44 protein-coding genes, 1 tRNA gene and 1 riboswitch (1 of these 46 only partly in view) are annotated in these 43,003 nt (G+C 57.7%); of the genes, 22 read left to right on the forward strand and 23 right to left on the reverse strand.

The genetic code is table 11. The features are described from left to right. On the forward strand, positions 1-1,314 hold the 3' portion of the coding sequence (locus tag J2D75_RS07690) for an RsmB/NOP family class I SAM-dependent RNA methyltransferase (protein ID WP_207854185.1). It extends 6 nt beyond the left edge of the window; 1,314 of the gene's 1,320 nt are visible here — the last part of the coding sequence; its start codon lies beyond the left edge, outside the window; its stop codon occupies positions 1,312-1,314. A gap of 4 nt (positions 1,315-1,318) precedes the next feature. Here J2D75_RS07690 and J2D75_RS07695 read toward each other — a convergent pair whose 3' ends face one another. Further along, positions 1,319-1,843, reverse strand: a complete 525-nt coding sequence (locus J2D75_RS07695; RefSeq protein WP_207854186.1) for a L,D-transpeptidase family protein — start codon at positions 1,841-1,843, stop codon at positions 1,319-1,321. A 139-nt stretch (positions 1,844-1,982) separates the two neighbouring features. Between J2D75_RS07695 and J2D75_RS07700 the strand changes: the two genes are divergently transcribed. Continuing rightward, the gene (locus J2D75_RS07700; RefSeq protein ID WP_207854187.1) at positions 1,983-2,696 is read left to right on the forward strand and encodes a response regulator transcription factor; all 714 of its coding nucleotides are present in this window, start codon (positions 1,983-1,985) and stop codon (positions 2,694-2,696) included. A gap of 68 nt (positions 2,697-2,764) precedes the next feature. Here J2D75_RS07700 and J2D75_RS07705 read toward each other — a convergent pair whose 3' ends face one another. From J2D75_RS07705 to cbiE, 6 genes are all read right to left on the reverse strand, one after another. Beyond that, positions 2,765-3,079 (reverse strand): hypothetical protein, encoded by a 315-nt coding sequence (locus J2D75_RS07705; RefSeq protein ID WP_207854188.1) that lies wholly within the window; start codon positions 3,077-3,079, stop codon positions 2,765-2,767. Positions 3,080-3,201: 122 nt separating this feature from the next. Next, positions 3,202-3,978: a precorrin-6A synthase (deacetylating) gene (gene cobF, locus J2D75_RS07710; RefSeq protein WP_207854189.1), complete on the reverse strand. Its 777-nt coding sequence runs from the start codon at positions 3,976-3,978 to the stop codon at positions 3,202-3,204. A 41-nt stretch (positions 3,979-4,019) separates the two neighbouring features. Further along, positions 4,020-5,342, reverse strand: coding sequence for a cobyrinate a,c-diamide synthase (locus tag J2D75_RS07715; protein WP_207854190.1), 1,323 nt, complete (start codon positions 5,340-5,342; stop codon positions 4,020-4,022). Further along, positions 5,339-6,121 carry a precorrin-4 C(11)-methyltransferase gene (cobM, locus tag J2D75_RS07720; RefSeq protein ID WP_207854191.1) on the reverse strand — a complete coding sequence of 261 codons (783 nt, stop codon included), beginning with the start codon at positions 6,119-6,121 and terminating at the stop codon, positions 5,339-5,341. Before cobM ends, J2D75_RS07715 begins: the two co-directional genes overlap by 4 nt. Then, complete coding sequence (locus J2D75_RS07725) at positions 6,118-6,519, reverse strand: cobalamin biosynthesis protein (protein ID WP_207854192.1); 402 nt, start codon at positions 6,517-6,519, stop codon at positions 6,118-6,120. The genes cobM and J2D75_RS07725 overlap by 4 nt, the downstream gene beginning before the upstream one ends. Then, the gene (cbiE, locus tag J2D75_RS07730) at positions 6,516-7,736 is read right to left on the reverse strand and encodes a precorrin-6y C5,15-methyltransferase (decarboxylating) subunit CbiE (protein ID WP_265782962.1); all 1,221 of its coding nucleotides are present in this window, start codon (positions 7,734-7,736) and stop codon (positions 6,516-6,518) included. Before cbiE ends, J2D75_RS07725 begins: the two co-directional genes overlap by 4 nt. Here cbiE and J2D75_RS07735 point away from each other — a divergent pair. Then, positions 7,711-8,502: a cobalt-precorrin-6A reductase gene (locus J2D75_RS07735; protein ID WP_341534967.1), complete on the forward strand. Its 792-nt coding sequence runs from the start codon at positions 7,711-7,713 to the stop codon at positions 8,500-8,502. The two genes, cbiE and J2D75_RS07735, sit on opposite strands and share 26 nt — an antisense overlap. On the opposite strand, the gene cobJ is transcribed toward J2D75_RS07735, so the two are convergent. The 7 genes from cobJ to J2D75_RS07770 are packed head-to-tail and all read right to left on the reverse strand — an operon-like array spanning position 8,460 to position 16,514. Beyond that, the gene (gene cobJ / locus J2D75_RS07740; protein WP_207854195.1) at positions 8,460-9,212 is read right to left on the reverse strand and encodes a precorrin-3B C(17)-methyltransferase; all 753 of its coding nucleotides are present in this window, start codon (positions 9,210-9,212) and stop codon (positions 8,460-8,462) included. The genes J2D75_RS07735 and cobJ overlap by 43 nt on opposite strands. Further along, complete coding sequence (locus J2D75_RS07745) at positions 9,209-9,985, reverse strand: precorrin-2 C(20)-methyltransferase (protein WP_207854196.1); 777 nt, start codon at positions 9,983-9,985, stop codon at positions 9,209-9,211. The genes cobJ and J2D75_RS07745 overlap by 4 nt, the downstream gene beginning before the upstream one ends. A gap of 4 nt (positions 9,986-9,989) precedes the next feature. Next, entirely contained in the window at positions 9,990-10,619 is a 630-nt protein-coding gene (locus tag J2D75_RS07750) for a precorrin-8X methylmutase (protein WP_207854197.1), read from the reverse strand. Beyond that, entirely contained in the window at positions 10,619-11,788 is a 1,170-nt protein-coding gene (gene cobG, locus J2D75_RS07755) for a precorrin-3B synthase (RefSeq protein ID WP_207854198.1), read from the reverse strand. The genes J2D75_RS07750 and cobG overlap by 1 nt, the downstream gene beginning before the upstream one ends. After that, complete coding sequence (gene cobN / locus J2D75_RS07760; RefSeq protein WP_207854199.1) at positions 11,788-15,027, reverse strand: cobaltochelatase subunit CobN; 3,240 nt, start codon at positions 15,025-15,027, stop codon at positions 11,788-11,790. Before cobN ends, cobG begins: the two co-directional genes overlap by 1 nt. Before the next feature lie 24 nt (positions 15,028-15,051). Further along, positions 15,052-16,110, reverse strand: a complete 1,059-nt coding sequence (gene cobW / locus J2D75_RS07765; protein ID WP_207854200.1) for a cobalamin biosynthesis protein CobW — start codon at positions 16,108-16,110, stop codon at positions 15,052-15,054. After that, positions 16,110-16,514, reverse strand: a complete 405-nt coding sequence (locus J2D75_RS07770) for a DUF1636 family protein (protein WP_207854201.1) — start codon at positions 16,512-16,514, stop codon at positions 16,110-16,112. The genes cobW and J2D75_RS07770 overlap by 1 nt, the downstream gene beginning before the upstream one ends. A gap of 105 nt (positions 16,515-16,619) precedes the next feature. Next, positions 16,620-16,855: riboswitch (cobalamin riboswitch) on the reverse strand. Between the two features lie 63 nt (positions 16,856-16,918). On the opposite strand from J2D75_RS07770, the gene cobO reads away from it, so the two are divergent. Beyond that, entirely contained in the window at positions 16,919-17,566 is a 648-nt protein-coding gene (cobO, locus tag J2D75_RS07775; RefSeq protein ID WP_207854239.1) for a cob(I)yrinic acid a,c-diamide adenosyltransferase, read from the forward strand. A gap of 11 nt (positions 17,567-17,577) precedes the next feature. Further along, the gene (locus J2D75_RS07780; protein WP_207854202.1) at positions 17,578-19,050 is read left to right on the forward strand and encodes a cobyric acid synthase; all 1,473 of its coding nucleotides are present in this window, start codon (positions 17,578-17,580) and stop codon (positions 19,048-19,050) included. Here J2D75_RS07780 and cbiB read toward each other — a convergent pair. Then, on the reverse strand, positions 18,995-19,978 hold the full coding sequence (gene cbiB / locus J2D75_RS07785; RefSeq protein ID WP_243428594.1) for an adenosylcobinamide-phosphate synthase CbiB: 984 nt from the start codon (positions 19,976-19,978) through the stop codon (positions 18,995-18,997). The two genes, J2D75_RS07780 and cbiB, sit on opposite strands and share 56 nt — an antisense overlap. A gap of 208 nt (positions 19,979-20,186) precedes the next feature. Here cbiB and J2D75_RS07790 point away from each other — a divergent pair. From J2D75_RS07790 to J2D75_RS07870, 17 genes are all read left to right on the forward strand, one after another. Then, positions 20,187-20,261 (forward strand) — tRNA-Val (locus tag J2D75_RS07790). A gap of 396 nt (positions 20,262-20,657) precedes the next feature. Further along, positions 20,658-21,119, forward strand: coding sequence for a hypothetical protein (locus J2D75_RS07795; protein ID WP_207854203.1), 462 nt, complete (start codon positions 20,658-20,660; stop codon positions 21,117-21,119). Positions 21,120-21,142: 23 nt separating this feature from the next. Then, the gene (locus tag J2D75_RS07800; protein ID WP_207854204.1) at positions 21,143-21,628 is read left to right on the forward strand and encodes a cupin domain-containing protein; all 486 of its coding nucleotides are present in this window, start codon (positions 21,143-21,145) and stop codon (positions 21,626-21,628) included. Positions 21,629-21,754: 126 nt separating this feature from the next. After that, positions 21,755-22,393 carry an NADPH-dependent F420 reductase gene (locus tag J2D75_RS07805; protein WP_207854205.1) on the forward strand — a complete coding sequence of 213 codons (639 nt, stop codon included), beginning with the start codon at positions 21,755-21,757 and terminating at the stop codon, positions 22,391-22,393. Then, a complete protein-coding gene (locus J2D75_RS07810; protein WP_207854206.1) occupies positions 22,383-23,693 on the forward strand; it encodes an NTP/NDP exchange transporter in 1,311 nt (436 codons plus the stop codon). Before J2D75_RS07805 ends, J2D75_RS07810 begins: the two co-directional genes overlap by 11 nt. 19 nt (positions 23,694-23,712) lie before the next feature. Next, on the forward strand, positions 23,713-24,888 hold the full coding sequence (locus J2D75_RS07815) for an MFS transporter (protein ID WP_265782963.1): 1,176 nt from the start codon (positions 23,713-23,715) through the stop codon (positions 24,886-24,888). 110 nt (positions 24,889-24,998) lie between these two features. Beyond that, positions 24,999-26,402, forward strand: coding sequence for an aminotransferase-like domain-containing protein (locus tag J2D75_RS07820; RefSeq protein WP_207854208.1), 1,404 nt, complete (start codon positions 24,999-25,001; stop codon positions 26,400-26,402). A gap of 338 nt (positions 26,403-26,740) precedes the next feature. Continuing rightward, positions 26,741-27,223 (forward strand): MSMEG_0572/Sll0783 family nitrogen starvation response protein, encoded by a 483-nt coding sequence (locus J2D75_RS07825; protein ID WP_207854209.1) that lies wholly within the window; start codon positions 26,741-26,743, stop codon positions 27,221-27,223. 24 nt (positions 27,224-27,247) lie between these two features. Next, positions 27,248-28,231 carry a Nit6803 family nitrilase gene (locus J2D75_RS07830; protein WP_207854210.1) on the forward strand — a complete coding sequence of 328 codons (984 nt, stop codon included), beginning with the start codon at positions 27,248-27,250 and terminating at the stop codon, positions 28,229-28,231. Beyond that, the gene (locus J2D75_RS07835) at positions 28,228-29,337 is read left to right on the forward strand and encodes an MSMEG_0568 family radical SAM protein (RefSeq protein ID WP_207854211.1); all 1,110 of its coding nucleotides are present in this window, start codon (positions 28,228-28,230) and stop codon (positions 29,335-29,337) included. Before J2D75_RS07830 ends, J2D75_RS07835 begins: the two co-directional genes overlap by 4 nt. Before the next feature lie 3 nt (positions 29,338-29,340). Then, positions 29,341-29,898, forward strand: a complete 558-nt coding sequence (locus J2D75_RS07840) for an MSMEG_0567/Sll0786 family nitrogen starvation N-acetyltransferase (RefSeq protein ID WP_243428596.1) — start codon at positions 29,341-29,343, stop codon at positions 29,896-29,898. Further along, positions 29,898-30,869 (forward strand): sll0787 family AIR synthase-like protein, encoded by a 972-nt coding sequence (locus J2D75_RS07845; protein ID WP_207854241.1) that lies wholly within the window; start codon positions 29,898-29,900, stop codon positions 30,867-30,869. Before J2D75_RS07840 ends, J2D75_RS07845 begins: the two co-directional genes overlap by 1 nt. After that, entirely contained in the window at positions 30,866-32,044 is a 1,179-nt protein-coding gene (locus tag J2D75_RS07850; protein WP_207854212.1) for an MSMEG_0565 family glycosyltransferase, read from the forward strand. The genes J2D75_RS07845 and J2D75_RS07850 overlap by 4 nt, the downstream gene beginning before the upstream one ends. Further along, positions 32,032-32,319: an MSMEG_0570 family nitrogen starvation response protein gene (locus tag J2D75_RS07855; protein ID WP_207854213.1), complete on the forward strand. Its 288-nt coding sequence runs from the start codon at positions 32,032-32,034 to the stop codon at positions 32,317-32,319. Before J2D75_RS07850 ends, J2D75_RS07855 begins: the two co-directional genes overlap by 13 nt. A 16-nt stretch (positions 32,320-32,335) precedes the next feature. After that, positions 32,336-33,583 (forward strand): MSMEG_0569 family flavin-dependent oxidoreductase, encoded by a 1,248-nt coding sequence (locus tag J2D75_RS07860; RefSeq protein ID WP_207854214.1) that lies wholly within the window; start codon positions 32,336-32,338, stop codon positions 33,581-33,583. Between the two features lie 19 nt (positions 33,584-33,602). Then, positions 33,603-35,384 (forward strand): AMP-binding protein, encoded by a 1,782-nt coding sequence (locus J2D75_RS07865; RefSeq protein WP_207854215.1) that lies wholly within the window; start codon positions 33,603-33,605, stop codon positions 35,382-35,384. 121 nt (positions 35,385-35,505) lie between these two features. Then, entirely contained in the window at positions 35,506-35,769 is a 264-nt protein-coding gene (locus J2D75_RS07870) for a DksA/TraR family C4-type zinc finger protein (protein WP_207854216.1), read from the forward strand. A gap of 60 nt (positions 35,770-35,829) precedes the next feature. On the opposite strand, the gene nfsB is transcribed toward J2D75_RS07870, so the two are convergent. From nfsB to J2D75_RS07910, 8 genes are all read right to left on the reverse strand, one after another. Beyond that, entirely contained in the window at positions 35,830-36,480 is a 651-nt protein-coding gene (gene nfsB / locus J2D75_RS07875; RefSeq protein ID WP_207854217.1) for an oxygen-insensitive NAD(P)H nitroreductase, read from the reverse strand. 111 nt (positions 36,481-36,591) lie between these two features. Then, on the reverse strand, positions 36,592-37,587 hold the full coding sequence (gene trpS / locus J2D75_RS07880; RefSeq protein WP_207854218.1) for a tryptophan--tRNA ligase: 996 nt from the start codon (positions 37,585-37,587) through the stop codon (positions 36,592-36,594). Positions 37,588-37,621: 34 nt separating this feature from the next. Continuing rightward, positions 37,622-38,074: a c-type cytochrome gene (locus J2D75_RS07885; protein ID WP_207854243.1), complete on the reverse strand. Its 453-nt coding sequence runs from the start codon at positions 38,072-38,074 to the stop codon at positions 37,622-37,624. A gap of 79 nt (positions 38,075-38,153) precedes the next feature. Then, a complete protein-coding gene (locus tag J2D75_RS07890; protein WP_207854219.1) occupies positions 38,154-38,660 on the reverse strand; it encodes an FKBP-type peptidyl-prolyl cis-trans isomerase in 507 nt (168 codons plus the stop codon). 46 nt (positions 38,661-38,706) lie between these two features. Beyond that, positions 38,707-39,948 carry an argininosuccinate synthase gene (locus J2D75_RS07895; protein WP_207854220.1) on the reverse strand — a complete coding sequence of 414 codons (1,242 nt, stop codon included), beginning with the start codon at positions 39,946-39,948 and terminating at the stop codon, positions 38,707-38,709. Between the two features lie 100 nt (positions 39,949-40,048). Beyond that, positions 40,049-41,215: a 23S rRNA (adenine(2503)-C(2))-methyltransferase RlmN gene (rlmN, locus tag J2D75_RS07900; RefSeq protein ID WP_408736750.1), complete on the reverse strand. Its 1,167-nt coding sequence runs from the start codon at positions 41,213-41,215 to the stop codon at positions 40,049-40,051. Between the two features lie 189 nt (positions 41,216-41,404). Then, positions 41,405-41,992, reverse strand: coding sequence for a hypothetical protein (locus J2D75_RS07905; RefSeq protein ID WP_207854222.1), 588 nt, complete (start codon positions 41,990-41,992; stop codon positions 41,405-41,407). Positions 41,993-42,141: 149 nt separating this feature from the next. After that, positions 42,142-42,879, reverse strand: coding sequence for a TlyA family RNA methyltransferase (locus tag J2D75_RS07910; protein WP_207854223.1), 738 nt, complete (start codon positions 42,877-42,879; stop codon positions 42,142-42,144). Between the last annotated feature and the right edge of the window lie 124 nt (positions 42,880-43,003).

The following is a 43,003-nucleotide window of genomic DNA, read 5'->3' on the forward strand; positions in this document are numbered from 1 at the left end:
CCTTCCGCCAGGCTTGCCGCCAGTATTGATCTGCTGGCGGCCATGGAAGCCGCGCCGCGTAAACCCGCGGATGCCGTGGCCAACAGCTTTTTTCGGGAAAGACGCTATATTGGCGGAGGAGACCGGCGGGCCATTTCCGGGCTTGTCTGGGATGTCATGCGCGGCTGGCGCAGGCTGGGCTGGTGGCTGCAAAAGCAGAACCTGCCCGTTTCAGCCCGTCTGCTCTGCGGGGCAAGGCTGGTGCTGGATGGCATGGCCGTATCCGCCGTGGCCAACCTGTACGCTGAAGGTCGCTACGCGACCGGCGTACTGGAGCGCCATGAGTGGGATGGCTTCATTGCCATGCAGGACAAGTCACTGGATAACCCGGATATGCCCAAGGCAGTCCGTCTGGAGCTGCCAGACTGGCTTCTGCCCCGGCTTGAGGAAACCTTTGGCCCGGCCCTTGAGACCGAAATCAAGGCACTCTCCGGCGAAGCGCCGCTCGATCTGCGGGTGAACACACTGCGAGCTGACCGTGCCGAAGCACGCAAGGCACTGGCGCGTGAAGGCCTGCATGCGGAACTGACACCGCACTCTCCTTGGGGGTTGCGCCTTGAAAGCCGTCTGCCTGTTACGGCCAGCGCGCCATTTCGTGATGGCCGGGTGGAAATACAGGACGAAGGCAGCCAGCTTGTCGCTGCCCTGACTGGCGCGAGCCCGGAAATGCGGGTTCTGGATTACTGTGCCGGAGCGGGCGGAAAAACACTCGCCATGGCGATGATGATGAACAACCGTGGCCACATTGTCGCGTGCGATGTCTCAGAGCCCCGGCTTGATGGCGCCGTGCGCCGTTTGCGCCGTGCGGGAGTACACAATGTGGAGCGTCACCTGCTTGGAGCGGGAGACAAATGGGCCAAGCGCCGCGCCAAGTCGTTTGACCGGGTGCTGGTGGATGCGCCCTGTAGCGGCACCGGCACATGGCGTCGCAATCCTGATGCCCGTTTTCGTACTACCGAAACGGATCTGGCCGAACTGCTGGTCAAGCAGGCGGCGATCATGGACAGGGCAGCCGCCCTCGTACGCCCAGGCGGGCGTATGATTTATGCGACCTGTTCACTGCTGAAAGCTGAAAATACCGATCAGGTTCATGCGTTTCTGGCACGCCATCCTGATTTCCGGCTTGTGCCATCAGAAGCGCCTGATCTACCTGAAGCCCTGCGGCATGAGAGTATGATCAGCCTGACCCCCGCGCGCGATGAAACCGATGGTTTCTTTGGTGCCGTAATGGAACGCATTCCAGAGCAGGATGAAGCCGACACGGCTCAAGCCTGAAAAATCAGGGCTGAACACCTGATGGGTGAATGGTAATGGCCTGCGCGTTTGTTGCAAGAACAGCGCGCAGGTCGTTTTGTGTCAGGGCCACGCATCCTTCGGTCGGAGCCTGATCAGTCCGCAGCAGATGCATAAAAATGGCTGATCCCGCGCCGGGGCGTGCGGGAGCGTCATTATATCCGATCACAACAAGAAGATCATAAACATGGTCATCCCGCCACAGGCGTTCGTGCCGGGCGGAGTGGGGCAGGGTCACAAGCCTGTTGTAATCGGCAGAGGCAGGATCATCGCACCAGCCATCCGTTGGCGCCAGAGGTGAGAGGGGCAGGGACGTAATAGGCCGGGCTATACGATCAGCCCGGTAGAAAACCTGCCGCAGCGGATAAAGGCCGGTGGGGGTACACAAATCCCCTTCGCGCTTATGGGAACTTATGCCGTTTTGTCCAATGCGGGCCTTCATGATATTGTGTCCGCAATGCAGTCGTGCATCGCTCAGGCTATCTGCTCCGGCATAGATGTGTATCATCATGACCAATCTTGCCCCTGTTTATGTTTTCTTGGGGTATTGACGTATCATGCGGGCTAACAGAAACCGAAGCGATTCGGACATTGAACGTGGAATATGTCGGACAGCCGCGATGTAGGCTTGAGACAAGGAGATGGACCCCATGACGGGTGCGCGCCCCATTTTGGTTGTTGATGATGATCAGGTTATCCGCAAAACATTGGCGGAACAGTTGCAGCTTGACGGAGAATTTCAGGTTCTTGAGGCCGCAACGCTGGCTGAAGCGCGCGAAAAGATCAAAGGCCCGGATGCACGGTGTGATGCGCTTCTGCTCGACGTGACCCTGCCGGACGGAGATGGTCGCGATTTTTGCGCAGAAATCCGCAAGGAAGGCCTGCGCATGCCCGTGATCATGCTGACCGGCTCGGACGACGAGGCCGATATTGTCCGTGGCCTTGATGCCGGGGCGAATGATTACGTTGCCAAGCCTTTCCGTATTGCCGAACTGCTGGCCCGCCTGCGGGCTCAGCTCAGGCTGTTCGAAAATAGCGAAGACGCGGTTTTCTCTATCGGGCCTTATACATTCAGGCCGTCCGCCAAGCTGTTGCAGGATACCGTCAAGAACCGCCGTATCCGCCTGACGGAAAAAGAAACCGCCATTCTGAAGTTCCTGTACCGCGCTGGCACTCGCCCGGTGCCGCGTCAGGTGCTGCTCAACGAAGTCTGGGGCTATAACGCCGCGGTAACCACCCATACGCTGGAGACGCATATTTATCGTCTGCGGCAGAAAATCGAGCCGGATCCGGCTCATGCTTCCCTGCTGGTGACGGAAGGGGGCGGTTACCGCCTCAACCCTGAGCTGGAAACGCAAGGCTGAAAAAACTAGCTACGCACTGACATGGGCCGCAGGCAGATCAAATGCCTGCGGCCCATGTCGTATCTGGCCTAGTGTTCGATGACATCCAGAATTTCGTATTTGGCGAACTCTTCCATAATATCAGAATAACGTTTCCAGTTTTCCGGAGAGTTCGTTGGTGTGGTGCAGTCCGCGTAAAAGAAATAAACATGATGCTCAGAGTTGGAGCGCACCAACCCCATGGAAATCAGCTTGGTTTCCGTCAAGCCTTCTATCTTGTATTTGCTGACATGGCCGCGCTTCTGTAATCCAATCGGAGCGTAATACCTGTTAAGAATATGAAATGTACCATCATCATTAATTTCTATGCAGTAGGGTAGAAAGACTGTTCTTACGGTGGGCATGATAATCCTTTCATGAAAATACCTCACCAGAGCTTAGCATTTTTCTGAGAAAGGTATTTTTGCTTTTTAAAATTTTGCCGTTTTTTCATAAAAAGAAAACCTGCATGACCAGCGCTCCCGTTTTATGAGACAGCCTTTTTATCATGCGCCACAATAGGGCGCCGCAGAAGATAAATATCCATGATCCAGCCATGCTCTTTACGGGCCTGCGCCCGTGTTTGCATGATTTCATCCGCCATGTCAGATAATGGGCCTGACAACAGGATCTGCTCTGGCATGCCCACATAGGCTCCCCAGTAAATCTGCACATCCGTAGGGTCGATATGGCTGAAAGAACATTCTCCATCGAGCAGAATAATCAGCGTATCCACACCATCGGGCCATCCTTTTTCGCGCAGGTGGCGTCCCGTGGTGACCATAAAGGCCGCACCGATTTCATTCAGGGCGATGGTATGCGCTGCCGTAAGCGCATTAATGGACATAATACCCGGAATACTGCGTATCTGCTCTGGTGGCAGCAGGCGTGCGGCAATTCTGAGTGTGCTGTCATACAAAGCAGGATCGCCCCATACCAGAAGTGCTACTCTTCCCCCCTGCGGTAGATGAGCCTGAATAGTCCTGCTCCATACAGCCGCTATGGCATCGTGCCAGTCTTCCACGCCTTGCTGATAATCCGCATTGGCCGCATCGCGCACCGGCATGTCGAAGGAGGCAATTTTTGTGTCCGGGTTGGTCAACACATCGCTACAGAGCGTTTCGCGTAAAGTGGCCAGATCTGCCTTGGCTTTTCCTTTGCGTGGAATAAGAATCAGGTCTGCCTTGTTGATTTCCCGAATGGCCGCCAGTGTCAGGTGTTCAGGGTTGCCGGTGCCTATCCCGATAAGCGAGAGCGTGATCATGTATTGGCCTCCGTAGTGAGCCGTGGTCAGGGGAGAGCCGTTCATGTGACATCGGCAATAAAATGGAAAAATGTACCCGTTGCTGTCCCTCTGCGTGAACCGGTTTCAGGCACGGGGGCGCCGTTTGCATCCACCACATGGGCCAGAGGCTGATCGGGCTGCGCGGTGATGGTCGCATAGTGGAACTCATGTCCCCGCAGCCGCTGGCCTGTTTTGCGGCCGGGCATTGGCCCATCAAGCGTTGCCAGCCTGTAACCCAGATGCATGCGACGCTTTGCGAACGATGTCTGTAACCCCAGAAGCCCTGCCATACGATGCGTTACACCCTCTGCATCCGTCAGGGTTTCTCCCATAACCATATATCCTCCGCATTCGCCATGCACCGGATGGGTTTGGGCATACTGTCGCAATCCATCGAGAAAATGTCGGGCATTAGCCAGCACACCCGCATGAAGTTCAGGATACCCACCGGGGAGCCAGCAAAGGTCAGAAGTCGGGTGCGGGGCTTCGTCAGCCAGAGGTGAAAAGGGAAGAATATCCGCCCCAGCCCGCCGCCACTGTGTCAGGAGATGCGGATATATAAAGGAAAACCCCCGATCCTGCGCCAAGGCGATACGCTGCCCCGGCGGGGCAATGAATGGCAGCGGCGTACAGGCCGATGATCCAGCTGCCAGTTGCAGGAGACGTTCCAATGCAACATGGCGGCCAATAAACGCTGCCAGCGCTGCCAGTGTCGCATGAAGTTGTTCATGCTCCCCTGCCTGCACCAGACCGAGATGACGTTCAGGCAGGGTCAGGTCAGTCTGGCGTGGCAGAACCCCCAACACCTCAATGCCAACCTGCGCCATACCAGCACGGGCCAGTGCCTCATGGCGGGGGCTTGCAACCCTGTTCAGAATAACACCCGCCAACTGGACATCGGGCCGAAAGGTAGCAAACCCCTTGGCGATAGCCGCAGCAGATTGCGCCTGCCCTGAAACATCGAGCACCAGCACCACTGGCCACCCCATCATGGCGGCCATATCGGCACTCGCTCCGTTGCCACATGCGCCGGGAGTAGCCACACCATCAAACAGCCCCATCGAGCCTTCAGCAATAATCAGGTCGGCCCCATCAGCCGTGCTGACCAGCCCACTCATAGAGTGGGCTTCCATTGCCCAGCTATCCAGATTGAAAGAGGGTTTGCCTGATGCTGCGGTATGAAAGGCCGGGTCTATGTAATCCGGGCCGTTCTTGAAAGCCCTGACATCCAGTCCCTGCGCCCGATAGGCAGCCAGCAGGCCGAGCGTCAGGGTTGTTTTACCTGACCCCGAAGCCGGTGCGGCAATGACCAACCCACCGGGTTTGCCGGTTTTAGCGCTCATGGGTTTTGCGGAAAACGGGGCTGCGTACCCACCGGGCGATAGCGCCGGTCGTAATCAGCCGCATACAGGCGACTTTCCTCAAACGCGCCTGCCGCCAGAGGAGCGCCAACCAGAATAAGTGCTGTACGCTCCATCTGTTGCGCAATCTCCAGGTCAAGAGTGCCTAATGTCGCGCGCACGATCCGCTCATCCGGCCAGCTTGCCCGCCACACCACAGCAATGGGGCATTCAGCCCCATAATGTGGCAGCAATTCGCTGATAACGCGCGGCAACACATGCACCGACAGGTGGATGGCCAGTGTGGCGCCAGTTTGCGCAAAAGCACTCAGGGTCTCACGTTCCGGCATGGCACTGGCCCGGCCGGATGTACGCGTCAACACCACGGACTGCGCAACACCGGGACGGGTCAACTCCACATCCAGTGCGGCCGCTGCTGCTGCGAAAGACGGCACACCGGGTGTAATATCATAAGGAATACCCAGCGCCTGAAGGCGGCGTATCTGTTCCCCCATGGCCGACCACACAGAAAGGTCGCCCGAATGTAACCGGGCAATATCCTGCCCGATAGCATGGGCGGAGGAGATTTCCTCGATGATGTCATCCAAGGATAAGGGAGCTGTGTTGATAACCCGAGTACCCGGCGCACAATGTTCCAGAACCCCTTCGGGAATGAGCGACCCTGCATACAGACAGACGGGACTTTGAGCGATCAACTTTGCACCGCGCAGTGTCAGAAGATCGGGCGCACCCGGCCCGGCACCGATAAAATGAACTGTCATGCTCCCATAAGTCCTTCTGTCTCAGCCCATGCTGCACTGGCTGTGCCGTCAGTCGATACAATACGCGCCACAATAATCTGAGCCCCATGCCCCGCAGCCAGCAGGGCCGTGGCTTCGGCCACACTCCCCGTGCCGAAAAGTGCCTGAATACGGGGGGAGCCTGTAGGGGTTACAACCCCAGCAAGCCGGTTTTCATCTACCCCCATAACAGGCAGCCCATGATCCCGCGCAAGAGCCAGCAAAGCAGGATTCTGCACCCGTCGGGCCAATGTCGCCACGGCATCTGGCAAGGAATGCTGAGCGTTATGTGAGCGGGCTTGATCCAGCACACCACGCATAACCTGTTCAAGAGCTTCACGCGGGGCATGGGGACGCAGACCAAAGCCCACCACCCTCATCGGGTCACGCTCCACTGCACAACAGGGCGGGAAGGGGACCACCCACGCATACGGCCCAAAGGCTGGGATTCAGCGAGTTCGATGCGCAGCAGGCTCCCCCCGGCACGGGCGTGCCATGTGGCCAACAGGGTTTCGGTTTCCAGCGTTACGGCGTTGATAACAATCCGGGCTCCCATCGGCACCTGTGCCCAGAGCCGTTCCAGCAGGGCTTCGTTCGCACCGCCTCCAATGAAAACTGCCTCTGGTAGCCTATGCGGAAAACTCTCTGCCGTATCTGCCTGCAATACACTCAGCCTGTGCTCCACCCCAAACCGGGCGGCATTGGCACGAATACGCATGCAACGTTCCAGATCACGTTCAACAGCACAGGCTTGTCCACCCGCCAGACACCACTCCACGCTGATGGAGCCAGAGCCAGCCCCCAGATCCCACAACACTGCGTTGGGCCGTGGCGCCAGTGCCGAGAGGGTTAGCGCACGCATGGGGCGCTTGGTAATCTGGCCATCATGGGTGAACAGATCATCCGGCAAACCAAAGCCGACAGGCAGACCCGCAGCATCTGGCCCTTCGCCACACACAGACAGAGCTACTGCGACGGGTGCCTGAATATCCGCGAAAGCAAAACTATCAGCCTGCGCAGTTCTTATACGCTCGTTTGCTCCCCCCAAGGATTCCATGATGTGCAAGCGGCTTGAGCCAAAACCCCGCTCGTTCAACCAGCGGGCCAGTTCTTCAGGTGCTTTGCCGTCACGCAGAAGGCAAATTGCTCGCCCGCCAGTGCGCAGAACAGGCACAAGCCGCTCGAAAGGCGCTGCGTGCAGGCCCAGACAGGGCGTTTCTTCCAACCGCCAGCCCATACGCGCAGCAACCCATGAGAACGTCGAGGGAGCCGGGTAGGCACACCATTCACCCGGGACGAGATGGGCACACAGGCTACCGCCCGCGCCATGCCAGAATGGATCGCCTGAAGCCAGAACTGCCACTTTGCGCCCGCGCAAAGCCAGAACTGCCTCTATGCTGAAAGGTACGGGCCAAGGGGTAGCTTTAGGAGAGAGCTCCAGCCCGGCGAGGGCCAGATGGCGCGGCGCACCAAAAACCACCTCGGCCTTATCCAGCGCTGCACGGCTTGCCGGAGCAAGGGCTTCAAGCCTATCTTCGCCAATGCCAATGATAGACAGCCAGGGAATGACAGTGCCGCAGGTATCGGGGTCAGACACGACACGCATCCTGTTGCTGGGCGGCACAAGCGAAGCCTCGCAGATGGCCCGCGCTCTGGCAGCTACGGGGCGCAGGGCCATTTTTTCCTATGCTGGGCGCACCGCTACCCCTATCAGCCAGCCTCTGCCAACCCGGATTGGTGGCTTTGGTGGCATAGCGGGGTTGGCCGCCTATCTGCGGGCGGAAAACATTACGCATGTTATCGACGCAACGCATCCGTTCGCGGCACAGATGAGTGCTAACGCTGTTGCGGCCTGCTCCATGACAGGCACCGCCCTGTGCGCACTGGAACGCCCCGCATGGGAATCCGGACAGGGTGACCGATGGGTATCTGTGCCCGACACCGCAGGGGCGGCAAAAGCTTTGCCAGAGCGCCCGGCACGGGTATTTCTGGCCATCGGCCGCCAAACGCTGGAGACTTTTGCCTGCCGTAGCCAGCATTTCTATTTGCTGCGGCTGGTTGATACCCCCGAAGCCCCCTTGCCGCTGCCCCATGCGCAGGCCGTTATAGCACGTGGCCCCTTTACTCTGGCCGAAGACCTGCAACTGCTGCGCACGCACGCCATCACCCATATCGTTGCCAAAAATGCCGGAGGAGCGGGTGCCCGTGCCAAACTCGATGCCGCGCGTGAACTCGGCTTGCCGGTTATCCTGATCGACCGCCCGGCTGTGCCGCCCCGTCTGCTCAGGCACAACGTAGAGGATGTCATGCACTGGCTTGATCATGGCCCAGCCACAGGAGCCGCTATAGAGCGTGGTGTATAAACCCAACGCCCGACCTGCCGTGTTTGACTGTTGCCAACGATTACCACCGTGCGCATATCCGCCATATCGGGCGTGGCCTGTTCGAGCGTGACAGTCCGTAGAGTTTCATCGGGGGTGCTGACAGCGCGGGCGAAAGTAATCAGACGCTGGCTTTCGCATTCCTCACGCAGGATTTCGAGCACACGCTCAAACTGATGTGGGCGGCTTTTGCTGCGCGGGTTGTAAAACGCCATGGCAAAGTCACCCCGCGCCGCCATGCGCAGCCGTTGCTCAACCACACTCCACGGTTTGAGGTTATCTGACAGATTGATCGCGCAGAAATCATGGCCCAGCGGTGCCCCCGCACGGGCTGCGGCGGCCAGCATGGCGGTAATTCCGGGCAGAATGCGGATATTCACCATCGTGTCGGAAGATTCAGCGTCCAGCACTTCGAAGAGGGCAGACGCCATAGCGAAAACCCCCGGATCGCCCGATGAGACGATAACTGCATGGCGGCCCTGCCGGGCCAGTTCCAGTGCATGGCGGGCGCGGGTGAGTTCTTCACGGTTGTCGCTGGGGTGCAGGCTCAGCCCCGGCCTCGGGGCAATGCGCCCCACATAGGGAATATAACCCAGAATATCCGTGGCCATGTCCAATGCCGCCTGCACTTCAGGTGTAACCAGCATGGGATCACCCGGCCCCAGCCCCGCGACAACAACACTCCCGCTCATGGCTGCGCCCCATGGCTTTGCGCTACAGGTAGCACGTCCGTCCTATCCCGCCGCTCCGGCCTCCGGCCATTGCCATGTACCAGCACAATTGCGAAGTAAGGACAGTCCTGCTCGGCGGCATCCACCAGACGGAGCACCCGTTGGTTGGGCATGGTACCCCGTTCAACCAACCACGCCCGCTCCAGCAAGCCAGTCTGGGTCAGTGCACGCCTTATTTTTGGCAGGTTCCGCCCAGTTTTCATGATCACCAGAGCATCAGCCTGACGCATGTGATGCACAAGAGCGCTTTCGGACAAGGTGCCGGGCAATACGGCCAGCACATCATCCCCACAGGTAATCGGCTGACCTGTCGCGTGCCAGCAGCCGGTCATACCCGGAATGCCCGGTACAATCTCCACAGGGCAGCGCCCCTGCAAGCGGGCATGCAGATGAATGAATGAACCGTACAGGAAGGGGTCTCCTTCGCACAGGACAATGACATCATGCTGCTGTGCCATCTGACACAGGCGATCGGCCCACTCATCGTAAAAACTTGCCAGCAGGTCGTTATAATCGACGCAGGCAAAGGTAATCTCGGTCGTGACGGGATATTCCATAGGATATTCCGTTACATCCGGGTGCAGCATCCCCTCCACAATCCGGCGAGCCTGCCCCATCTGTCCAGCCTTGCGGAAATAGGCGACATGCAGCCCCGCCTCAATCAGTCGGGCCGCTTTGCGGCTCATCAGATCGGGGTCTCCCGGCCCCAGCCCCACGCATGTAATCGTGCCCATGAAGTTACTCCCTGTCACAGGCCAGCGCGTTGACCGCAGCAACCGTCATAGCCGACCCGCCCAACCGCCCCCGAACAATCAGGGCCGGGCAGGGGGCATCCGCCAGCAGGGCTTCTTTTGATTCTGCTGCCCCTACAAAACCCACCGGGCAACCAATAATGGCGGCAGGGCGGGGGCAGGCCGGGTCTTCCAGCATATTCAGCAGGTGAAACAGCGCTGTGGGCGCGTTGCCAATGGCGACAATGCTGCCCGCAAGGAATGGCCGCCATAATTCGATAGCCGCCGCAGAGCGCGTTGTACCCATGCTCCGTGCAAGCTCCGGTACCGTGGGTTCATGCAGGGTGCAGATCACGCGGTTCTGCGCAGGCAGGCGTGAGCGAGTAATGCCTTCTGAAACCATACGCGCATCACACAGAATGGGTGCGCCAGCCTGTAAGGCTGCCCGGGCTGTTTCAGCCATGCCGGGTGTAAAAATAACGTTTTCTTCCAGCCCCACCATGCCAGCCGCGTGAATCATGCGCACGACAACCTGTTCTTCAGTCGGGCTGAACCCTTCGAGCGTGGCTTCAGCCCGGATAATGGAGAAAGACTGGCGGTAGATGGCCGCGCCATCGGTTTCAAAGCAGTGGGGCATCAGTCCTTGGTCATCAGCTCGGGGTGGGCACGCAACCTTTCTGCTGAAAGGTTACAAACTATGGGCTGGTCTGTTGTAGTGCCATGATGGATGAGAGCAAACCCCCCGCTTTGCGCAACCAGTGTCAACGGGGCAGCCTGAGGATGCGCGCATCCCTTGGCACAGCCCGAAACATGCAGAAAAGCCTGTTCTGGTACAAACGCCGCAAGATCAGCCGCCAGCGCCCGCACTGGCGCCAGAGCCTGCGGGCAGGCAGGCGCCCCCGTGCAGGCGGTCACACGCAGGCGGGCATCGCCTGCGTGTAGCAGGTCAGCAAGGGCCGGGGGCGTGCATACGCCTTGCAGCACAACCATGCGCCATGGTGTCAGCCGCAGAGGGGCCATGCTGGCCAGTGCGGCCAATGTTGCGGCCTGACACTGACCGAAGGCTAGCCCCGCCATCCATCCGGCGGGTGTAAGACCGGGCGCAGGTATAAAGGGGAGGCAGGCGGGCACGGGCACATCATACCCATCCGGCAGGGAGATGCGGCGTACATGCGCTGCCATCCGGCCCCGACCGTTTGTAATACCGCCACTGTGCATGAACCAGCCTGCCAGAGCCACCGCCTGTTCTACGGCCTCATGGGGTTCGACAATCCGGCCTGTATACGCGCCATCAGGGTAGAGGATCAGGGCGCCAGCGGGTGTCCGTTCCAACCGGATATCCGCTGATGCCTGTCGCAAGACCGGCTGGCCTACACAATCTAAAGCAAAGCCGAACTTTCCCGGTAATTGCAGGTTTTCATGGGCTATGGCGTGCCGCAGGCGGTTTTCCAGCGCTTGCGCCAGAGCGTGAGTGCCGTCATCTGCCTGCCAGAACGGCGTTACCATGATATTGCGGGCCGATTCCGTTTCGGGGTCTGGGTCGAGCAGACCAAGGGCACACAACCCGTCCAGCACCGCAGCATGACTATCCGGCCTGATCCCACGCAGTTGCAAATTGGCACGGGCGGAGAAATCTATCAGCCCGTTGCCATGATGGCGGGCCAAAGTCGCCAGCCCTCCGACCTGCTCACGCGACAGGCACCCACCATGCGGGCGTACACGCACCACCAGTCCATCGCCCGACAGCATGGGGCGCAGGGCACCGGGACACCATCCTTTGATAATGGGCGGGGGAGGGCGCGACATCAGCCGGGTGCATCCAGTCTGGCGTGAATGGAATTGCTACGGGTCTGCCATAGTCCTGAGGCCGCCAGTGCTTGAAACCGTATCCGCATTTGCGCAAGAGCCTCGGGGTTCTCGCGTGCCAGAAAGGCGGCTACATCGTCTCGGCCCAGTGTGGCCTCGAAATACAAATCGAACAGATGTGCTGGCACCTGCCGTGTCAGTTGTGCAAACGCAGCAAGATTATCAAGTGTTGCGGCAATTTCTGCCGCCCCACGAAAACCATGCCGCATCATGCCCGCCGCCCAGACAGGGCTGGTTGCCCGCACGCGTACAATGCGGGCCAGCTCCTCACCCAATGCCCGCGCCTGTGGGCTCCCTGCGCGGGTGGTATCCACATGATACAGAGCAGGCTGTTTATGCCCCAGTGCGGACATGGCGGCTGAAAATCCGCCCTCATGGGTCGCGTAATCACGGGCCAGAAGCAGATCCATTTCCGGCAGATCCTGAATATGCGCGAAGGTATCGGCTGTGCGCAGCCGCTCCTCTAGCGCCACCCGGTCACGCGAGATGGCCCCTGTTGCATCCATGCTCCATTCGGAGGCTTTCAGCCACGCTTCTCCGGCGGCATAACGGCTCTGTTCATCGAAATGCTCTGCCGGATCATCCATGGACAGACCATATGTACCGGGCTGCGGGCCGAAAACGCGCGGGATGCGGTGATGGTATGGGTTGCTATGTCTATCCTCTTCCGTACGCTCGGCCAGAGCACTGGTCGCGGCATCGAACAACCGCGCCAGATCTGGGAAAATATCCCTGAAAAGACCCGACACACGCAGCGTGACATCAATCCGGGGCCGCTCCAGCAACACAGGAGGCAGGATTTCAAAACCTGAAACCCGTTCCGAATTGGGCTCCCAGATCGGGGCCAGCCCTGCGAGATGTAGCGCCATGGAGAATTCTTCTCCCGCTGTGCGCATGGTAGCGGAACCCCACAGGTCGATCACCAGTCCCTTTGGCCAGTCTCCATGATCCTGCAAGTGACGGCGCAGCAGTTCTTCCGCCAGCTTTACGCCCTGTGCATGAGCCGCGCGGCTGGGTACCGCGCGCGGGTCAACCGCGTATAGATTACGCCCCGTGGGCAGTACATCCGTCCGCCCCCGCGCCGGTGAGCCAGATGGCCCGGCTTCAACCCTGAAACCGGCAAGAGCACGCACAAGCCCGTGGTTTTCGCCTTCGCCCTGTCCGTAAATATGCAAGCCATCGCCAAACTGGCTTTCCTTCAGATCACAGACAAAGCGATCAATACGCACCATGGCTTCAGCCGGGCTTGCCGCAGTATCCTGCCCCAGATCAGCCTCTACGCCGGTTGCCTGTGCTTCCGCACGAATGAGAGGGATCAACCGATTGCGGCGCGCCGGGTCAAGACCATCAGCCGTGGCATATTCATCCAGCAGGCGTTCAAGATGCAGCAGACCTTCAGGTATGTCGGCCCGCACCATTGCAGGGGGCATATGCCCCAAAGTCAGGGCGCCGATCCGCCGCCGGGCCTGAGCGGCCTCACCCGGATCATTGACAATAAACGGGTATATGACAGGCGTGGCCCCGCACAGGGCCTCTGGCCAGCAGGTTTGCGATAACGCCACAGCCTTGCCCGGCAACCACTCCAATGTGCCATGTGCTCCGACATGTACCAGCGCATGGACTCCCTGCGCCCGTAACCAGAGATAAAACGCAACATAGGCATGGCAGGGTATGCGCGCGGTATCGTGGTAATCGGCATCCCGTTCAGCATGACGGCCGCGTTCAGGCTGAAGGGCCACCAGCATATGGCCTCTACGGGTCAGTGCGAAATGAAACGCACCGTCCCGCACGGCAGGGTCTAGCTCTGCCCCCCCCCACACCGCATCAAGTTGCGTGCGCAAGGCGGAGGGCAGACTTTGCAGAGCGTCTTCATAAGCCTTCAGGGGCCACTGGATGTCCTGTCGGGACAAAGCTCGAGCAAGTGGCTCGCTGCCTGGCAAGACGCCATACCCTTCTGCCGAGAGGATTTCCAGCATGGCTTCGGTAGAGGCAAGGGCATCAAGCCCCACCGCATGGGCCATCTGATCTGTCCGGCCCGGATAGGTTGAGAGTACGAACGCAATAAGGCGCTGGCCGGGCGGCGTAATGGCCAGCCGGTGCCATGCTGCTACCTTGTCTGCAATGGCTTCTATCCGATCAGGAACCGGCTGATGCAGAACACGGGCAAACTCAAGAGCCGGGTTTTGCTGTTCGAGAGCTTTGAAGCTGGCCACTCCGGCCATGATCCGCCCATCCACCTCCGGCAATACGACATGCATGGCCAGATCTGCGGGAGAAAGTCCACGTTCGGCTTCCTCCCAGTCTTTGTAGCTGCTGGTGGCAAGTGCAATCTGAAAAACCGGGCAGCCCGGCCCATCCAGTGGAGAAGAGCCGCCTGCATCCTGCCCGGAAAAGGCGGTTGCATTGATAATAACCGCCGGGGACGCCTGTAAGAGCGCCGCACGGAGCCACGGTGCGGACGCCCCCTTGAGTGAGGGCGCAAACAGGCAGGCTACCCGAAACCCGCGCGCATGCAGGGCTTTGGCCAGTGCATCCACCGGGGCGGTATCCGCACTGGTCAGGTAGGCACGGTAAAAGACGATGGCGGCCAGCGGCAAGGCGCCTTCTGGCGGGGCAGACACAACCCCGGTACCGGGTTGATACCACCCACAGTCTGGTATGGCGGATACTGGAGCGGCCTGCGGCGCAGGCAGGCCAGCCGTTTGCGCCAGCAGGCATAGGGCTGCGTAAGCCGCTTCTGCTCCGCCTGTATCGCACAGCCGGGCGAGGGTACGCAGCGGCTCGGCTGGAATGGTGGAGAGCGCCTCCAGTGTCGGGTCATCTCTGCCGTCAGCCGGAATGATGGCCAGCGCCATACCGGTAGAACACGCGAGGGCATTGAGCTGTTCCAGCCCGTAGCGCCAGTAAGCAGCCCCACCGATCAGCCTGACAAGCACCGCACGGCTGCCGGAGAGTGTGCGTTCGATATAGGTATCAACACTGAGCGGGTGTTTAAGGGCGGCAAGACTGGCAAGACGCAGCGCGGGCAGGACATTCTGTCCCGCCTGCCAGCCTGCGGCGAAAGCACTCAGGTCGCTGTCTGAAAAAGAAAGAACGACAAGCGGGGCCGGGCTCTGACCAAGGTCTGTGGCGTTTTCCAGCTCATCAAGACCCCGGTTTTCACGAAAAATAACGTGCATTGCCCTCGCCCGGCTCCTTCTGGTTCACCCTGCCTGCGTTGGCTTGATAGCACCAAGCAGAACGGCCTGTACGGCTTGGGGGTTCAGATGGTCATGCTCGGCAATAACCACAAGGCGGCCATCACGCGGGCGGCTGCCCCAAGGCTGGTCGAACTGATGGCGCACTCTGGCCCCCACCGCCTGCACCAGAAGGCGCATGGGCTTGCCCCGTACAGCCACATACCCTTTGACCCGCAGGATATCCTGCTCACGCGCAAGGCGGATAATCGCCTGAGCCAAGGCTTCGGGATCGTCAATTTCTGGCAGGGTTACAACCGTGCTGTCGAAATCTTCATGTTCGTGCTCATCTTCCCCATCATGATGAGAGGGACGGGCCGCCAGATCATCTTCGGCCGCCGCGTTCAGGCCCAGAATAACGGTCGGGTCGATCGCGCCATCCCGCACGGGTAGCACAGGCAGGGCGCGCGGAGCTTCGGCCAGAATGACCGCCCGTGCGGCTTCCAGAGTCGGTTCATCCACAAGGTCAGCCTTGGTCAGCAGCACAAGATCAGCACAGGCGATCTGGTCTTCAAACACTTCCGCCAGAGGTGTTTCATGATCCAGACTGTCATCCTGCGCGCGCTGGGCATCCACGGCGGCGGGGTCGGGGGCAAAACGTCCGGCGGCAACGGCTTCCGCATCTGCCAGTGCGATCACGCCATCAACCGTAATGCGCGAACGGATGGACGGCCAGTCAAACGCCTTGAGCAGTGGTTTTGGTAACGCCAGCCCAGAGGTTTCAATCAGGATATGATCGGGCTTCTGAGGTAGGGCCATGAGCTTTTCAACCGTGGGGATAAAATCATCCGCAACGGTGCAGCAGATACAACCATTAGCCAGTTCCACAATAGCGCTTTCGGGGCAGTTTTCATCAGCGCAGGCCCGCAGGATTTCACCATCCACCCCCACCGTGCCGAATTCGTTCACCAGAACCGCCAGTCTGCGCCCACCGGGGTTTTGCAGCAGATGCCGGATAAGAGTGGTTTTACCGGCCCCAAGAAAGCCAGTGACAACGGTAACGGGAATTTTGGCGAGAGAAGTCATTATACAATCTCCAGAGGAGGAATACGGGCAACGCATTGCTTGCGAAAAATGGTGGGACGTTCACGCCATGGCGGAATACCATCGGCACTGGCGACATAGCCTTGTGCGCCCAGCAGAATATCCGCCACATCGGCCTCACTCATATTGCCATACACGTAAGTCCATGAACCGGGCCGGGCGAGCGCTATGGCGCAGCCACGCGCACAGGCCGAGAGACATTCCACGGCCTTGATCACGGGGGGCTGTGGGGCGTTCGTGTCTGCTGGCAATGCCTGCATGGCCCCCTGTAAAGCAGCCAGCAGGCGAGCACCAGCAACAGGCTGCCCTTCTACCGGCGGGATTCCGGCCCGGCAGGTTGAGCAGACATACAGGATTGTTTGTGTGGAAGGTGTTTGTTCGGCCATCTGTGCTGCGCCCTTGTGTGTCATGGGGCAGGGCGTGGGCAGGGCCATTCAGCCCGCACGAATTGCGTGCAGGACAAGGCATCCGGCCACAGCGCACCCCGGCTGTCCGTTCAATCCGTGCTGGCAGGTCTCCCGGCTGACAGACCCGGACGCAAAGAACGCCCATGGCTTTCCCGCCTTCCCGAACCTACGTTCAGTGGCCTTGAGAGAAAACCTGATCTGCTGACGGTCGCGGGGGCGGCTGCGTTATGGAAAGCGGGGGCCCCGCTGTCTTCTGCATTCCCTCTTCGCCCGTATCCGCCATGATGTGCGGACACAGGAACCAGCCTGAGTGGATTGAGCTAGCAGGCCGCATCTGTCAAGCTGGAGGCACTTTATTGACGACACCGGAAGCCTCTGAACTCATGCCTGCACTCCCACCATCCTCACCAGACAACACAGCCTCCGAACTGGATACTGGCCTGCATGCACAGAAAATGGCACGCATCAAAGCTGCGCGGGATCGCATGATGGCCACCAAGGAAGGCGAGAAAGGGCTTGTGATCGTGCATACCGGAGCAGGCAAGGGCAAATCCTCCTCCGGGTTTGGCATGATTCTGCGCTGCATCGCCCATGAGATGCCCTGTGCTGTTGTGCAGTTTATCAAAGGCGGGTGGGATACAGGTGAGCGTAGGCTGCTAGAGGCGCATTTTAGCGGGTTATGCCAGTTTCATGCCATGGGTGAGGGCTTTACATGGGAAACACAGGATAAGGAGCGCGATATCGCCGCAGCCCGCAGGGGGTGGGAAAAAGCCAAGGAACTGATCCGTAACCCCGCTATCCGCATGGTGCTGCTTGATGAGATCAATATCGCCCTGCGCTATGACTACCTGCCACTTGATGAGGTTCTGACGTTTCTGCGCGAAGAAAAGCCACCACTCACCCATGTTGTGCTGACAGGCCGCAATGCAAAGCCGGAACTGATTGAACTGGCTGATCTGGTAACAGAGATGACCTTACTCAAGCACCCGTTCCGTGCGGGAATAAAGGCGCAGCCCGGCGTCGAATTCTAAGGACGCAACCCATGCCTGCCTTAATGATTCAGGGAACCGGTTCGAATGTGGGTAAATCTCTGTTCGTAGCCGGTCTGGCACGTGCTGCCCTACGGCGGGGGCTGCGCGTGGCCCCCTTCAAGCCCCAGAACATGTCCAACAATGCGGCTGTTACGGCCAATGGCGGAGAAATCGGCCGTGCGCAGGCTTTGCAGGCGCTCGCCTGTGGCCTTGCCCCCCACACGGACATGAACCCCGTACTCCTCAAGCCCGAATCAGACCGGGGTAGTCAGGTGGTGGTGCAGGGGCAGGTACGCGCCACCGTGCAGGCACGGGACTATGCCAAGCTTAAGCCAACCCTCATGCCTGCTGTGCTTGAAAGCTTCCACCGCCTGAGTGCTGCACACGACCTTGTTCTGGTGGAAGGGGCCGGCAGCCCGGCCGAGGTAAACCTACGACACAATGATATAGCCAATATGGGCTTTGCCTGTGCGGCCAATGTACCGGTCGTTCTTGTAGGCGATATAGATCGGGGAGGGGTGATCGCCCAGATTATCGGCACACAGGCTGTGCTGTCCGATACCGATGCCGCCATGATAAAAGGCTTTATCGTCAATAAATTCCGTGGTGATCCCGGCCTATTCGATGATGGCTATGCACTGATCCGCCAGAAAACAGGCTGGACGGGTTTTGGTGTTCTGCCCTGGTTTACGCAGGCCGCTACTCTCCCTGCGGAAGATGCGCTTGATCTGCGCCGCGCCTCTTCAGGGGGGCGTATAAAAGTCGCGGTTCCCATGCTCTCACGCATTGCCAATTTCGATGATCTTGACCCGTTAGCACAAGAACCCGCCATTGACCTTGCCCTGGTGCCCGCAGGGCAGGCCCTACCGGGCGATTGTGAGCTGATTATTCTGCCGGGCACAAAAAATACCCGCCTCGACCTGGCGTTTGTACGCGCACAGGGATGGGATATTGACCTGAAAGCCCACCTACGCCGCGGCGGCCGCATTCTGGGGATTTGTGGTGGATATCAGATTTTAGGAACCCTCATCAGCGATCCCATGGGGCTGGAAGGCCCAATCGGTAGCGTGCCGGGCCTAGGACACCTCAATGTCGAGACAACCATGCTGGCAGAAAAACATGTCAGGCTGGTGGAGGCTGTTCATGCAAAGAGTGCGCAGCCAGTCCGGGGCTATGAAATTCATCTAGGTGAAACGGAAGGGCCGGATAGGCTTCGTCCCTTTGCCACCGTGCAGGGCAAGGCGGAGGGGGCGCAATCGGCTGATGGTCTTGTATCGGGCACGTATCTTCACGGGCTGTTTACGGATGACCGCTTTCGCGCCGCCTTTATCTCCAGCTTGGGCGGGCAAGCTTCTACCTTGCGGTATTCAGAAAAAATGGAACAGACGCTTGATGCTTTGGCCGCGCATATTGAACGCTCGGTCGATGTTACAGGCCTGCTCCGTCTAGCGGGGTGTGCGCAAGAAACACCATTAGCAGAATAAGTGCGGCCAGCAGCACCACGCGCCGGTAAAGCGCCAGCCCGGCGGCCAGATCAAGAGGGGTCGGGTCTGGCGCCCCCGCATTCAGCCACGGATCACGGCTTGGGCCTTCAGCATACAGGCGTGGCCCAGACAGGCGAATACCAAGCCCGCCCGCCATAGCGGCCTCGGGCCAGCCTGCATTGGGTGAGCGATGGCCGCGTGCATCCCGCAACATCACCCGGAACGCCCGCAAAGGGGCAGCACTGGTCAATACATACAACAAGCCCGACAAACGGGCGGGCGGTATATTCACGACATCATCCACCCGCGCCGCAGCCCAGCCAAACAGCCGGTAACGCGGCGTACGGTTGGCAATCATGGAATCCATGGTGTTGATAGCCTTGTAGACATATAAGCCCGGCAACCCGAAAAACACCCCCCAGAACAGGGGAGCCACCACGCCGTCAGACGTGTTTTCCGCAAGGCTTTCCGCCGCTGCCCGCGCAATACCCGCTGCATCAAGTGCATTAGGGTCTCGCCCCACAATCATGGACACAGCCTTGCGGGCTTCAGCCATATCACCCGCCTGTAAGGGCTGCACAACGGCCTGAACATGCGCATAAAGTGATCGGGCAGCCAGAAGCGGCCATGCCAGCACACCACCCGCCAGAATACCCACTCCATTATGAGGCAGAACATAAGCCAAACCGGCGCCAAAACTGCCGACAAGACCGGTAACAACCAGCACAACTGCTCCCCCGGCGCACCGGCGCATGAACGGAGCCTGTGTGTCACAGTTCCAGTGGTGGTCAAGCAGGGACACTACGCGTCCCACCCAGCTTACAGGGTGGCCGATAAGGGCAAAAACCATTGCAGGCCAGCCTAGCAAGCCATCAAGGAGCAATGCGACCAACATCTGCCCCGCATGAAAAGCAAAACTGTCCAGCATGTTCGAACCCGTTATCCATTACAGGGCATGCCGCTTGCGGGCACAGGATATGCTGTAATGCCGCGTCCGCTACGGGAAAGAAAGAAGGGCGCCCTCTTCCCCAAGGCAGGTTGGGCCATGAGGCAGAAATAAAAGAAAAAATTCACATTCCATGATTATCCCTCTTGCCAGCCTGTACCTCGCGCGGTAAGAACAGCCCCACAAACCGGGGTGCGTAGCTCAGCGGTAGAGCATCGCCTTCACACGGCGGGGGTCACAGGTTCAATCCCTGTCGCACCCACCACGGTTTGTGTAATTCCTGACAGCAGGAATAAAAAATTCCAAAAAAAATGAAATGATGAATGCTTTTAGGCCCTATGCCTGAATTCACCTCTTCATTCTGGCTCAAAGCCCGTTTTCAGACTGATCAAAAGTATTCCTGAGACAGCTTGCATGATCAGAAACTATATTTAACTACTCTTTTCGCCTACCGGAGGGGGTAAATATGCCGATAAAAATCAATATATTGTTAATATAAAAAGCTGATAATAAACCAACATAAATAATAAACGATGAATTTTTTATCGCAATTATTCAAATAACCACATAAATATTTTTTATGAAAATGCGTTGTTGAAAAGTGCCCATATTTTATTTCTAATGAACCCTCGTGCTGACACGAATGTGTTGAGGGAATACAATGTCCACTAAAAGTCACACAAAAACAATTGCCGGTACTGTTTGCATAGGGCTTCTGCTACTGAGTAGCTGTGCCAGTAGCACGCAGCGCATTGCAACCAAGGAAGACCATCTGGCAGCCGCTGGTTTTGCTTTCCGTCTGGCCGACAATCCCCAGAGACAGGCCATGCTGAACAAGCTGCCCTCTCATCGTTTTGTCCGCCGCATTCATGATGGTCAGACATTTTACGTATATGCCGACCCAACAGTGTGCGACTGCCTGTATGTAGGCGACCAGAAAGCCTTCAGCGCCTATCAGCTTTATCGCCAGCAGAAAGCACTGGCTGATGAAGAGCAGGAAACCGCCACGGATTATCAGGACGCCACATGGGACTGGGGTGGCTGGGCTATGGGGCCTGCCTGGGCGGGCTGGAATCCCGCATGGGGCAACTGGAACCCTGGCATGGGCGGGTACGGCTGGTAATTTAAAGTCGATTAAAGGGTCATATGAAACGCTTTTATTTCCTTCTGTCGGCCCTTACGGGAACGGCAGGTCTGATGAACCCGGCTTTTGCCGATGGGCGTCAGGAAGAGAAAATCATCGCGGATGCCGGGGCTGTTATCTGGAAACCAGCCCCGGACATTTTCCCCGCAGGCATTAAAATAGCCTATCTGTATGGGGATCTGACAAAGCATGAGCCTTTCACGCTGCGCGTCATGATGCCCCCGCACAGCGTGATCCCGCTCCATACCCACAACCTTAATGAAATGCTGACAGTCCTGTCCGGCAATCTGGATCACTATACCGGCACCGGTACTGAAAAATCGGCACCGCATCCTCTGGCTGCTGGTGCTTTCGTGCATCTTCCTGTCAATATGGCGCATGCGCTACAAGCAGGCGATCAACCGGTTGTTCTACAGGTCTCCGGGGTCGGGCCATTTGAAATGACCTATGTCGATCCCAAAGACGACCCCAGACATAAACTCAGATAAATTTTCAGCCCGTCCCAGCCTGAAAGCGCTACCGAACCAAAGTGCGCTCTCAGGCTGAACGGGACAGCCCGCTCAAGAGCGGCGTCACAGACGCCGGATGAAGGGCTGAAAGCAGGAGAAATCATCATGGACTCACGCTTTCAACTGTCCCGACGCGCCCTTTTCTGGGGTGCCGTTGCTGCCGTTACCGGAAGCGGCATACGTTCGGGCATAGCGGCAGATATATCGGCTACGCCACGCCATATCGGCATTATCGGCGCGGGGCAGGTCGGGGGTACGCTCGGGCGGCTCTGGGCGCATGCAGGCTATCAAGTCATGTTTTCCTCTCGCCACCCTGACCAGTTACAACTGATACTGGCTGAGGCTGGCCCGAATGCCCAGGCGGGCAACGTGGCTCAGGCTATTGCCTTCGCAGATGTCATTGTGCTTGCTGTGCCGTATAAGGCGGAGCCAGAAATAGCCGCGCAATACGGCAGCGCCCTTTCAGGCAAAACCCTGATTGATGCGGATAATGCCTATGCGTTCCGTGATGGAGCGCTGGCGAACGAGGCCCATGCTGCGGGTGTAGCCCGTTACTCGGCGCATCTGTTTCCGCACACCCATTTTGTGCGGGCCTTTAATTCCGTCAACGCCAGCCGTCTGACTGATGGCGGCGGTGGCAATACCGAGATTGTTTATAGCGCTACGGACAGCGCTGCTGGAGCTATTGCTGTCGAACTCATTAAAGCCACCGACAGCGTGCCTGTCCGGGGCCATGACCTCTGAACGGACGCGCCTGAACAACCGGGCATTAGGTATTCTCCTCCATACGATAAAACGCGCAGCCCATGCCCATGCGGATGAGGTTGGCGCAACGCTATGGGGGTTCGGTCTTTTTTTCTTTCTTTTTACCAGCTACGCGATCCTGCGGCCTGTGCGTGATGCCATGGGCATTGCCAGTGGCCTGCACCATCTTCAATGGCTGTTCAGCGCAACATTCGTCACCATGCTGGTGGCGGTTCCCATTCACGGCTGGCTGAATGCCCATGTGGCGCGCGCCCGTTTTGTTGACTGGATTTACGGGTTTTTCATTTTCAACATGCTGCTTTTTGCTGCAGGCCTGTTTTTATGGCCCAACAGCCCTTGGGTTGCGCGCATCTTCTTTGTCTGGCTGTCCGTCTTCAACCTGTTTGTAGTCTCGGTTTCATGGAGCCTGATGGCGGATGTGTTTGACATGGCGCAGGCTCGGCGGCTTTTCGGATTTATTGCCGGTGGAGCCAGTGCAGGCGGCATTGTAGGGCCAGTTTTCGGGGCATTGATGGTCAATAGCCTGTCCGTATCCGGGCTGCTGCTCACATCCGCGCTGTTCCTTGGTGGGGCTGCTTTTGCCAAGGCCCGACTGATGCAATGGCGCTTTACCCGCGACACACCGATAGAACAGGAAGCCCGCCTGCAACCCGTTTCAGGCAATCCTTTTTCAGGGTTAACCCTTGTTGTCTGCTCTCCCTATCTGTTGTGCCTCGCTGCGTTTGTCATGCTGCTGACTACGGCTTCAACCTTCCTGTATTTTGAACAGGCCCGTCTTGTGGCAGAAAATTTTTCTACACGCGGCACTCAGATTCGGGTTTTTTCCATCATTGATGGAAGCGTTCAGGCACTCTCACTCCTCTGTCAGCTTTTTGTAACCAGCTCTTTTACCCGCCGTTTCGGCCTTAAAGGGCTGCTGACAGTCGTGCCGTTACTCATTGTAATGGGCTTTCTGATCCTTGCTGTTTATCCCACCTTTGCTGTCGTTGCGGCAGTTATGGGGGTGCGGCGTGTGGGGGAATATGCCTTTATCCGCCCCGGTCGGGAAATGCTGTTCACACGCATGCCGGTTGCTGTAAAATACCGGGCCAAGAACTTTCTGGATACGGTGGTCTATCGCGCAGGCGATGCCGTGAGCGGCTGGATCAGCTCCGCCCTCCTGCTTCTTGCGCACAGCCTATCCTATCTCTCATGCGTCGGTGCATTTCTGGCCCTGATCTGGGCAGGCTGCGGTTATCTGCTCGCGCAGCATCAAAATGAAACACCGGATTACACCTGAACACGGGAAAGAAATTATTTTGTCGAGAGCAGAGTATTCATCCAGATTCGCCCTTTTATCCTTGGCCTGCGGGGCCTTTGCCATTGGCGTCACTGAATTTACCCCCATGGGTCTGTTGCCAGTTCTGGCACAGGGGGTGCATGTCAGCGTTCCCAAGGCGGGCGGACTGATCAGTGCTTATGCCTTTGGCGTTATGGGGGGAGCGCCCGTTATTACGCTGCTTCTGGCTCGCTATCCACGCAAATATGCACTGATCGGGCTGATGCTCCTCTATACTCTTGGCAACCTGACATCAGCCGCGAGCAATGATTATACGCAACTGCTCCTGTCCCGGTTGCTCACAAGTCTGGCCCATGGTGCTTTTTTTGGACTAGGTGCGGTGGAAGCCGCCAGCCTTGTCGCCCCTAACCGGCGCGCTAGTGCCGTGGCCAGTATGTTCATGGGGCTGACTGTAGCCAATATCTTCGGTGTGCCCGCGGCAACCTGGCTGGGCGATACGCTGGGCTGGCGTAGTGCTTTTGCCTGTATCTCCGCTTTGGGAGTCGTGGCCGTTACGGCACTTTCCTTTGCTCTGCCATTAGCCGAAGCCGGGCCAAGACCAGACGCCGCAGCAGAACTCAAAGCCATTCTGCGGCCCAGCGTGCTGATGGCACTGGGGGTTACGGTTATTGGTGCCGGAGCCATGTTTGAACTGTACACCTATATTGTACCGATGCTTGAACACATTACCAAGGCCGGAGCGACCCTGACGACCGTTGCACTGATGCTGATCGGAGTGGGGTTCAGTATCGGCAATGCCATTGGCGGACGGGCAGCAGACCGTTCGACCGCCGGAACGCTTCTGGTCTTTTTTCCAATCCTTGGGCTGCTCATGCTGCTTTTCCCGTTCGCAGCCACCACGCCAGCCGGAGCTTTGGCAGGGGTGCTGCTGTGGGGCATTGCCAGTTTTTCCATCATGCCCGCATTGCAGATGCGCACCATGCAGGCGGCGCATGATGCGCCGGGGCTGGCTTCCTCTGTTAACATCGGAGCATTCAATCTTGGCAATGCACTGGGGGCGGCATTGGGTGGGGCCGTACTCTCGCTTGGTTACGGATATTCCATGGTCTCTATCGCAGGGCTGGGCATAAGCCTGCTTGGCGTTGTGCTGGTTCTGCTCTCCCGCACAGGCAGCCTGTCACCGCAGCCTGAATAAGATCACCCCGCAAGCACTGAGCGCCATCCACGCACATAGAAAGCCATGAACATTCTGTTTGTATGGAGTATTGTCTGCTTCAAACACACAGAATGTGCGGGAATACGAGCATGGCTGATTACGACTATCTGGCGCAGTGGAAAGAAGAAATAGACCGCAGCCCGAACGCCATTTATCTCACGCTGGCAGATGCCCTCGCACTTTCCATCCGCAAGGGTGTTTTACAGGAAGGGGACAAATTGCCCCCGCAAAGAACGATTGCGGAACATCTTGGCACCAACCTGACAACCATAACACGAGCCTTTACCGAGGCACGCCGTCGGGGGCTTATCGACGCGACAGTCGGACGGGGCACCTTTGTACGCATCGGAGCGGGAGAAAGCCACTGGCGCCATACTGGCCCGGCCGTGGTGGATCTGACCATGAATCTTCCGCCCATTCCCCAAGACCCGCCCCTTCAGCGCATTATCCAGAATGATCTTGCTGCCATTCTGAAACAGCAGGACCTGAACAGCCTCATGTCCTACCGGGTCACGGGGGGTACGGTTGCGGAGCGGCAGCTTGGCTCAAAATGGATCGAGCCGGTTATCGGCACCAGACGTACAGATGAAATCCTTGTCTCTCCGGGCGCACAGAGTGCGCTTGCAGCTATTGTCAGCACCCACACCCAACCGGGCGATATCATCGTAACCGACCGCATTGCCTATCCGGGTATCAGAACAATTGCTGCACAGTTCGGTCTTATACTGGTGGGTGTGGAGAGTGATGCGGAAGGTATGCTGCCCGAACAGCTTGATCGCGCCTGTTCCGAGCACCACCCCCGACTGCTTTACTGCATTCCGACCATTCACAACCCCACAACTGCGACCATGTCTCTACAGCGCCGCAAGGACATTCTGGCTGTTGCCCAGCACCATCACCTGACCATTGCCGAGGATGATCCCTACAGCCTGCTGATGGACAACCCGCTTCCCGCGTTGGCAGCGCTTGATCATGGGCGGGTGAGCTATATCGCCACCCTTGCAAAAACCTTAAGCCCCGGCCTGCGCACCGCGTATGTCGCTCTGCCCAACCCGGATATGGCGCGGCGGGTTACCGCAGCAATCCGTGCTTTGGCACTGACAAACGCGGGCCTGCTCAGCGCATTGGCCGCACGCTGGATGCAGAGCGGGCAGGCACAGGCCATTCTGCATGGCATTCAGAAAGAACTACGCCTGCGCCAATCTGTTGCCCGCCGGATTTTAGGCGAAGGCCATTGCAGCAACCCTGATGGCCCACATGTATGGCTGAAGTTGCCTGACTGGTGGGGAAGTGCCGATTTTGTGGCCTATGCCCGCCGTCGAGGGCTGGCTCTTGTACCCAGCACGGTTTTTACCATTAGTGGAGAACCACCCCAGCGGGCACGGATCGCCCTTGGCAGTGCGCCGGATGTTGCAAGCCTTGAGGAATCCCTCCATGGCGTTCTGTCGGTGCTACAGCATAAACGCTCTCCCGGCTTTACCGATATTGTCTGACACCGCAGCCGGTCTGGAATCGGCTAAAGGAAGCCATGCCTGATGCTTTTCCTCGGGTGCGCTTAGACAAGCCCTCTTAATTCTCACAAATGCGTGATTATAATATCATTATAAATCATATGGTTAGAGAAAACTCCCCTGATTGCATGGCAACCTGAAATGCATTGTATGCTCCTGTCTTTTTAGACTAGGGGGTATTTTCTATTTTTGTCCGTTTTTGTATGCACACATTAGGTCATACAAAATTTTACCGTCTGCTCATCCCGTGCCACGTTTGCTCCAGCACCACGGTCAGTTTCGGCCTTCTGCCGGAACCCGTAGCCACGGGAGACGCACACATGCCCAAAATTGAACATGCCCCCCATCAGGATGGCGATTGCTTCGTTGATTACGAAAACAAGGTTTTTGAAGACGTACAGGCCAAGCCGGGCGAAAAGGCACTCATCACCTTTCATACCGTTGCGTTTGAAGGTTCGATCGGTTTCGTCAACCTGCTTCAGGCCACGCGCCTGATCCGTAAAGGGTTTGAAACGTCCGTCCTGCTGTATGGCCCCGGTGTCACCCTTGGTGTGCAGCGCGGCTTCCCGCGTCTGGGTGATGAAGCCTTTCCCGGACACATGAACTGCAACAAGCAGATCATGAAAATCCTCGAAGAAGGCGGCAAGGTTTATGCGTGCCGTTTCGCCCTACAGGCTCTTTACGGACATGGTGAAAAATCCCTGATCCCCGGAATCACGCCGATCAACCCACAGGACGTGCTCGACCTTATCCTGCTGGCCCGCCGGGATAACGCCTTCATTCTCGATACCTGGACTGTCTGAAAACCTTCAGGAAGGACCGCCCGCATGTCCCGTATAGTCCGCGCCGCTGCTATCCAGATCAGCCCTGTCCTTGGTGACGATGGTCTGGGTACCGCCCGAAAAGTCTGCCAGACCATCCGTGACGCCGCTGAAAAAGGCGTAAAACTGGCGGTCTTTCCTGAAACCTTTGTGCCGTATTACCCCTATTTTTCGTTTATCCAGCCCGCCTTCCGTTTCGGTGGGGAACATCTGGCCCTGTACGAGCGTGCCGTAACCATTCCCGGCCCTGTCACCGATATGGTGGCTGAAGCCGCACGTGAGACCGGTATGGTGGTGGTGCTGGGGGTCAACGAACGAGATTTCGGCACTCTGTACAACACACAGATTATTTTTGACGCCACAGGCGACATCCTGCTCAGCCGCCGCAAGATTACCCCCACCTATCATGAGCGCATGGTCTGGGGGCAGGGCGATGGGGCAGGGTTGCAGGTGGTCGAAAGTGCCGCAGGGCGTATTGGGGCGCTCGCCTGCTGGGAGCACTACAATCCACTCGCGCGCTATGCGTTGATGACCCAACATGAAGAAATTCATTGCGCGCAGTTTCCCGGTTCGCTTGTCGGGCAGATTTTTGCGGATCAGATGGAAGTCACCATTCGCCACCATGCACTGGAATCCGGTTGCTTTGTGGTGAACGCCACCGGCTGGTTAACGGAAGAACAGATCAGCGAAATCGCACGCGACCCGGCTCTTGAAGGTCCGCTGCGCGGCGGCTGCTTTACAGCCATTGTCTCACCAGAAGGCAAGCTGCTCGGCGCACCGCTGACGGAAGGCGAGGGGATGGTCATTGCCGATCTTGATTTCGCCCTCATTACCAAACGCAAACGCATGATGGATTCCGTTGGCCATTATGCGCGGCCTGAACTGCTCAGCCTCCTGCATGACCGGCGTCCGGCCCGCACCGTGCATTATACGGGCGAAGCCAACCCGGCGGACACCGCCCCCCTGCGTTCGGATGGAGCCAAGTCATGACTGTTCCAACGCTCGGCACCTTTTCAGGACGCAAGCTGGTAACAGACCTGCAATCGCTAGGGCTTCAGCTTGGTGAGGATACGGGGGGCATTGGCCGTAAAGGGGGGGCTGGCCCCTCGGATCACAAGACCATTACCATCGCAGGCCACACGGTTATGGTGCCGGTATATACGTCAGGTGCGCGGCATTCTCCCTTTCAGGCCAGCCCTCCAGATCAGCATGGGGCCAGCACGCTGCGCCGCGATGGGCAGACGCTTGGCACCATTCATTTTCCCGCTGCCCCACGTTTTTATGGCCTGAGCACGGCTGACGGCATTCCTTACTGGAAAATCGCCCTGCTACATGGCCGCGACACACTGGCAACCACGGTGCATCAGACCTGCATCCGGTATGCAGACCGGCGCACATCCTGCCAGTTTTGCGCCATAGGCCAGTCGCTCGAAGCCGGGCGTACCATTGCTTACAAAACACCAGCACAGCTTGCCGAGGTGGCCAAAGCCGCCGTGGAGCTGGACGGTGTGCGCGATATGGTGCTCACAACCGGCACCCCCAACATCATTGACCGTGGGGCCGCCGTACTGGCGGATTCCGCACGCGCCATCAAAGCAGCGGTTGATCTGCCCTTGCAGGTGCAGTGCGAGCCCCCGCGTAATCATGACTGGTTCCAGCGCCTGCGCAATGCAGGGGCGGATAGTCTTGGCATGCACCTTGAGGCCGCCACACAGGCTGTGCGTGAAAAAATCATGCCCGGCAAGGCAACGGTCAGTGTCGAGCGTTATATGCAGGCTTTTGCCAGTGCTGTGCCGGTTTTCGGGCGCGGGCAGGTCAATACCTATATTCTGGCAGGCTTGGGAGATAGTGCGCAGGACATCCTGAATCTGGCCGAGCGCCTGATTGCACTGGGCGTTTATCCCTTTGTGGTGCCGTTCGTGCCTATTTCCGGCACGCCGCTTGAGCAGCATACCCCGCCTTCGGCTGATTTCATGAAGTCTGTTCTCGCTCCTCTGGGGCTGATGCTGCGCAATGCAAACATGAAATCTTCTGATATCCGCGCAGGATGTGGCCGGTGCGGAGCCTGCTCGTCCCTTTCTGCCTACGAGGCATAAGCCATGATGTTTGAGAACATGGAAAGCCGCCCGTTCGTGCCGATGGAATACGTCATCCGCCTCGCCCGCACACCGTGGGAACGTGCAGGCTACCACGCCCTGCGGCGCGAGGTTTTCTGTGCGGAGCAGGGGATATTCGCAGGCCATGACCGTGATACGATTGACGAAACCGCCATTCCCATTATTGCCGCGTGCTGCATGGCGGGCATGCCGGACAGGGTTGTCGGGGCTGTACGCATTCATGAGCCCGAACCGGGGTTATGGCGCGGCTCACGGCTGGCCGTTCACGCCGAACATCGTAAACTTGGGCGGATCGGAGCGGAACTGATCCGTATGGCGGTCTGCACCGCGCATAGTCTGGGGGCTGTGCGCTTTCTGGCGCAGGTGCAGGAGCAGAATGTACTGTTCTTCCGCCGTCTGCACTGGACCAGCCTCGGGGCCATAACTCTCCACGGCAGGCCCCATCATGACATGCAGGCTGATCTTGTGCGCTACCCTGCCCACGGACGCGAACAGACATGGCTGTTACGGCCGCAGCCCCGCGGCCGGGAGGCTGCATGATGGTGAGCGCACTGGCTGACATGCTCCACACCCTGCGGCAGGGACGTGCGCTGGGTGCGAAGCAGGATATTGCCAAAGCCATGAACATTCTGGGGTCTGATGTACGCGGCCCCGTACGCATGGGCGATGACTGCGCCGCCATTCCTGATGGGGATGGCTACCTGCTTCTGGCCAGTGAAGGCTTTCAGGACAGCTTTGTGCGCGCCATGCCGTGGTTTGCCGGGTATTGCGGCGTCATGGTCAATGCCAGCGACATTGCAGCTATGGGGGGGCGCCCCGTTGCCGTGGTGGATGCGTTGTGGAGCGATGAAAGCGATATTGCCGCCTCCATCCTGACCGGGCTGCATGATGGTGCCCGCGCCTATGAGGTGCCGGTGGTGGGCGGACACACCAACATGCGCAGCACACACAACTCCCTTTCTGTAGCCATTTTGGGGCGGGCTCGTTCCCTGCTGAGCAGTTTTGATGCCCGTGCGGGAGAAATGTTGATTGCCGCCATTGATCTGCGGGGGCGCTGGCATGATCCGCATCCTTTCTGGGATGCAAGCTCAGCCCTGTACACAGCCGGAGAAGCAGGGCGCCTGCGTGGCGATCTCGCACTCCTGCCCGATATTGCCGAGGCGGGACTAAGCCGTGCGGCCAAAGATATCAGCATGGCAGGGATTCTGGGCACAGCCCTCATGCTGGCCGAGTGTTCAGCCATAGGTATGACCATTACCCTTGATGATATTCCCCGCCCGGAGAACGCGCCGATGGCACGCTGGCTCTCGGCCTTTCCCAGCTATGGTTATCTGCTGACAGCAGAGCAGGATAACGCACAGGCTATCATCGACCGTTTTCAAGCGCGCGGAATCAGTGCCGCCATTATCGGCCAATGCAACGACACCAACAAACTGGACGTCGTCTGGGACGGTGCGCAGGAAACTTTCTGGGATCTTGCCGTAACGCCGCTCATGGGGTGTGCGCCATGAGTGTATCCATTGGTATTCTCACACACTCAACCAATCCGCGTGGTGGTGTGGTGCATGCCATGGCATTGGCCGAAACCCTGTGTGATGCGGGCTATAACGCCACCCTGATTGCACCGGATGAAACGGGGGCAGGATTTTTCCGCACACCGCGCTGTCCTGTCTGGTGCATTCCGGTTATGGGGGCGCGGAGCCTGCCCGCTCTGGTCGAGCACCGTATCAGTGAGGTCAGGCAGGCTTTACGGATGCATGATTTTGATGTGCTTCATGCACAAGACCCCATCACCGCCAATGCTCTGGCTGATCTGGTGCATGAAGGCTGGATACCGGGTTTTGCCCGTACGGTGCACCACCTCGACAGTTTTGAACACCCGGAACTCAGACAGCGGCAGGAACGCGGGTTCATGGCCGCAAGCGAGGTGCTGAGTGTCAGCAACCTATGGAAAAACGTGCTGCAGAACACACATGGATGCACAGCGCCTGTTGTCGGGAATGGTGTGGATTCAAAAAGGTTTACCTCCCGTGCTGATGAGCGCGATACCGCATTGCGCGTGCGCTATCATCTACCTGAAGGCAAGCGCCTGATCCTATCAGTAGGGGGCATAGAGCCACGTAAAAATACCCGCCTGCTGTTGGAAGCGTTTAGCAAACTCTGTCAGGAGCAGGCCGACCTTCATCTGGTCGTGGCTGGCGGCGCTTCGTTGCTGGATCATTCTGCCTACCGTGCAGCCTTTGACAGGCAACTGCATGAAAGTGGGTTAACCACACAGGTTAGCATAACCGGCCCCGTGGCCGATGAGGACATGCCCGCCTTGTACCGGCAAGCGGCAGTTCTGGCTTACCCCTCCCAGATGGAAGGGTTCGGGCTATGTCCGCTGGAGGCTCTTGCCTGCGGCACACCCGTAATCGTACCCCGTGCCGCGCCATTTACCGAACATCTGACTGCTGCCGATGCGCTGTGGTGTGACCCGGCCGAGCCACATAGCCTGCTGCGGTCGCTACGGGCCGCCCTGAGTGCTGAAAACCAAGCCCACTTTCTGACGGCAGGCCCAATCACGGCCAAACGCTTCAACTGGAGCGCCGTAGCCCGCCGCCACTTTCCTGCATACCGGCGTCTGGCAGCCCTGTCAGGCATAGACGCCCGTGCTTTCGGAGATTTGTCGCCATGCCCGAAATGATCTTTCGCGTGCGCTGGCCAGATGGACAGGAGAGCGACTGTTACTCTCCCTCTCTGGTCATTCAGGATCACTTTACACCGGGGCAGAACTACCCGGTCAGCCTCTTTCTTGAAAAAGCGCAAACAGCCCTGAACGAAGCCAGTGAACGCGTACGCGCACGCTACGGTTTTCCCTGTAGCCGCGCCCTTGGCCAGTTGCAGGCCATTGAACAGAGCTGTGCGCCATTCCTTGACAGGGCGGATGCTCAGGTCAGCGTCCTATCCTTCAAATCCTGAAAACGGAAATAATATCATGACACGGAACGAAAAAAGCATTCCCGTTATTATCGTCGGCGGTGGTCAGGCTGGCCTTTCCATGAGCTGGTACCTCTGCCACGAAAAGGTGGAGCATATCGTTTTCGAAGCCAGCACCGCCTGCCATTCATGGGATGACGAACGCTGGGACAATTTCTGTCTGGTCACACCCAACTGGCAGTGCGCACTCCCCGGACACCCATATACGGGAAAAGATCCGCACGGCTTTATGGTGAAGCAGGAAATTATTGATTATGTAAAAGGTTTTGTAGACTCATTTAGTCCACCCTTACGGGAGCATACGCCGGTCACATCCATTACCCGGCATGAAAACGGCGGGTATCGTGTTATCGCCAATGATGAAGTCTGGCATGCACGGCATGTGGTGATCGCCTCCGGAGCGTATCATGATGCGGTCATACCCGGCTATGCCAGCGCAATTGATCCCTCCATTTTGCAGGTGCATTCACAGGATTATCGCAATGCAGCCCAGTTGCCCGAGGGCAGCGTTCTGGTGGTTGGCAGCGGGCAGTCCGGTGCGCAGATTGTTGAAGATCTGTTCATCGAAAAGCGCAAGGTTCACCTTTGTGTCGGTTCTGCCCCCCGTGTGTCGCGCTTCTACCGGGGCCGAGACGTTGTGGACTGGCTGGCAGACATGCACTTCTATGATCTGACCGTCGATAACCACCCCCTGCGGGACGGCGCGCGTGACAAAACCAACCATTATGTTACGGGGCGTAACGGTGGGCATGATCTTGATCTGCGACTTTTTGCCCGCGAAGGCGTGGGCCTGCATGGCACCCTTGAGACCATCCGTGATGATGTAGCCCATTTCCTTCCGGATCTGAGCGAAAACCTTGACGATGCAGACAAGACAAATGCCGACATCAAGCATTCTATCGATGCCTATATTGCTCGCGAAGGGATCAGCGCGCCAACGGAAGCACCTTACGCCCCGGTGTGGACACCAGAGGCTCGCAACACACCGCTCGATCTGAAAGCCGCAGGTATTACCTCCATTGTCTGGTGCATTGGCTTCAGGCCCAACTATCGCTGGATTGACGTGCCTGTTTTCAATGGTGCGGGCAAACCGCTCTGGAACCGTGGCGTTACGAATGCGCCGGGTTTCTACTTCCTCGGTCTGCCCTGGCTGCATACATGGGGGTCTGGACGGTTTTCCGGCATCTCACGCGATGCCGCATGGCTTGCCAGCCAGATCACAGGCCACGATGTGGCTGTCGCCTGAGTAAGACGGAGCAAAATCCATGCTTCCATGGACATCATATGAAGCAATGTCTGCCGCAGCCCGGCTCCAGCCAGAGTCATTCTGGCTGGAGGCTGCGCAACGCATTACATGGAAGCAGCCCCCCGCTACGGCCTGTCGTACTCGGCCTGATGGATGGCATGACTGGTTTGCTGGCGCGACACTCAATACCTGTCACAATGCGGTAGACCGACATGTTGAAAGCGGGCGGGTCGGACAGGCCGCACTGGTCTGGCATTCCTGCGCAACCCAAGAACAACAGACAATAACCTACGGTGTCTTGCAGGGCAGGGTGGCCGGTTTTGCCGGTGGCCTGCGTGCTCTGGGAGTGGAAAAAGGCGATCGTGTCCTGATTTCCATGCCCACCATGATCGAAACCGCCATTGCCATGCTGGCCTGTGCCCGGCTGGGGGCTGTGCATGTGGTTGTGTTTGCTGGCTATGCAGGGCCAGAACTGGCGCAGCGGATTGATGATGTCACACCCAAAGTCATTATTACCGCCAGTTGCAGCTTTCAGGGGCGGACGGCCATTTCTTCCATTCCTGCTCTGGAACAGGCGCTTACTGCTGCCTCACATGCACCATTGGCCTGTATTGTCCTGCAACGGGCCGCCTGCATGGCAAAGCTTCTTCCGGGACGGGATTACGATTTCCATACACTGGAACTCGCCAGCCCAGCCGCACCAGTATCTGTCAAGGCGGAAGACCCGCTCTATATTCTCCACACCTCTGGCACTACGGGTAAAGCCAAGGGTATCGTGCGGGACAATGGTGGGCATGCCGTGGCACTGGCCCTGTCTATGGAGCTTGTTTACGGGTGCCAGCCCGGTGATACGTTTTTTACCACATCCGATCTCGGCTGGGTGGTGGGGCATTCCTACGGTATTTACGCTCCACTCATCAGCGGCTGCACCAGCATTATTGTGGAGGGGGCGGTCTCAACCTCCGCTCTGCATCAGCTTTGTCTTGAGCATAGCGTGGCATGCCTCTTTACCACACCTACTCAAATGCGCCTGATGAGGCAGGAAAGCCGTCATGCTCCGTCTATCATCTGGCCTACGCTCGCCCGTATTTTTGTCGCCGGAGAATATGCAGACCCGACCCTGCTTGACTGGGCCAGAGCATTTTTTGCAAAACCTGTCGTCAATCACTGGTGGCAGACTGAAACGGGCTGGAGCATTACCGCTCATTTTTTTGGTCTGTCAGCCCCTGAACCTTCCAGCTTGAAAAACGAGATTGGTCGCCCCGCGCCGGGGTTCCATCTGTCGATTGCTTCTGCTGTTCCGGGTGAGCCTTGTGGTGAAATCATGATGGCACTGCCGCTACCCCCCGGCTGTCTGGCCGGTTTATGGCGCGATCACGCCATCCGTGCGCCAGAGCTCTATCTGGATGCTACACGACACTATTACCGTAGCTTTGACGAAGGCATGATCGGTACGGATCAGGCCGTGCGGATGCTCGGGCGCTCGGATGATGTCATCAAGGTTTCAGGCAGGCGCATCTCGGGCATTCAGATCGAAAAGATCATAGCAACCCACCCGGCTGTCCATAGCTGTGCGGTTGTGGCTGTGGCGGATCCACTTAGGGGCCAGAGACCCGTGGCCTACGTGGTTGCGGAAGCCGGATTGAGTGACCCACCTGCGGTGGAGGACATCATCATGGCAGTCAACAAGACCCTTGGACGCTGGACTGGTTTGAGAGACATTCATTTTGTCGAATCTCTACCAACAACCAAATCAGGAAAAATAACCCGCAAGTCTCTCGCTAACGCCCGGGGTAGCTGACAGCCCACCTGTCTCGTTCGTTTTTACCCGCCATTGTGTCGGGTCAGCAAAAGCGGGCAGGGCGTTCGCATGCTAGCCTCCATCGTTTGTATCGGGTTAATACAGCGAGAAAGGCAGCAACATGGCCAGCGGCTGGGCACCGGATGGGGCGGTGCAGGATCAGATTGACGATACCGTTGCCGATGCGGTCAAACGGGCACGCGCTCACATGCCGCAGGGAGAGAGTGAAACCCATTGCCGCGAATGTGGCGAGGATATTCCTGCCGCCCGTGCCCAAGCGCTGCCGGGCGTCAAACTCTGTATAGATTGCCAGACCGAGCGGGATAAACTCCGCAGCTTTTCTACCATCAACCGTCGCGGCAGCAAGGATAGTCAGCTTCGTTAGGCTGTGGCTGCCCGGTTCATTTCACAACAGGCAGCCACAGCCCATACAATGCAGAGTTTATCAGGCCTGCGAAAACACAACATCGGCCTTCAGACGTGATTTGGGCAGTTTAGCATTGAAATCACTGTCTGCATGGTACCCAAGAGAGACCAGCACCACCGGCGTCAGACGCTCGGCTTTCAAGTTGAATTCTGCTGAAAGGGCGGCAGCATCAAAGCCTTCCATGGGTGTCGCATCCACCCCCAGCAGACCTGCCGCCAGCAGCAGGAAGCCTTGTGCGATATAGGTCTGCTTTTCAGCCCACTGAGCGACATCGCCAGCCTGTTCATGCAGGCCGACATATCCAGAGCGGGTTTTGCCCTGTGCATCACGCGCCTGCTCATTGGCAAAACGACCATCGGCCTCTTCCTGAGCCAGAAGGGTATCCAGATAGGCGGGCTCCAGCGTATCACGCGCGCACAGCACCACAACATGAGAAGCATCGCGCACTTTAGGCGCATTGTAACTGAACGGGCCGGTAAGAGCCTTGGCCAGACGCTCCTTGCCTTCATCCGTATCAGCCACAATGAAATGCCAAGGCTGCGAATTGACAGAGGAAGGGCTGTAACGCAACGATGCCAGCAACTGCCCAACGGTTTCATCCGACAGCTTGCGGCTAGGATCATAGACCTTGGTTGTGTAACGCGTTTGTAGAACTTTGATCAGATCCATGGTTCTGCCCCGTAAAAACATAACGAAAAACTACATGGCAGGATGGGAAGTTTAAGCCTTCCGGTCAAGCGTCTGGCAGGTTCGCAGTTTTATCGGGGCAGCGTAGTCTGATTATTTCAGAAAGCCGACAAGCTTCTCTGCCTCGCTGACAATCGGTTCTGCAATAGCCTGCGCACGCTGCGCACCCTGTCGAAGGATATTCAGCAGGTGCGCTTCATCACCCAGCAGGCGGGTCGTTTCCGCACCAATCGGGGCAATAGCCTGTACTACAACATCTGTCAGCGCGGCTTTGAAAGGCCCAAAACCCTGCCCTTGGTGCTGATCAAGCACCTGCTGCACGTTCATATCCGCCAAGGCCGCATAAATGGCAACAAGGTTACGGGCCTCGGGCCGGTCAGCAAGTTCTTCCACGTCTGCAGGCAGGACACCGGTATCAGTTTTTGCCCGGCGGATTTTCAGGGCGATGGCGTCGGCATCATCCGTGAGTTCGATCCGGCTCTGGGCCGATGGGTCGGACTTGGACATTTTTTTGGTGCCATCGCGCAGGCTCATCACGCGCGCGGCCGCTGTCGGGATCAGCGCTTCAACCTGCGGAAAAAACTCCACCCCGTAATCATGGTTGAACTTCTGCGCGATATCATTGGCCAGTTCCAGATGCTGCTTCTGGTCTTCCCCCACGGGTACGCGGGTTGCCTTATACGCAAGAATATCCGCCGCCATCAGGTTAGGATAGACATACAGACCTGAGGAATGGTTTTCACGATCCTTGCCTGCCTTATCCTTGAACTGCGTCATGCGATTCAGCCACCCCAGACGGGTAACGCAGTTAAAAATCCAGGCAAGCCGCGCATGGGCTGACACGGCAGACTGATTGAACAGAATATGCCGAGAAGCATCAATGCCCGATGCCAGCAGGATAGCAGCCTGTGTCAGCGTATGGCGGCGCAGCTCTTCCGGGGCCTGCCATGTCGTAATAGCGTGCATATCCACGAGACAGAACACACACTCATGATCGGCCTGCAGGCTCACCCAGTTGCGGATGGCACCCAGATAGTTGCCCAACTGGGGTACGCCTGAAGGCTGAATGCCGGAAAAAATACGCTGCATGGGAGTAACTGCTATCCGTAGTGACGTTATAAAATTAGGGAATAAGGTGCTGGCGGTTCAGGGCTTCGCGTTCATCGGCTACCTGTCCGGCAGACTTGTTTGCGCCACGGGCTGTAGCGATGTCCTGCGCACTAAGGGTAGGGGCCGAGGCCGCGCCACTCCGTTCGGAAAGCCAGTTTAGAATACGCACAACATCCTCATCCTTCAGGTAGCGGAAGGGAGGCATTTCGGCATTATAAGGCTGACCATTAGCCATGATTTTGCCGCTGACACCATGCATCAGCACATCAGCCAGGTAACGGCGGCCTTCCGGTGTCGCGGCAATCTTGTCTATCCGCCCGACAAGGGGCGGAACGGAACCGGGCATACCATCACCACCGTGATGACAGATTCCACAATTGTTGCCGTAAAGCGATTGCGGGCTTTTAGGGGAGCAGGCTGTCAGCAGAAAGCCTGCCACCACCACCATGACACCCCGACGCATCATGGCCGAACCTGTCTTGCCAGACAGATAGGATGGAGGCTCAGTCCTGATAAACGAAGCCTCCATACGCACAGGCTCCTGATCAGGGCATTGCATGGGTATGTTCAACACCCAGAAGCTGGATACGGAAAATAAGCGGGCTGTCAGAAGGAATAACCCCCATAGCCTTATGGCCGTAACCCAGTTCCGGCGGCACATACAGCATCCAGGTATCACCTACATGCATCAGGGGGAGGGCTTCCATCCAGCCCTGCACCAGACCGTTAAGCGGCATCTGCATATAGGCACCATTGCCGTGCTGTTCAGAGCTGTCAAAAATGGATCCATCAGGCAGGCGGCCTTCATAGATCAGCATCATGACATCACCCAGCTTGGGCTGTTCACCATTTTTGGGGCCGGATTCCAGAACCTTGTAAGCCAGCCCGTCTTTCAGCTTCACCACGCCCGGTTCAGCCACCAGTTTGGCCATCTGCTGGGTGGGGGTCAGATCTTCATCTGAATCCTTGTGCGCTCCGCAGCCTGCGAGGGCGAGAGAGGCCGCCATAACAGCGGCAAGCGTTCCAGATTTTGACAGAAAGTGACGGACCATGTTTTTTCAGGCTCCTTTTTAAAGGTCTGGTGGACAGAACGCTGTTTTACAGCGTTCCACCCTTGCGGCCGATCTGGGCACCCAGGCGCAGGCGCAGGGCGTTGAGCTTGATAAAGCCCTGTGCATCTTCCTGATTATACGCGCCTTCATCATCTTCAAAGGTCACGACACGCGTATCATACAGGCTGTTGGGGCTTTCACGCCCGACACAGATCACATTGCCCTTATACAGTTTCAGGCGCACGCGACCGGTTACGGACTGCTGAGAGGCATCAATAAGTGCCTGCAGCATCCGGCGCTCAGGGGAGAACCACAGCCCGTTGTAAAGGATGGACGCATAACGCGGCATCAGGCTGTCCTTCAGGTGCATGGCTTCACGGTCGAGCGTAATGGACTCGATGCTGCGGTGCGCTGCAAGAAGGATGGTGCCACCGGGTGTTTCGTAAATGCCGCGTGACTTCATGCCCACAAAACGGTTTTCCACCAGATCAAGGCGGCCAATGCCGTTTTCCTTACCCAGCTTATTAAGCTGTGTCAGCAGGGTTGCGGGAGACATTGCTACACCATTGATGGCAACCGGATCACCGCTGACAAAATCAATGGTGATTTCCGTTGCCTTATCAGGAGCGGCCTCAGGGGAAATCGTGCGCTGGAAAACGATTTCTTCCGGCGCAATAGCCGGATCTTCCAGCATTTTCCCTTCGGAAGACGAATGCAGCAGATTGGCATCGACAGAGAACGGGGCTTCGCCACGCTTGTCTTTGGCAATCGGAATCTGGTTTTCTTCTGCAAAAGACAGAAGACGGGTGCGGGAGGTCAGGTCCCATTCACGCCACGGAGCAACAACCGTGATGTCGGGTTTGAGGGCATAGTAGGCCAGTTCGAAACGAACCTGATCGTTACCCTTGCCAGTCGCCCCATGAGCAACTGCGTCTGCCCCAACGGCTTCGGCGATCTCGATCTGACGCTGGGCGATCAGCGGGCGGGCAATCGATGTGCCCAGCAGGTACTGACCTTCATACAGCGTATTGGCGCGGAACATCGGGAACACGAAGTCCTTGACGAAGGTCTCGCGCAGATCTTCGACAAAAATTTCCTTTACGCCGAACATTTCCGCTTTTTTGCGGGCAGGTTCCAGTTCCTCACCCTGACCAAGATCAGCAGTGAAGGTCACGACTTCACACCCGTAGGTCTTTTGCAGCCAGCGCAGGATAACAGACGTATCAAGCCCGCCCGAATAGGCGAGCACCACTTTTTTTACGTCTTTTTTGGCGGAAGTCATGCCCATACAACTGTACTCCTGAAACACGCTCAACAACTGGTTGCCTCTCTCCTATCACCGAGGCAACCATCAAACCAGCCTGCTACGCCCTGTATCGGCGCAAAAATCACTCGTCCGCCACAGCCTGCCCGGCACGAGCACGCTCACTGGCAGTTTTAAGCTGCCCGCAGGCAGCCAGAATATCGCGGCCTCTGGGGGTGCGGATAGGGGAGGCAAACCCTGCATTCATCACGATTTCTGCAAATCTGGACTGCCGCTCCCGTGTGGAAGGGCGATACTCGCTGCCCGGCCAGGGATTGAAGGGGATAAGATTGACCTTTGCGGGAATCCCTGAAATCAGCCGAACCAGTTCACGGGCATCCGCATCGCTGTCGTTGACATCACGCAGCATAATATACTCGAACGTAATACGCCGCGCATTGCTGGCCGCAGGGTAGCGGCGGCAGGCGGCCAGTACTTCTTCAATCGGGTATTTTCGGTTCAGCGGCACAATCTGATCCCGCAGATCGTTGCGCACGGCATGCAACGAAACCGCCAGATTGATACCAAGCTCATCCCCACAACGATCCATCAGAGGCACAACGCCAGAAGTCGAAAGGGTGATACGCCGCCGCGAAAGTCCGATACCCTCTCCATCCATGATGATCCTCATGGCTTTGGCGACGTTCTCATAATTATAGAGTGGCTCGCCCATACCCATCAGCACGATAGTCGAGAGCAGGCGGGGTGTTTCACCCTTGGGGCTGGGCCATTCCGAATAGGAATCGCGCGCAGCCATAAACTGGCTGACAATTTCTGCGGCACCAAGGTTGCGGACCAGTTTCTGCGTGCCGGTATGGCAGAATGTGCATGAAAGAGTGCACCCGACCTGCGACGAAATGCACACCGCCCCCCGATCTTCCTTACGGTCGGGGATATAAACGGTTTCGGCCTCTTGCCCGTCGCGGAAACGGAACAGAAATTTCCGTGTTTCATCAGAAGAAGTCTGCACCATTGCGGGCTCTGGCCGGCCAATAATGAACTGTTCGGCCAGTTTTTCCTGCAACGGCTTGGCGATGCTACTCATCCGCGCAAAATCCGTTACACCCTGATGGTAGATCCAGTGCCACAACTGTTTGGTGCGGAAAGGCTTTTCTCCAATTTCCGCCAGAATAGCCGTTATCTCATCGCGGGAGAGCCCCACAAGATCCCGTCGGCCATCAGGTAACGTCGCCGAAGGCGGACTAAACAGCGCAGCCTTGGCCAGAATACGGGCGCGTTCACGCTCATCCATAAGCGCTATGGCGTTCGCATCAGCCGTGGGGGAAGAGGAAGAAGCAGTAAAAAAAGACATAAGACAGGCTGCATTGCTGGAGAAGAAGGCCGCTCTTATAACAAAAAAAGAGACTGGCAGATACCAGTCTCTTTCAATTATCGTTTTTACGGGTGTTTTTTCCTATTACACCCAGTCCCGACCAGCATTTTACTGGCTAGGCAAAGCCGCCTGTTTTTTCAAAGCCGAGCGTAGCCACGAAGCCATGCTGACCTTACCCGTGTCAATCTGGTCAAGAATCATGCCAATCGTCTGGGCCGAATAGGCATCTGGACGGGCATCGGCCGAAATAGGAAAGGACGGCCGGGCGATTTCCATGGTCAGGGCTGGGCCCGCATTATCTTCCGCTTCGCTCGAAGCGCTGGCATGGCTAAAGCCATCACGCTGAACATCTGCTGTGACAACCAGAGTCATTTTTTCGGGGTGTTGGCCAAAATACAGATATGCATAGGTCGCCGCAGCGGAAAGAATGTCCTTCAGCGCCAGACGATAGCGGTTGCTTTCAGCACCCGACATTACCTGAATAGCCGCCGGATCGGCCTGAATGTTCAGAGAACCGGCCTGAACATTATCAGCCAAGACCAGACCATCATGCTCGTAACGACTGAGAAGCCCCTCTCCCGATTGATGCAGGTGAGGCTGTGAGAAAGCCGGGGCGGAAGCAACAGGACCCGCATGCGCGATACCAGTCGCACCAATAAGACAGGCCGTGCCAAACAAGGCTGCGAGTTTGCGCATGATGCGTTGCTCCCTTTCGAGTGTTACGGGTTTGTGACCTCTCGGGAGTGTGACAAAAAAAATGGGCATCTGCCATGCAAAAGATGCGCGCAAACCTGAAATAATAATTTAATATTCAAAACGGGATCGAAACACTTGCGTGGGGCAGCTTAAATCCGGCGCGCTGCGATAAGAAACTCGCGGTTTCCCTCAGGTCCCGTGATCGGGCTGGCTTCAATACCCAGAACATGCCAGCCGGGCAGGGCGCTCCACCACTCGGCAATCATGCTGCATACGGCATCATGCACCGCCGGGTCACGCACCACTCCCTTGGCACCCACATGCTCTCGCCCCGCTTCAAACTGGGGTTTGATCAAGGCTACAGCCCATGCATCCGGTGCCGCCAGCGACAGGGCCGCCGGCAGTACAGTTCTCAAACCGATAAAACTGGCATCGCAAACAATAGCCTGCGGCTGCTCGGGAATAATAGACGGATCAAGATGTCGGGCATTGCATTTTTCCAGCACAACTACCCGTGGGTCTGCCCGCAATTTCCATGCAAGCTGCCCATGCCCGACATCCACGGCGTAAACCATTTTGGCGCCGTGGGTGAGCAGAACATCGGTAAAACCACCTGTCGAGGCGCCGACATCAAGCCCTATCAATCCTTCGGGAGAAAGACCGAAATGCGTTAGGGCATGATCAAGCTTGCAGCCTCCACGGGAAACCCACGGATGCTCCTGCCCACGCACTTCCAGCGGCGTTTCTTCCGCTATCTGATCACCAGCCTTTGCAATCCGCTTTTCACCCGAAAACACAAGCCCTGCCATGATCAGGGCCTGTGCTTTAGTGCGGCTTTCGACCAGCCCCCGGTCTACCAGAAGCTGATCAGCCCGACGCCGCGCCATGCTTCAGGCCGTCTGTTCGGTCATGCTGACGCCGAGCGCTGAGAGAGCGGTTGCGACGATATGGGGCGCATCGAGTCCGGCCTCGGCATACTGGGCCTGCTGGCTGTTATGGTCGATAAAGCGA

Source organism: Acetobacter suratthaniensis (genome assembly GCF_017377745.1).
GTDB classification, from domain to species: Bacteria; Pseudomonadota; Alphaproteobacteria; order Acetobacterales; family Acetobacteraceae; genus Acetobacter; species Acetobacter suratthaniensis.

What these genes read in the sequence shown, in the direction of transcription:
- J2D75_RS07695 (WP_207854186.1), bottom strand. Translation starts at nt 1,843, where the DNA reads ATGATGATACACATCTATGCCGGAGCAGATAGCCTGAGCGATGCACGA.
- J2D75_RS07700 (WP_207854187.1), top strand. Translation starts at nt 1,983, where the DNA reads ATGACGGGTGCGCGCCCCATTTTGGTTGTTGATGATGATCAGGTTATC.
- J2D75_RS07705 (WP_207854188.1), bottom strand. Translation starts at nt 3,079, where the DNA reads ATGCCCACCGTAAGAACAGTCTTTCTACCCTACTGCATAGAAATTAAT.
- cobF (WP_207854189.1), bottom strand. Translation starts at nt 3,978, where the DNA reads ATGATCACGCTCTCGCTTATCGGGATAGGCACCGGCAACCCTGAACAC.
- J2D75_RS07715 (WP_207854190.1), bottom strand. Translation starts at nt 5,342, where the DNA reads ATGAGCGCTAAAACCGGCAAACCCGGTGGGTTGGTCATTGCCGCACCG.
- cobM (WP_207854191.1), bottom strand. Translation starts at nt 6,121, where the DNA reads ATGACAGTTCATTTTATCGGTGCCGGGCCGGGTGCGCCCGATCTTCTG.
- J2D75_RS07725 (WP_207854192.1), bottom strand. Translation starts at nt 6,519, where the DNA reads ATGAGGGTGGTGGGCTTTGGTCTGCGTCCCCATGCCCCGCGTGAAGCT.
- cobJ (WP_207854195.1), bottom strand. Translation starts at nt 9,212, where the DNA reads ATGAGCGGGAGTGTTGTTGTCGCGGGGCTGGGGCCGGGTGATCCCATG.
- J2D75_RS07745 (WP_207854196.1), bottom strand. Translation starts at nt 9,985, where the DNA reads ATGGGCACGATTACATGCGTGGGGCTGGGGCCGGGAGACCCCGATCTG.
- J2D75_RS07750 (WP_207854197.1), bottom strand. Translation starts at nt 10,619, where the DNA reads ATGCCCCACTGCTTTGAAACCGATGGCGCGGCCATCTACCGCCAGTCT.
- cobG (WP_207854198.1), bottom strand. Translation starts at nt 11,788, where the DNA reads ATGTCGCGCCCTCCCCCGCCCATTATCAAAGGATGGTGTCCCGGTGCC.
- cobN (WP_207854199.1), bottom strand. Translation starts at nt 15,027, where the DNA reads ATGCACGTTATTTTTCGTGAAAACCGGGGTCTTGATGAGCTGGAAAAC.
- cobW (WP_207854200.1), bottom strand. Translation starts at nt 16,110, where the DNA reads ATGACTTCTCTCGCCAAAATTCCCGTTACCGTTGTCACTGGCTTTCTT.
- J2D75_RS07770 (WP_207854201.1), bottom strand. Translation starts at nt 16,514, where the DNA reads ATGGCCGAACAAACACCTTCCACACAAACAATCCTGTATGTCTGCTCA.
- cobO (WP_207854239.1), top strand. Translation starts at nt 16,919, where the DNA reads ATGCCTGCACTCCCACCATCCTCACCAGACAACACAGCCTCCGAACTG.
- J2D75_RS07780 (WP_207854202.1), top strand. Translation starts at nt 17,578, where the DNA reads ATGCCTGCCTTAATGATTCAGGGAACCGGTTCGAATGTGGGTAAATCT.
- cbiB (WP_243428594.1), bottom strand. Translation starts at nt 19,978, where the DNA reads ATGCTGGACAGTTTTGCTTTTCATGCGGGGCAGATGTTGGTCGCATTG.
- J2D75_RS07795 (WP_207854203.1), top strand. Translation starts at nt 20,658, where the DNA reads ATGTCCACTAAAAGTCACACAAAAACAATTGCCGGTACTGTTTGCATA.
- J2D75_RS07800 (WP_207854204.1), top strand. Translation starts at nt 21,143, where the DNA reads ATGAAACGCTTTTATTTCCTTCTGTCGGCCCTTACGGGAACGGCAGGT.
- J2D75_RS07805 (WP_207854205.1), top strand. Translation starts at nt 21,755, where the DNA reads ATGGACTCACGCTTTCAACTGTCCCGACGCGCCCTTTTCTGGGGTGCC.
- J2D75_RS07810 (WP_207854206.1), top strand. Translation starts at nt 22,383, where the DNA reads ATGACCTCTGAACGGACGCGCCTGAACAACCGGGCATTAGGTATTCTC.
- J2D75_RS07820 (WP_207854208.1), top strand. Translation starts at nt 24,999, where the DNA reads ATGGCTGATTACGACTATCTGGCGCAGTGGAAAGAAGAAATAGACCGC.
- J2D75_RS07825 (WP_207854209.1), top strand. Translation starts at nt 26,741, where the DNA reads ATGCCCAAAATTGAACATGCCCCCCATCAGGATGGCGATTGCTTCGTT.
- J2D75_RS07830 (WP_207854210.1), top strand. Translation starts at nt 27,248, where the DNA reads ATGTCCCGTATAGTCCGCGCCGCTGCTATCCAGATCAGCCCTGTCCTT.
- J2D75_RS07835 (WP_207854211.1), top strand. Translation starts at nt 28,228, where the DNA reads ATGACTGTTCCAACGCTCGGCACCTTTTCAGGACGCAAGCTGGTAACA.
- J2D75_RS07840 (WP_243428596.1), top strand. Translation starts at nt 29,341, where the DNA reads ATGATGTTTGAGAACATGGAAAGCCGCCCGTTCGTGCCGATGGAATAC.
- J2D75_RS07845 (WP_207854241.1), top strand. Translation starts at nt 29,898, where the DNA reads ATGGTGAGCGCACTGGCTGACATGCTCCACACCCTGCGGCAGGGACGT.
- J2D75_RS07850 (WP_207854212.1), top strand. Translation starts at nt 30,866, where the DNA reads ATGAGTGTATCCATTGGTATTCTCACACACTCAACCAATCCGCGTGGT.
- J2D75_RS07855 (WP_207854213.1), top strand. Translation starts at nt 32,032, where the DNA reads ATGCCCGAAATGATCTTTCGCGTGCGCTGGCCAGATGGACAGGAGAGC.
- J2D75_RS07860 (WP_207854214.1), top strand. Translation starts at nt 32,336, where the DNA reads ATGACACGGAACGAAAAAAGCATTCCCGTTATTATCGTCGGCGGTGGT.
- J2D75_RS07865 (WP_207854215.1), top strand. Translation starts at nt 33,603, where the DNA reads ATGCTTCCATGGACATCATATGAAGCAATGTCTGCCGCAGCCCGGCTC.
- J2D75_RS07870 (WP_207854216.1), top strand. Translation starts at nt 35,506, where the DNA reads ATGGCCAGCGGCTGGGCACCGGATGGGGCGGTGCAGGATCAGATTGAC.
- nfsB (WP_207854217.1), bottom strand. Translation starts at nt 36,480, where the DNA reads ATGGATCTGATCAAAGTTCTACAAACGCGTTACACAACCAAGGTCTAT.
- trpS (WP_207854218.1), bottom strand. Translation starts at nt 37,587, where the DNA reads ATGCAGCGTATTTTTTCCGGCATTCAGCCTTCAGGCGTACCCCAGTTG.
- J2D75_RS07885 (WP_207854243.1), bottom strand. Translation starts at nt 38,074, where the DNA reads ATGATGCGTCGGGGTGTCATGGTGGTGGTGGCAGGCTTTCTGCTGACA.
- J2D75_RS07890 (WP_207854219.1), bottom strand. Translation starts at nt 38,660, where the DNA reads ATGGTCCGTCACTTTCTGTCAAAATCTGGAACGCTTGCCGCTGTTATG.
- J2D75_RS07895 (WP_207854220.1), bottom strand. Translation starts at nt 39,948, where the DNA reads ATGGGCATGACTTCCGCCAAAAAAGACGTAAAAAAAGTGGTGCTCGCC.
- rlmN (WP_408736750.1), bottom strand. Translation starts at nt 41,215, where the DNA reads ATGGATGAGCGTGAACGCGCCCGTATTCTGGCCAAGGCTGCGCTGTTT.
- J2D75_RS07905 (WP_207854222.1), bottom strand. Translation starts at nt 41,992, where the DNA reads ATGCGCAAACTCGCAGCCTTGTTTGGCACGGCCTGTCTTATTGGTGCG.
- J2D75_RS07910 (WP_207854223.1), bottom strand. Translation starts at nt 42,879, where the DNA reads ATGGCGCGGCGTCGGGCTGATCAGCTTCTGGTAGACCGGGGGCTGGTC.